49 protein-coding genes, 1 tRNA gene and 1 other RNA gene (1 of these 51 cut by a window edge) are annotated in these 57,364 nt (G+C 68.3%); 9 read left to right on the plus strand and 42 right to left on the minus strand.

What is annotated here, in order from left to right; all coding sequences use genetic code 11:
- Nucleotides 1–1,161 (minus strand): DNA polymerase III subunit gamma/tau (gene dnaX / locus E6C76_RS19175; protein WP_136349872.1); only part of this gene is annotated, 1,161 nt, incomplete at its 3' end.
- Nucleotides 1,162–1,457: 296 nt separating this feature from the next.
- Between dnaX and katG the strand changes: the two genes are divergently transcribed.
- The 4 genes from katG to E6C76_RS19195 all read left to right on the plus strand — a co-directional run bounded on the left by katG (nt 1,458) and on the right by E6C76_RS19195 (nt 8,588).
- Nucleotides 1,458–3,650 (plus strand): catalase/peroxidase HPI, encoded by a 2,193-nt coding sequence (gene katG, locus E6C76_RS19180; protein WP_136349873.1) that lies wholly within the window; start codon nt 1,458–1,460, stop codon nt 3,648–3,650.
- A gap of 158 nt (nt 3,651–3,808) precedes the next feature.
- Nucleotides 3,809–5,029, plus strand: a complete 1,221-nt coding sequence (gene cfa / locus E6C76_RS19185; RefSeq protein WP_136349874.1) for a cyclopropane fatty acyl phospholipid synthase — start codon at nt 3,809–3,811, stop codon at nt 5,027–5,029.
- A gap of 123 nt (nt 5,030–5,152) precedes the next feature.
- Entirely contained in the window at nt 5,153–6,040 is an 888-nt protein-coding gene (locus E6C76_RS19190; RefSeq protein WP_136349875.1) for a ZIP family metal transporter, read from the plus strand.
- A gap of 337 nt (nt 6,041–6,377) precedes the next feature.
- Nucleotides 6,378–8,588, plus strand: a complete 2,211-nt coding sequence (locus E6C76_RS19195; protein ID WP_136349876.1) for a TonB-dependent hemoglobin/transferrin/lactoferrin family receptor — start codon at nt 6,378–6,380, stop codon at nt 8,586–8,588.
- 84 nt (nt 8,589–8,672) lie between these two features.
- On the opposite strand, the gene ffs is transcribed toward E6C76_RS19195, so the two are convergent.
- An RNA gene (ffs, locus tag E6C76_RS19200) (signal recognition particle sRNA small type) lies at nt 8,673–8,771 on the minus strand.
- Nucleotides 8,772–8,865: 94 nt separating this feature from the next.
- Here ffs and E6C76_RS19205 point away from each other — a divergent pair.
- From E6C76_RS19205 to E6C76_RS22510, 3 genes are all read left to right on the plus strand, one after another.
- Nucleotides 8,866–9,687 carry a nitroreductase family protein gene (locus tag E6C76_RS19205; protein ID WP_136349877.1) on the plus strand — a complete coding sequence of 274 codons (822 nt, stop codon included), beginning with the start codon at nt 8,866–8,868 and terminating at the stop codon, nt 9,685–9,687.
- Nucleotides 9,688–9,722: 35 nt separating this feature from the next.
- Nucleotides 9,723–11,132: a TonB-dependent receptor gene (locus tag E6C76_RS19210; RefSeq protein WP_136350039.1), complete on the plus strand. Its 1,410-nt coding sequence runs from the start codon at nt 9,723–9,725 to the stop codon at nt 11,130–11,132.
- A gap of 146 nt (nt 11,133–11,278) precedes the next feature.
- Complete coding sequence (locus E6C76_RS22510; protein WP_230976332.1) at nt 11,279–11,668, plus strand: hypothetical protein; 390 nt, start codon at nt 11,279–11,281, stop codon at nt 11,666–11,668.
- A 127-nt stretch (nt 11,669–11,795) separates the two neighbouring features.
- Here the strand turns inward: E6C76_RS22510 and E6C76_RS19220 are convergent, their stop codons facing one another.
- The 12 genes from E6C76_RS19220 to rnr form a co-directional block, all read right to left on the minus strand.
- Nucleotides 11,796–12,650 (minus strand): tellurite resistance TerB family protein, encoded by an 855-nt coding sequence (locus E6C76_RS19220; protein WP_136349878.1) that lies wholly within the window; start codon nt 12,648–12,650, stop codon nt 11,796–11,798.
- A 126-nt stretch (nt 12,651–12,776) separates the two neighbouring features.
- Nucleotides 12,777–13,175: an NUDIX hydrolase gene (locus tag E6C76_RS19225; protein WP_136349879.1), complete on the minus strand. Its 399-nt coding sequence runs from the start codon at nt 13,173–13,175 to the stop codon at nt 12,777–12,779.
- Nucleotides 13,176–13,233: 58 nt separating this feature from the next.
- A complete protein-coding gene (locus E6C76_RS19230; RefSeq protein WP_136349880.1) occupies nt 13,234–17,430 on the minus strand; it encodes a bifunctional nitrate reductase/sulfite reductase flavoprotein subunit alpha in 4,197 nt (1,398 codons plus the stop codon).
- 20 nt (nt 17,431–17,450) lie between these two features.
- On the minus strand, nt 17,451–17,831 hold the full coding sequence (gene nirD, locus E6C76_RS19235; RefSeq protein WP_136349881.1) for a nitrite reductase small subunit NirD: 381 nt from the start codon (nt 17,829–17,831) through the stop codon (nt 17,451–17,453).
- 11 nt (nt 17,832–17,842) lie between these two features.
- Nucleotides 17,843–20,413: a nitrite reductase large subunit NirB gene (gene nirB / locus E6C76_RS19240; RefSeq protein WP_136349882.1), complete on the minus strand. Its 2,571-nt coding sequence runs from the start codon at nt 20,411–20,413 to the stop codon at nt 17,843–17,845.
- A gap of 11 nt (nt 20,414–20,424) precedes the next feature.
- Entirely contained in the window at nt 20,425–21,186 is a 762-nt protein-coding gene (cobA, locus tag E6C76_RS19245) for a uroporphyrinogen-III C-methyltransferase (protein ID WP_136349883.1), read from the minus strand.
- Between the two features lie 16 nt (nt 21,187–21,202).
- Entirely contained in the window at nt 21,203–21,994 is a 792-nt protein-coding gene (locus E6C76_RS19250) for an ABC transporter ATP-binding protein (protein ID WP_136349884.1), read from the minus strand.
- 10 nt (nt 21,995–22,004) lie between these two features.
- Nucleotides 22,005–22,940 (minus strand): nitrate ABC transporter permease, encoded by a 936-nt coding sequence (gene ntrB / locus E6C76_RS19255; protein ID WP_136349885.1) that lies wholly within the window; start codon nt 22,938–22,940, stop codon nt 22,005–22,007.
- A 20-nt stretch (nt 22,941–22,960) separates the two neighbouring features.
- Nucleotides 22,961–24,220: a CmpA/NrtA family ABC transporter substrate-binding protein gene (locus E6C76_RS19260; RefSeq protein WP_136349886.1), complete on the minus strand. Its 1,260-nt coding sequence runs from the start codon at nt 24,218–24,220 to the stop codon at nt 22,961–22,963.
- A gap of 526 nt (nt 24,221–24,746) precedes the next feature.
- On the minus strand, nt 24,747–26,015 hold the full coding sequence (locus E6C76_RS19265) for a nitrate regulatory protein (RefSeq protein WP_136349887.1): 1,269 nt from the start codon (nt 26,013–26,015) through the stop codon (nt 24,747–24,749).
- Between the two features lie 116 nt (nt 26,016–26,131).
- Nucleotides 26,132–26,854 carry a 23S rRNA (guanosine(2251)-2'-O)-methyltransferase RlmB gene (gene rlmB / locus E6C76_RS19270; protein ID WP_230976338.1) on the minus strand — a complete coding sequence of 241 codons (723 nt, stop codon included), beginning with the start codon at nt 26,852–26,854 and terminating at the stop codon, nt 26,132–26,134.
- Between the two features lie 70 nt (nt 26,855–26,924).
- Entirely contained in the window at nt 26,925–29,441 is a 2,517-nt protein-coding gene (gene rnr / locus E6C76_RS19275) for a ribonuclease R (protein WP_136349889.1), read from the minus strand.
- 39 nt (nt 29,442–29,480) lie between these two features.
- Between rnr and E6C76_RS19280 the strand changes: the two genes are divergently transcribed.
- Nucleotides 29,481–29,565, plus strand: a tRNA-Leu gene (locus tag E6C76_RS19280).
- Between the two features lie 253 nt (nt 29,566–29,818).
- Here E6C76_RS19280 and E6C76_RS19285 read toward each other — a convergent pair.
- The 28 genes from E6C76_RS19285 to E6C76_RS19420 form a co-directional block, all read right to left on the minus strand.
- A complete protein-coding gene (locus E6C76_RS19285) occupies nt 29,819–30,226 on the minus strand; it encodes a c-type cytochrome (protein WP_136349890.1) in 408 nt (135 codons plus the stop codon).
- Nucleotides 30,223–30,717, minus strand: coding sequence for a TlpA family protein disulfide reductase (locus E6C76_RS19290; RefSeq protein WP_136349891.1), 495 nt, complete (start codon nt 30,715–30,717; stop codon nt 30,223–30,225). Before E6C76_RS19290 ends, E6C76_RS19285 begins: the two co-directional genes overlap by 4 nt.
- Nucleotides 30,714–31,388, minus strand: coding sequence for an ABC transporter ATP-binding protein (locus E6C76_RS19295; protein WP_136349892.1), 675 nt, complete (start codon nt 31,386–31,388; stop codon nt 30,714–30,716). The genes E6C76_RS19290 and E6C76_RS19295 overlap by 4 nt, the downstream gene beginning before the upstream one ends.
- A gap of 4 nt (nt 31,389–31,392) precedes the next feature.
- Nucleotides 31,393–32,505, minus strand: a complete 1,113-nt coding sequence (locus E6C76_RS19300) for an ABC transporter permease (RefSeq protein ID WP_136349893.1) — start codon at nt 32,503–32,505, stop codon at nt 31,393–31,395.
- A 19-nt stretch (nt 32,506–32,524) separates the two neighbouring features.
- A complete protein-coding gene (locus E6C76_RS19305; protein WP_136349894.1) occupies nt 32,525–33,793 on the minus strand; it encodes an ABC transporter permease in 1,269 nt (422 codons plus the stop codon).
- Nucleotides 33,790–35,172: a Fe-S-containing protein gene (locus tag E6C76_RS19310; RefSeq protein ID WP_136349895.1), complete on the minus strand. Its 1,383-nt coding sequence runs from the start codon at nt 35,170–35,172 to the stop codon at nt 33,790–33,792. The genes E6C76_RS19305 and E6C76_RS19310 overlap by 4 nt, the downstream gene beginning before the upstream one ends.
- Before the next feature lie 70 nt (nt 35,173–35,242).
- A complete protein-coding gene (locus E6C76_RS19315) occupies nt 35,243–35,764 on the minus strand; it encodes an iron transporter (RefSeq protein WP_136349896.1) in 522 nt (173 codons plus the stop codon).
- A gap of 54 nt (nt 35,765–35,818) precedes the next feature.
- The gene (locus E6C76_RS19320; protein WP_136349897.1) at nt 35,819–37,756 is read right to left on the minus strand and encodes an FTR1 family iron permease; all 1,938 of its coding nucleotides are present in this window, start codon (nt 37,754–37,756) and stop codon (nt 35,819–35,821) included.
- A gap of 112 nt (nt 37,757–37,868) precedes the next feature.
- Nucleotides 37,869–38,174 (minus strand): hypothetical protein, encoded by a 306-nt coding sequence (locus E6C76_RS19325; RefSeq protein ID WP_136349898.1) that lies wholly within the window; start codon nt 38,172–38,174, stop codon nt 37,869–37,871.
- Nucleotides 38,175–38,443: 269 nt separating this feature from the next.
- On the minus strand, nt 38,444–39,754 hold the full coding sequence (locus E6C76_RS19330; RefSeq protein ID WP_136349899.1) for an adenylosuccinate synthase: 1,311 nt from the start codon (nt 39,752–39,754) through the stop codon (nt 38,444–38,446).
- A 4-nt stretch (nt 39,755–39,758) separates the two neighbouring features.
- Nucleotides 39,759–40,913 (minus strand): ATP phosphoribosyltransferase regulatory subunit, encoded by a 1,155-nt coding sequence (locus E6C76_RS19335; protein WP_136349900.1) that lies wholly within the window; start codon nt 40,911–40,913, stop codon nt 39,759–39,761.
- An 8-nt stretch (nt 40,914–40,921) separates the two neighbouring features.
- Entirely contained in the window at nt 40,922–41,107 is a 186-nt protein-coding gene (locus E6C76_RS19340) for a DUF2065 domain-containing protein (protein WP_136349901.1), read from the minus strand.
- A 3-nt stretch (nt 41,108–41,110) separates the two neighbouring features.
- The gene (gene hflC / locus E6C76_RS19345; protein ID WP_136349902.1) at nt 41,111–41,992 is read right to left on the minus strand and encodes a protease modulator HflC; all 882 of its coding nucleotides are present in this window, start codon (nt 41,990–41,992) and stop codon (nt 41,111–41,113) included.
- Nucleotides 41,992–43,263, minus strand: a complete 1,272-nt coding sequence (gene hflK, locus E6C76_RS19350; RefSeq protein ID WP_136349903.1) for an FtsH protease activity modulator HflK — start codon at nt 43,261–43,263, stop codon at nt 41,992–41,994. Before hflK ends, hflC begins: the two co-directional genes overlap by 1 nt.
- Nucleotides 43,264–43,277: 14 nt before the next feature.
- The gene (gene hflX / locus E6C76_RS19355) at nt 43,278–44,432 is read right to left on the minus strand and encodes a ribosome rescue GTPase HflX (protein ID WP_136349904.1); all 1,155 of its coding nucleotides are present in this window, start codon (nt 44,430–44,432) and stop codon (nt 43,278–43,280) included.
- Nucleotides 44,433–44,482: 50 nt separating this feature from the next.
- Nucleotides 44,483–44,725, minus strand: coding sequence for an RNA chaperone Hfq (gene hfq, locus E6C76_RS19360; RefSeq protein ID WP_136349905.1), 243 nt, complete (start codon nt 44,723–44,725; stop codon nt 44,483–44,485).
- A 96-nt stretch (nt 44,726–44,821) separates the two neighbouring features.
- The gene (der, locus tag E6C76_RS19365) at nt 44,822–46,150 is read right to left on the minus strand and encodes a ribosome biogenesis GTPase Der (RefSeq protein WP_136349906.1); all 1,329 of its coding nucleotides are present in this window, start codon (nt 46,148–46,150) and stop codon (nt 44,822–44,824) included.
- A gap of 15 nt (nt 46,151–46,165) precedes the next feature.
- On the minus strand, nt 46,166–47,308 hold the full coding sequence (gene bamB, locus E6C76_RS19370; protein ID WP_136349907.1) for an outer membrane protein assembly factor BamB: 1,143 nt from the start codon (nt 47,306–47,308) through the stop codon (nt 46,166–46,168).
- 5 nt (nt 47,309–47,313) lie between these two features.
- On the minus strand, nt 47,314–47,958 hold the full coding sequence (locus tag E6C76_RS19375) for a YfgM family protein (RefSeq protein ID WP_136349908.1): 645 nt from the start codon (nt 47,956–47,958) through the stop codon (nt 47,314–47,316).
- A complete protein-coding gene (gene hisS, locus E6C76_RS19380; RefSeq protein ID WP_136349909.1) occupies nt 47,945–49,246 on the minus strand; it encodes a histidine--tRNA ligase in 1,302 nt (433 codons plus the stop codon). The genes E6C76_RS19375 and hisS overlap by 14 nt, the downstream gene beginning before the upstream one ends.
- On the minus strand, nt 49,243–50,517 hold the full coding sequence (ispG, locus tag E6C76_RS19385; RefSeq protein WP_136349910.1) for a flavodoxin-dependent (E)-4-hydroxy-3-methylbut-2-enyl-diphosphate synthase: 1,275 nt from the start codon (nt 50,515–50,517) through the stop codon (nt 49,243–49,245). Before ispG ends, hisS begins: the two co-directional genes overlap by 4 nt.
- Nucleotides 50,518–50,530: 13 nt before the next feature.
- Complete coding sequence (locus E6C76_RS19390; protein ID WP_136349911.1) at nt 50,531–51,433, minus strand: RodZ domain-containing protein; 903 nt, start codon at nt 51,431–51,433, stop codon at nt 50,531–50,533.
- Nucleotides 51,430–52,239, minus strand: a complete 810-nt coding sequence (gene pilW, locus E6C76_RS19395) for a type IV pilus biogenesis/stability protein PilW (RefSeq protein WP_136349912.1) — start codon at nt 52,237–52,239, stop codon at nt 51,430–51,432. The genes E6C76_RS19390 and pilW overlap by 4 nt, the downstream gene beginning before the upstream one ends.
- Complete coding sequence (gene rlmN, locus E6C76_RS19400; RefSeq protein WP_136349913.1) at nt 52,236–53,357, minus strand: 23S rRNA (adenine(2503)-C(2))-methyltransferase RlmN; 1,122 nt, start codon at nt 53,355–53,357, stop codon at nt 52,236–52,238. The genes pilW and rlmN overlap by 4 nt, the downstream gene beginning before the upstream one ends.
- A gap of 73 nt (nt 53,358–53,430) precedes the next feature.
- Entirely contained in the window at nt 53,431–53,856 is a 426-nt protein-coding gene (gene ndk, locus E6C76_RS19405) for a nucleoside-diphosphate kinase (protein WP_136349914.1), read from the minus strand.
- Nucleotides 53,857–53,997: 141 nt separating this feature from the next.
- Nucleotides 53,998–55,281, minus strand: coding sequence for a TRAP transporter large permease (locus tag E6C76_RS19410; protein WP_136349915.1), 1,284 nt, complete (start codon nt 55,279–55,281; stop codon nt 53,998–54,000).
- A complete protein-coding gene (locus E6C76_RS19415) occupies nt 55,278–55,973 on the minus strand; it encodes a TRAP transporter small permease (RefSeq protein WP_136349916.1) in 696 nt (231 codons plus the stop codon). Before E6C76_RS19415 ends, E6C76_RS19410 begins: the two co-directional genes overlap by 4 nt.
- Before the next feature lie 173 nt (nt 55,974–56,146).
- A complete protein-coding gene (locus E6C76_RS19420; protein ID WP_136349917.1) occupies nt 56,147–57,151 on the minus strand; it encodes a TRAP transporter substrate-binding protein in 1,005 nt (334 codons plus the stop codon).
- Between the two features lie 206 nt (nt 57,152–57,357).
- Between E6C76_RS19420 and E6C76_RS19425 the strand changes: the two genes are divergently transcribed.
- Nucleotides 57,358–57,364, plus strand: the 5' end (the start) of a protein-coding gene (locus E6C76_RS19425; RefSeq protein WP_136349918.1) for a sensor histidine kinase. Its footprint extends 2,012 nt past the window's final position; only the first 7 of its 2,019 coding nucleotides appear in the window; its start codon is at nt 57,358–57,360; its stop codon lies beyond the right edge, outside the window.

Below are 57,364 nucleotides of genomic sequence, written 5' to 3' on the forward strand. Positions count from 1 at the left end.
CGCCTCGCCGGCCGGCAGCGCGCGGGCGCGCGAGGCGCCGCCTCCGCCGCCGCCCAGCGGTCCGCCGAGCGGCGCAGGCATTTCCGGGCGGAAGGCGAACAGGCGCAGCAGGGTCATCGTGAAGCCGGCCTGCTCGTCGGGCGCCAGGGCCAGTTCGTCGCGCCCGTGGATGGCGATCTGATAGGCCAGTTGCAGGTATTCTGCGTCGAAGGCGTCGGCGTACGGCTGCAGGCGGGCGCGTTCGGCCTCGTCGGCGATCGCGCCCGGGGCGAACTGCAGCACCGCCACGCGATGCAGCAGCGCGGACAGGGCCTGCAGCGCGGCATCGAAGGACAGGCTGCGCGTGGCCATGTTGTCGGCCACCGCCAGCAGGGCCTCCACGTCGTTGGCGTGCAGCGCGTCGAACACCGCGTAGAGGTGGTCGTCGCCCACCGTGCCGAGCATGTGGGTGACCTGCTCTTCCTCCACCTTGCCGGCGCCGTGGGCGATGGCCTGGTCGAGCAGCGACAGCGCGTCGCGCATCGAACCGCTGGCGGCCTTGGCCAGATGGCGCAGCGCGGGCGCCTCGAAGGGCACCGCCTCGGCCTGCAGGATGCGGGTGAGGTGGTCGACGATGTGGCCGGGCGGCATTTGCTTGAGGTTGAACTGCAGGCAGCGCGACAACACGGTCACCGGAATCTTCTGCGGATCGGTGGTGGCCAGGATGAACTTGACGTGTTCGGGCGGCTCTTCCAGGGTCTTCAGCATGGCGTTGAAGGCGTGCCCGGTGAGCATGTGCACTTCGTCGATCATGTAGACCTTGTAGCGCCCCTGGGTGGGCGCATACACCGCCTTGTCGAGCAGCGCGGCCATGTCGTCCACGCCGCGGTTGGAGGCGGCGTCCATCTCGACGTAGTCGGGGAAGCGGTCGGCGTCGATGGCCCGGCAGGCGGCGCATTCGCCACAGGGTTCGGCGGTGACGCCGGTCTCGCAGTTGAGCGCCTTGGCAAGGATGCGGCTGATGGTAGTCTTGCCCACCCCGCGCGTGCCGGTGAACAGCCAGGCGTGGTGCAGCCGCCCGGTGGCCAGCGCGTGGGAAAGCGCCCGGACGACGTGCTCCTGGCCGACCAGCGTGCCGAAGGATTTCGGCCGCCACTTGCGCGCGAGTACCTGATAGCTCATGGTGGGCGATTCTAACAGAGGGGGGCATCGGCCCGCGTGATCGGCCGGAATGAAGCGATAGTCAAAAACAATCTATCAAATTTGATCAATCCATTTGAACTATCGAAAAGGATTGCCTATTGTTCACTCACCGGCCAGATTTGATCCGGTCCGCATACAGGGAGCAGAGGATGAACGAGCCCGTATCCGTCTATGCCCAGCTTTTCGAGCTGCTCTGTACCGTCTGTGCCGACTTCGCCCAGACGGTCTGAGTGGTCCAGGTTCTGAAGGCAGGAACACCACCAAGGAGGAAACCCATGACCACCGAAGCCAAGTGCCCCTTCCACAACACCACCGCCGGCGGCGGCACGACCAACAAGGACTGGTGGCCGAACCAGCTGCGCGTCGACCTGCTCAGCCAGCATTCGTCCAAGTCCGATCCGCTGGGTGAGAAGTTCGACTACCGCAAGGAATTCGGCAAGCTCGACTACGAGGCGCTGAAGAAGGACCTGCGCGCGCTGATGACCGACTCGCAGGACTGGTGGCCGGCCGACTTCGGCCACTACGGCCCGCAGTTCATCCGCATGGCCTGGCACGCCGCCGGCACCTACCGCACCGGCGACGGGCGCGGCGGCGCCGGGCGCGGGCAGCAGCGCTTCGCCCCGCTCAACAGTTGGCCGGACAACGTCAACATCGACAAATCGCGCCGCCTGTTGTGGCCGATCAAGCAGAAGTACGGCCAGAAGATCTCCTGGGCCGACCTGCTGATCCTCACCGGCAACGTCGCGCTGGAGACCATGGGCTTCCGCACCTTCGGCTTCGCCGCCGGCCGCGAGGACGTCTGGGAACCGGACGAGGACGTGTACTGGGGCAACGAGAAGGCCTGGCTGGCGCCCAGCAACAACCCCGACAGCCGCTACTCCGGCGAGCGCGACCTGGAAAACCCGCTGGCCGCCGTGCAGATGGGCCTGATCTACGTGAACCCGGAAGGCCCGGACGGCAACCCCGACCCGCTGGCCGCTGCCAAGGACATCCGCGAGACCTTCGCCCGCATGGCGATGGACGACGAGGAAACCGTGGCGCTGATCGCCGGCGGCCACACCTTCGGCAAGACCCACGGCGCCGGCCCGGCCGACCACGTCGGCGCGGACCCCGAGAGCGCGCCGCTGGAAGCGCAGGGCCTGGGCTGGTTCAGCAGCTACGGCAGCGGCAAGGCGGGCGACGCGATCACCTCCGGCCTGGAAGTGACCTGGACGCGCACCCCGGCGCAATGGAGCAACGACTTCTTCGAGATCCTCTTCAAGTACGACTGGGAACTCACCAAGTCGCCGGCCGGCGCGCACCAGTGGGTCGCCAAGGATGCCGGCGAGATCATCCCGGACGCGCACGATCCGTCCAAGAAGCGCCTGCCGACCATGCTCACCACCGACCTGTCGCTGCGCTTCGATCCGGTCTACGAGAAGATCTCGCGCCGCTTCCTGGACAACCCGCAGGCCTTCGCCGAAGCCTTCGCGCGCGCCTGGTTCAAGCTCACCCACCGCGACCTGGGGCCGAAGTCGCGCTACCTCGGCCCGGAAGTGCCGCGTGAAGACCTGATCTGGCAGGACCCGCTGCCCGCCGTCGATCACCCGCTGATCGATGCCCAGGACGCCGCCGAGCTCAAGGCGAAGATCCTCGCCAGCGGGCTGAGCGTGGCCGAACTGGTCGGCACCGCCTGGGCCTCGGCCTCCACCTTCCGCGGCGGCGACAAGCGCGGCGGCGCAAACGGCGCGCGCATCCGCCTCGCCCCGCAGAAGGACTGGGAGGCCAACCAGCCCGAGCAACTGGCCAAGGTGCTGAAGGCGCTCGGACGCATCCAGCTCGAGTTCAACCTGGACGCGGACGGCGGCAAGAAGGTCTCGCTGGCCGATCTGATCGTGCTGGCCGGCAACGCCGGTGTGGAGCAGGCTGCCAAGGCCGCCGGCTTCGACGTCGCGGTGCCGTTCGCCCCGGGGCGCACCGATGCCTCGCAGGCGCAGACCGACCTGGAGTCCTTCGCCGTGCTCGAACCGATCGCCGACGGCTTCCGTAACTACCAGAAGGGCCGCTACACGGTGCCCGCCGAAGCCCTGCTGATCGACAAGGCGCAACTGCTCACGCTCACCGCGCCGGAGATGACGGCGTTGATCGGCGGCCTGCGCGCGATCAACATCAACACCGGCGGCAGCACGCACGGCGTGTTCACCGACCGGCCGGGCGCGCTGACCAACGACTTCTTCGTCCATCTGCTCGACATGGGCACGGAGTGGAAGGCGGTCTCGGACGCCCAGGACGTGTTCGAAGGGCGCGACCGCAAGACCGGCGAGGTCAAATGGACCGGCACCCGCGTCGATCTGGTGTTCGGCTCCAACTCGGTGCTGCGCGCGCTGGCCGAGGTCTACGCCAGTGCCGACGCCAAGCAGAAGCTCGTGCAGGACTTCGTCGCGGCCTGGACCAAGGTGATGAACCTGGACCGCTTCGATCTCGCATGACCCCGGAGGCACGCCCCGTGGCCGGCGGCCACGGGGCGTGCCCTCCGACCGAACTGGTTGTCGTTTGTCGCAGCCGCTGGCGGGGCGCATCGCCCCCCAGCGGCTTGCAAGCTCCGGCCCGCCGTGGCCTCTCACCTGCAGCAGGAAAGAGGAAAGCGATGGAACAGGCAAGCTCCGCAAACCACACCCCGCAACGCCGCGCAGCCCGGGCGGCCCCCGCCCAACGGCCCGGTCCCGGCAAGCCGCGCCGCGGCAGCCACAACGCGCTCAAGGCAATGGCCGACCTGCTCGCCGAGGCCGACGTCGAGGTCAACGGCGAGCGCCCGTGGGATCTCACCATCCACCACCCGCAGACCGCCGAGCGCATCCTCGGCGCCGGCAGCCTCGGCCTGGGCGAGAGCTACATGGACGGCTGGTGGGACTGCGAGCAGCTGGACGAATTCATCGCCCGCGTGCTGCGCGCCCGCCTGGATGAACGCGTCGGCAACACCGCCCTGCTGGTCCAGGGCCTGCGCGCCCGCCTGCTCAATCTGCAGAACCGCAAGCGCGCCTGGCGCGTCGGCGAGGTGCATTACGACACCGGCAACGATTTCTTCGAGGCCATGCTCGACCCTTCCATGGCCTACACCTGCGGCTACTGGAAGGACGCCGGCACGCTGGCCGAGGCGCAGACCGCCAAGCTCGAACTGATCTGCCGCAAGCTCGGTCTGCGCCCCGGCATGCGCCTGCTCGACATCGGCTGCGGCTGGGGCAGCCTGATGAAGCACGCCGCCGAGCACCACGGCGTGTCCTGCGTCGGCCTGACCATCTCGCGCGAGCAGGCCGAACTGGGCCGCGCGCGCTGCGCCGGCCTGCCGGTGGAGTTCCGCCTGGAGGATTACCGCCAGTTCGGCGCCGGAGGCGAAGAACGCTTCGACCGTGTGGCCTCCATCGGCATGTTCGAGCACGTCGGCCACAAGAACCACCGCCAGTTCTTCCAGGTCGCCCGCCGCTGCCTGGCGGACGACGGCCTGTTCCTGCTGCACACCATCGGCAAGAACCGGCGCGGCACGCCCACCGACCCGTGGATCGACCGCTACATCTTCCCCAATGGCGACCTGCCCGCGCTCGGCCAGATCGCCGACGCCAGCGAATCCACCTTCGTCGTCGAGGACGTGCACAACTTCGGTGCCGACTACGACCACACGCTGATGGCCTGGCACGCCAACTTCGAGGCCGCCTGGCCGCGCTTCGCCGCCATCTACGGCGAACGCTTCCGGCGCATGTGGCGCTACTACCTGCTGGCCTGCGCCGGCACCTTCCGCGCGCGCAGCAACCAGCTCTGGCAAGTGATGCTCTCGCCGTACGGCGCCCGGGGCGGCTACCGGCGGCCCGAATGATCAATTTTGTTTTTGACTATCGAAACATTTGAATCATTCAATTTGAACTATCATAAATCCGGCACCATCATGAACACATCGGGGCCGCTCGCCTGCCCGTGTCTGTTCAACCGGAGATCGACCATGGTCACACGCATCGCCCGCCTGCACCTCCAGCCCGCCAGCCCGGCCGGCCTCGCCCGCGCCGTGGCCGGCTGGGGCATCGCCGTGCTCGGCCTGGTCCTGCTGGCCCTGCGTGCCGCCGATGCCCTCCCCGCCTTCGAAGGCCCGCTGCGCGACGCAGCCAGCGGCGGCGCCATGGCTGCCCTGGCCACCGCGCTGGGCGCCCTGCCGGTGCTGGTCACCCGGCGCATCGGCGCGGGCGTGCAAGGCATGCTGCTCGGCTTCGGCGCCGGGGTAATGCTCGCCGCCAGCGTGTTCTCGCTGCTGCTGCCCGGCTTCGACGCGGCCCAGGCGCTCGGCGCCACCCGCAACGCCGCCGTGTTCACCGTGGCCGCCGCCCTGCTCGCCGGCGCGCTCGCCCTGCTCGCGCTCGACCGCACGCTGCCGCACAGCCATGCGCCGGACGGCCAGCGCTCGGCCAAGGCAGTGTGGCTGTTCGTGTTCGCCATCGCCGTGCACAACATCCCGGAAGGCCTCGCCATCGGCGTGTCCGCCGGCGAAACGAGCGGCAACGCGGTGGCCACCGGCATCTCGCTGCAGAACGTGCCGGAAGGGCTGATCGTCGCCATCGCCCTGGTCGCCGCCGGCTACCGCCGCCTGTTCGCCTTCGCGGTGGCCGCGCTCTCCGGTCTGGTGGAACCGGCGGCCGCGCTGGTTGGCTCGGCGGCGGTCACCCAGTCGGCCGCACTGCTGCCCTGGGGCCTGGGCGCGGCGGCCGGCGCGATGCTCTTCGTGGTCAGCCACGAGATCATTCCCGAGTCGCACCGGCGCGGGCATGAGACGCTGGCCACCGGCGGACTGGTCGCCGGCTTCGTGGGCATGATGCTGATGGACAGCCTGCTGGCCTGAACCGCTTTCCCCAAGTCCGGAGAGCCCCAGCCGAAACCCGGCTGACGCCGGCGCCCTCATCGGGGTGGCGGCCGCCGTGTCCGCGCATTCCGCCGCCGGACGGATGGCCGCCCCGCCCCTCCCGTCCCCATGCAGCCCCGCAGCCGTCCGGCAATCTCGGACAGGCGTCCACCCGGGCCGCGCGTGACTTGCCGGATACGCTGCCCGCCCGGACGCATAGCCCCCACATGGGAATGAACATTAAGACAAATTAATCTGATTATCATTCTCAACAATATAAGATTTTGCTCTTGAGGCAGGTCCTCCGACCTCGACATCTTCCTCAGGAGCAACCCATATGCCCCAGCTTTCCAAGGCCCCCTGGCTCGGCTTCCTGCTGCTCGGCCCCTCCCTGGCGCTGGCCGAAGCCGCCCCGGTCACACTGCAAGACATCGAAGTCACCGCCACCGTGGACGCGGCCGGCCCGCCCACCACCACCACCAGCACCGATGCGGAGACGCTGGAGAAGCGCTTCATCCGCAGCTTCGAGGACCTGGGCCGCCGCGCCGAGCCCGGCGTGAACTTCGACCGCGACAGCCAGAGCATCAATATCCGCGGTCTCGACCGCGATCGCGTGCACACCACCATCGACGGCATCCGCGTGCCCTGGCTGAACGACTCCATCCGCGGCGTGTCGGGCGGGCTCGACGCCGTCGATTTCCACAGCTTGTCGGCGGTCGACATCGTTCGCGGCGCCAATTCCAGCCAGGCCGGCTCGGGCGCGCTCGGCGGAAGCGTCCGCCTGTACACCCTCGACCCCGAGGATCTGCTGAGCGGCGACAGGAAATTCGGCAGCCTGATCAAGGGCGACTACGACAGCGCCGACAAGAGCCGGGGACTGAATGCGGCGCTCGCCGGGCGTTTCAATGACACCACGTGGCTGTTCCAGCTCGGCCTGCGCACCGGCCACGAACTGGAAACCCGCGGCAGCGTGGGCGGCTATGGCAACCTGCGCACCGAGGCGCTGCCCGCCGACCTGGACCAGCGCAGCGCGCTGTTCAAGCTCCGCCAGCGGCTGGCGGGCGGGCACCGCCTGGGACTGACCGCCGAACTGTTCGAGCGCGAGCAGGACATCGACAACCGCATCAACCAAGGCACGGTGAATACGACTTCGCCCCAATACGCCCTGGGCCAGAACACCTCGAGGGAAAGCAACGAGCGCAAGCGCGTGTCCATCGATCACCTCTACCAGGCTCCGGACGGCGACGCGTTGGTGGACAGCGCCGAAACGATCCTCTATTGGCAGAAGGTTCGCCGCGAGGACCGCCAGCGCGCCTACCGCCTGGGTACCGTGGCCGGTCCATTCGGACGGACCAACGAAATCGAGAAGACCCAGTACGGGATCACCTCCACGCTATCGAAGAAACGCGCCAACCACGGTCTGTCCGCTGGCATCGAATGGAGCCGCAGCACCACCGAGCAATACAGCGCCGGCTACGACAGTTGCCCGAAACCGCTGCTGCCGCCCCCCGCCACCCCGTTCGGCCTGTACTACTCCTGCCTGAACCTGCACACCAACCAGGCCGAGATGCCGAAGACGCCGGGCACCTCGTGGGCGCTCTTCCTGAAGGACGAGATCGCGCTGAACGACGCCCTGTCCCTGACCCCCGGACTGCGCTACGACAGCTACCGCTTCGACCCCCGGCGCACCAGCGACTACGGGCAGAACGACAATCCCAGCATCCTCAAGGACAACGAGGATTCCAAGCTGTCGGGCAGCCTGCTGCTCACCTGGCGGGTCAATCCGCGGGCAACCCTGTACGCCCAATGGGCACAAGGCTTCAAGGCGCCGGACGCCAACGAGTTGTACACCACCTTCATCAACACCGGGGTGGGCTACGCCCAGATGGGCAATCCCAACCTGAAGCCGGAGGAAAGCACCGGCTATGAAATCGGCGCGCGCCTGGGCGACGAAAAGCTCGGCGGCTCGCTGAGCCTGTTCGACAACCGCTACAGGCACTTCATCGACACCATCGCCGCGAACCCGGAGGACTACGGGCTCTCGCCGGGCGATTTCGCCTACGGCGTAGGCGCGCTGGGCAACCGCGACAAGGTACGCATCTACGGCGCAGAGGCCGCGGCGCACTGGGCATTCATGCCGCACTGGCGGCTCTGGGGGTCGCTCGCGTGGGCCGTCGGCAAGGATCGTGGCACGAAGCAGCACCTCAATTCCATCGCCCCGCTCACCGGCATCGTCGGCCTCGGCTATGCGCGCGACCATTACGGCGCCGATCTGCTGCTGACCGCCGCCAGGGCACGCAACAAGGTGGAAGACGATGCCGTGGACTTCAAGACGCCCGGCTACGGCGTGGTCGACCTGACCGGCTACTGGCAGCCTCCGGCACTGAAAGGCGTCCGCCTGCAGGCCGGTCTGTTCAATCTGTTCGACAAGAAATACTGGAATGCGCTGAACGTGCCCGATGGCAGCACGGTCGGCACACCCCAGCCCGACGACTACTACAGCGAACCCGGCCGCAGTTTCCGCATCGCGCTTTCCTGGCGGTACTGAACGCCGCGCCGCGCACCGGAAGCGGTCCGCAGAAAATGGAAACGCCGGATGCTCATACAGGGCATCCGGCGTTTGCGCATCCGGGGTGGCGAGCCTGACCCCCGGCACTTGCAGGGAACGGCTGTGGCTGCTGCCTTCCGGCCCTGACCAGGTTCACCGCGCTGCAATGCGGGGAGACCCGCCACGGCCGGCATTGTAGCAGTACCAGCCCGGCGGCGCATCGACGGGCGTCGCGGCCTATACTTGGCCTTTTCCCGTTTTCCTGCACGGAGCCCGGATGAACGCGCAAGCCCGCCTGAACGCCCGCTACGGCAACGACACCCTGCCCGCCCCGGCCGCCTGGACGCCGGTGATCGACCACCTGCTCGGCCACCGTTCGGTACGCCACTACCTGCCCGACGCGGTCTCCAACGAACAACTCGCTGCCATCGTCGCCGCCGCGCAGTCGGCGGCCACCTCGTCCAACCTGCAGACCTGGAGCGTGATCGCCGTGCGCGACGCCGGCACCCGCGCGGCGCTCGCCGAATGCGCCGGCGGCCAGGCGCACGTGCGCGAGGCCCCGCTGCAACTGGTGTGGCTGGCCGACCTGGCGCGCCTGGCCCACATCGCCGACCGCGCCGGCCGGCCGCGCGAAGGGCTGGAATATCTGGAGATGTTCGTGCTGGCCGCCATCGATGCCGCGCTGGCCGCGCAGAACGCGCTGGCCGCGGCCGAATCCCTGGGGCTGGCCGGCTGCTACATCGGCGGCCTGCGCAACCAGCCCGAACGCGTGGCCGAACTGCTTGGCCTGCCGCCGCGCGTGTTCGCCGTGTTCGGCATGACGCTGGGCAGCGAAGATCCGGCCAGGCCGGCGGCGGTGAAGCCGCGCCTTCCGCAGGAGGTGGTGCTGCATCAGGAGCGCTACCGCCCGGTGGCCGAACAGCAGCCCGGCATCGACGCCTACGACGCAGCCATGGCGGCCTTCTACGCCGCGCAGGGCATGAACGTGCACGGCACCTGGGGCGTGCATTCGGTCAAGCGCGTCGCCGACGGCCAGGCGCTCACCGGCCGCGACCGGCTCGCCGAGGCGCTGCACGCGCTGGGCTTCGGCCTCAGGTAAGCCTCCCCACGTTCACGCCCATGGAACCGAAGACGATGCGCACCCGCGACAACTCGCTGACCACCGACCAGAAAGCCCTGCAGATCAATCTGGACAAGTTCAAGTACGGCTCCATCGTGGAGATCGGCGCCGGCCAGGAGGTGGCGCGCCGCTTCTTCCAGGTGGGCGCGGCCGCCGGCACCGTCGCCAAGACCATGTCGGCCTACGACATGGCGGTCAGCGACGCCATCTACGGCCACGCCGACCGCTACGTGGGGCGCACGCGGCTGATGCAGATGCTCGACAAGGAATTCGCCCAGGTGGTCGAACGCCTCACCGATCTGCGCCCCAGGAACACCACCTTCTTCGCCTATGCCGCCACGGTGACCGCGCGCAGCTACAAGCAGCAGAACGAATGCCACGGCTGGATCGGCATCCGCCTGCAACTGCACCCCGGCGCTGCGCCCAGCGACGTGATTCTGCACGTGCGCATGCTCGATGCCACCAACGCGCAGCAGTCGGAAGCCCTCGGCATTCTCGGCGTGAACCTGATCCACGGCGCGTTCTTCCAGCACGGCCGGCCGGAATGGATCGTCGAGGGCCTGGCCGACGGCCTCGGCTCGGACCGCATCGAGGTGGACCTGATCCACTTCGCCGGCCCTTATTTCGAGGACGTGGAAAACCGCCTGATGAACCTGCACCTGATCCGCAGCTGGCTGACCCGCGCGGTGGTGTTCGACCCCAACGGCCAGGTGGTGGTGCCCGGCGAGCTGTTCTACCGCAAGCCGGTGCTGGTCATGCGCGGCAGTTTCAACCCGCTCACCCGCGTCACCCTGGACATGCTGCAGGCCGGCCAGCAACGCTTCGCCAGCCTGCAGGGCGTCGAGGAAGACCGGCTGGTCTCGCTGGCCGAGATCACCATGAACACCCTGTCGAGCGGCGGCGAGCCGAACGACGCCGACGTGCTCGCGCGCATCGACCTGCTCGCCTCGCAGGGCTGTACGGTGATGATTTCCGACTACGTGCGCTTCTTCCGCCTGCGCGCCTACCTGCGGCGCTACACCCAGCAACCCATCGGCATCGTGCTGTCGGTGCGCGATTTCGACTTCCTGTTCGACGAGAAGTATTACGAGGGGCTGGAGGGCGGCATCCTGGAAGCCTTCGGCAAGCTGTTCCCGGACAACACCCACGTCTATGTCTACCCGTCGCGCCCGGCCACCGGCGCGCCGCTAGTCACCCTGGACAACGTGCAGGTGCCCGCGCACCTGCGCCACCTGCTCGCCCACCTTGTAGACAACGACAAGCTGGTGTCCATCGACCCGCTGGACGAGGCGCATCTGCACATCGACGCCAACCACGTGCTGGCCGAACTGCGCCGCGGCCGCGGCGGATGGGAGCGCGAGGTGCCGGACGAAGTCGCCCGGCTGATCGTCGAGCGCCGCCTGCTCGGCTTCGACGGCGCCTGAACAGGCCCGCCCGCACGGGCATGCGCCACACCGGCCACGCACGGCGGCTCGCAGGCCTTGGTCATTCGACGTATCATCCGCATGACATCCCACCTTCGATGTCCGGCGGACCGTCCGCCGCCATGCCTCGTTCCAGGACCGCATCGATGACCCTGATCGATTACTTCCGTCGCCTCGGCCAGCCGCCCCGCCGCAAGGCGAGCGAATCGACGCTGCTCGGCGCCACCCCGCGCCGCCGCCGCAAACCGGCCGCGCTGGATGGCTCCACGCTCTATCAGTTCAAGAAGGATGTGCTGCTGACCATGGGCATGCTCAATCGTGGTGTACGGCACCAGGATTGCGAAGTGCTCAAGCGTCAGATGATCTTCATCCAGACCCAGCTCTTCCATGCCGTCTACAACGACCCGAGCGTGCCCGAGGACACCCGGGAGATGTTGATGCAATACCACCTGAAGAGCGTCAAGGCCACCCTCGAAGACCGCCGCCACGGACGTCTGCGCGAAATCGTGCAGGCGCCGCGCTCGCCGGCTCGCTGAGCACCAGCCGTCAGGGGCGGCCCGTGGCCGCGTCCTCTTCCAGCAGTTCGGCGTCCTTGTGCCGGTAGACCGGGCTGCAGCAGCACAGGATGTGCAACCCGGCACCCCGGCCCGGCAAACGCGGCGCTCAGATTGTCGGCGCGCCGGTCAGCTGGTGCAGGCGCGCGACGGTGGCCGCATCCAGCCCCAACCCTGCCGCCAGCCGGCGCAGGTAGTCGACTTCCGCCGGGGTATCGACGTCGATCGCCAGCAGGGAGGCGCCATACACCTGCGCGGCCACTTCCACGCCCGGCACGTCGCGGATCAGCCCCTGCAGATCCAGCGGTTTGCGCAGTTCCGTGAGCAGGAACTGCTTTTCCTCCGCGCTCACCCCGTCGTCGTCGATCTTGCCGACGATGCGCTGGATTTCCGCTTCATCCACCGTGCCGTCGGCCTTCGCGGCGGACAGCATGGCGCGCAGCACCAGGCGCTCGGTCTCCGGCGCGGTGAGCGCCGCCAACTCGGCCTGCGTGGGCGCCGCCGCGCCGCCGACCAGCCCGGCTGCCGGGGCGCGCTGGCCGTTCCAGTTCTTCAGCGCCGCCATGGCGAGCGAGGCCAGGATGGCCATGCCCGCGCCGCCCAGCGCATTCCCGCCGCCGCGCTGCGCATTCTGGCCGCCGCCCAGCATGCCGCCGAGCAGATCGCCGAGGCCGCCTTTGGCCGCGCCCTGCCCCGCCGCGCCACCGAGCACACTCCCGAGCAGATCGCCCAATCCGCCCCCGGCCCTGGCGGCGGACGGCTTGCCGAGCATGCCGCCGAGCACATCCCCCAGACCGCCGCCGGCGCGTCCGCCGCCCTGGCCCTGCAGCACGGCGCCGAGCACGTCGGCCAGCCCCGGCATCGCCCCCAGTCCCTGCGCACCCATGCTGTGCTGCAGACGCTCGCGGCTCTGGCCGGCCATGCCTTGCTGCAGGATTTGTCCGATCAGGTTTCCGAAACTCATGGCATGCCTCCGCGCTGGTGAAGGCATCCATTCTATCGGCGCCGCCCGCGCCCCTTTCGGCACTTCGACGCAGCGCGGGTTACTTTGTGTAAAACGGCCCGGCCTGCGTCGATGCCGCGGACACGCTCAGCGGCACAGGGCCAGGAAATGGTTGCGAGTCAGCGGGGCCAGCACCAGATGGTCGGCCGCGCGCGGATCGACCCAGCGGACCTCCTCGATTTCCGCGTCCGCCGCCACCGGCGCATCCGTCACCAGACGGAAGGTTTCGGCGACCACCGAATACCCCGGTTCGTTGGCGGCGGCCTCCACGTAGCGGCCCAGATACGCCAGCTCGGCGGGCTCGACGGCCAGGCCGAGTTCCTCCGCCAGTTCCCGGCACAGCGCATCGGCGGCCTGCTCGCCGGCCTCCAGCTTGCCGCCCGGCTGCATGAAGGCCCGCGTTCCGCGCTTCCTGACCAGCAGGGCCTGGCCATCGGAACGGGTAATCACGGCAACGGCGATGTGGAAGACCTTATCGGGATTCACGGGCGGCCACCTGGGCGGGAAAGTGGAAGGCGCAAGGGTACTTCACCCGGCTCCAGGTTCAATACACGTCGCGTACATAGCGTTTGTCGCGGCCCAGTTGCGCCACATAGTCGGCGGCGGCCTCGGCGTTCAGGCCGCCGTGCGCCTGCGCCACCTCGCGCAGGGCCGCATCCACGTCCTTGGCCATGCGACCGGCGTCGCCGCAGACGTAGAAGTGGGCGCCGTCCTGCAGCCAGGCCCACAGCCGGGCGCCGTGTTCGCGCATGCGGTCCTGCACGTAGAGCTTTTCCGCCTGGTCGCGCGAGAAGGCCAAGCTGAGTTCGGTGAGCAGGCCGTCCTGGTGCATGCCTTGCAGTTCGTCGCGGTAGTAGAAATCGGTGGCGGCGTGCTGCTCGCCGAAGAACAGCCAGTTGCGCCCGCGGTCGCCGCGCGCCCGGCGCTCGTGCAGGAAGGCGCGGAACGGCGCCACGCCGGTGCCGGGGCCGACCATGATCATCGGCGTGTCCGCGCCCTGCGGCGGGCGGAAATGGGCGGAGCGTTGCACGAAGATGGGCACGTCGATGCCGTCGGCGCGGTCAGCCAGGAAGGTCGAGCACACCCCGCCCCGGCGGCGCCCCTGATGCGCGTAGCGCAGCACCGAGACGGTCAGGTGCACTTCGTCGGGCTGCGCCCTGGGGCTGGACGAGATCGAGTACAGCCGGGGTTGCAGGCGCTTGAGCGCGCCGACCCATTCCTGCGCGCCGACGCGGAGGGGGAATTCGTGCAGCAGGTCGGCGATCTGGCGGCCCCACAGCCAGGCCTTGAGTTCCTGGGCGCGGTCGGGGGCGAGCAGTCCGGCCAGGGATTCGGCACCGCAACGCGCGTGGACGAAGGCGAGCAGTTCGGGGGTGATGCGGGTGATGTCCTGATGGCGCAGCAGGGCCTCGGAGATCGCCATCTCCCCCAGGCCGTCGAGCGTGACCGGGGCGGACGGCGGCAGTTTCAGGGCATCCAGCATTTCGGCCACCCCTTGCGGGCAATTGGCCGGCCATACGCCCAGGGCGTCGCCGGCTTCGTAGCGCAGGCCGGTGTCCTTCAGGTCGAAGACGAACTGGCGGGTTTCCTTGCCGGCGCCCTCGCCGTTGAGCAGCCGGTTGGCCAGCAGACGGGTGCGCAGCGGGCGCTGCCGTGAGTGGGATAAATGCGGGGCCGGCGCCGCGTCCTGTCCGATGTAGGCCGGGCCGCCCTCGCCCGCCGCCACACCGATGAGTTCGGGTCGCGCCACGGCGGAGCGGGCCACGCCGTGCGCCGCCAGGGCTGAGACGAGCGCCGCCAGCCACGCCGAGGCGGCCTGGCGGTAGTCGGGCTCGCAATCGACGCGGGGCAGCAGGCGTTGCGCGCCCAAGGCTGCCAGCCGGGCGTCGAGCCGGCGGCCGAAGCCGCAGAACTGGTCGTAGCTGGTGTCACCGAAGGCAAGCACGGCATACGGGCAGGCCACCAGCCGGGCGGCGGCTTCGCCTTGCAGGGCCTGCCAGAAGGCCGCGCCGTTGTCCGGCGGGTCACCGTCGCCGAAGGTGCTGGCGATCAGCAGCAGGGGCGCTGCGGCGGGGAGGTCCTCCAGCTTGCAGGCATCCATGCCTTGCAGGTTCACCGTCCAGCCCTGCGCGCGCAACTGCTGCGCGCATTCGCCAGCGAAGCCTTCGGCATTGCCGGTCTGCGAGGCCCACAGCAGCGTGAGCGCGCGCGCGTTGGTGGCCTGCGCAGTGACCTGCATGATGGCCGGCGCGGCTGCCTCCACCGGCCCAGCAGTACGCGAGAACAGCCCGGCCAGCATGCCGTCGACCAGCATCCGCTTGGCCGGTGCCAAGGGCGCCTGGACCGGCAGGACGGGCACGCCGTCCGCCTTGCGCGCTTCCTCGCTGCGCAGGCCGGTCAGGAAGCCGCGCAGGTAGAGCCGTTCGTGCTCGTCCAATGCGGGCGCTTCGACGGGGTCCAGGCCGAGCAGGCGGGCCAGTGCGTCGATCTGCATGATGTGCTGCTCCCTTGCGTGGCGGGCCGCCGGTGCGGCGGCCGAGGTGACCGCGGGTGCCTCGGGTTCCTTGATTTCCTGCGCGGCGGATTCGGGCGGGCCGACCCGGCACAGGGCCACGGCGCAGAATTTCAGTTCGGGTTGTTGCGAGAGTGCATCGACGGCGTCGCTGGTCACCGCGTTGATCGCCAGATCGTCGCCATGCACGTCGTTCCAGTGGAAGGGCGCGAAGCAGTTGCCCGCGCGCACGCGCTCGCTGAGCCGCGCCGGCAGCACGGCGCGGCCGCGGCGCGAGCGCACCTCGACGCGGTCCCGCTCGCGGATGCCCAGCGCCGCGGCGTCCTCGGGATGGATGTCGACGAAGGGGCCGGGGTTGAGCTTGTTCAGCGTGGGAATCTTGCCGGTCTTGGTGAGCGTGTGCCACTGGTGCTGTACCCGGCCGGTGTTGAGCACGAAGGGGAAATCGGCATCGGGCAGTTCGGCCGGCTCGGCATGCGGGCGGGCGAAGAACACACCCCGGCCGCTGGGCGTGGCGAAGACGATGCGCGGGGGGCTGCCGTCGTCCGCCGGTCCGAACGGCTGGCGTGCGCCGTCGTTGAGGTAGCGGATCGGGTGGCGGTCTGCTCCGTCATCCGGCGCACAGGGCCATTGCAGCGGGGTTTCGCGCAGGCGCGCATGGCTGGCGCCGCGCAGGTCGTAGCCGGTCTTGGGGTTCCAGAAACGCTTGATCTCTTCGAAGACCTCCGCCGCGCTGGCGTAGTCGAAGCCTTCCGCATAGCCCATCTCGCAGGCCACGCGGGCGATGATCTGCCAGTCCGGCAGGGCCTGGCCGGGCGGGTCGACGGCCTGCTGCATCAGCATCAGATTGCGCTCGGAGTTGATCATCACGCCTTCGGCCTCGGCCCACAGCGCGCCGGGCAGCAGGATGTCGGCGTAGCGGTTGGTCTCGGTATCCAGGAAGGCATCCTGGGTGATGACCAGTTCGGCGCGTTGCAGGCCGGCGATGACGTTCCGGCGGTTGGCGACCGAGGCCACCGGGTTGGTGCAGATGATCCAGCAGGCCTTGATGTCGCCGGCCGCCATGCGCTCGAACATCGCCACCGTGCCGCCAAGCTGGCGGGTGTGCAGGGTGCCGCGCGGCACGCCCCAAGCGTCCTCGACGAAGTGGCGGTCTTCCTCCACCAGCACGCTGCGCTGGCCGGGCAGGCCGGGGCCCATGTAGCCCATCTCGCGCCCGCCCATGGCGTTGGGCTGGCCGGTGAGGGAGAACGGCCCGCTGCCCGGCTGGCAGATCGCCCCGGTGGCCAGGTGCAGGTTGCACAGGGCGTTGGTGTGCCAGGTGCCGTGGGTGCTCTGGTTGAGGCCCATGGTCCAGCAGCTCATCCATGCGCCGGCCTCGCCGATCCACTGCGCGGCCTGGCGGATCTGTCCTTCCGGGAGGCCGGTGAGGGCGCTGACCCTGTCGGGTGCGTAGTCCGCCAGGAAGGCCGGCATGGCTTCCCAGCCTTCGGTGTACCGGGCGATGAAATCCGCGTCGGTGTGGCCGTTGGCGTGCAGCAGGTGCAGCAGGCCGTTGAGCAGGGCGAGGTCGGTGCCCGGTTTGATCTGCAGGAACAGGTCGGCCTTGTCGGCGGTGGCGCTGCGGCGCGGGTCCACCACGATCAGCCGGGCGCCGGCCTTGACCCGGTCCATCATGCGCAGGAACAGGATGGGGTGGCAGTCCGCCATGTTGGCGCCGATGACGAAGAACACCTCGGCGCGGTCGAAGTCCTGGTACGAGCCGGGCGGTCCGTCCGAGCCCAGCGAGAGCTTGTAGCCGCTGCCCGCGCTGGCCATGCACAGGCGCGAGTTGGACTCGATCTGGTTGGTGCCGAGGTAGCCCTTGGCCAGCTTGTTGGCGAGGTATTGCGCTTCCAGCGACATCTGCCCGGAGACGTACAGCGAGATCGCGTCCGGGCCGTGCGCGTCGAGGATGGCGCGCAGGCGCCGGGCGGTCTGCGTGATGGCCGCATCCATGTCGACGCGCACCGGCTCCTGCTGGCGATCGGCGCGCAGAAAGGCGGATTCCATGCGCCCGGCGTCGCGCAGGGCCTGGGCGCTGGTGCTGCCCTTGGTGCACAGCCGGCCGAAGTTGGCGGGGTGGGCCTTGGTGCCCGTCACCTTCACCACCCGCTCGCCCTCCACGTGCAGGGTCATGCCGCAGCCGACGCCGCAGTAGGGGCAGACGGTGTCGACTTCGCGGGTCATGGCCGTGCGCGCCGCCGGATTCAGCAGTGCAGCCACACCAGGCCGTCGCGCGCGGCCACCGCGTAGGTGGCGAGCGGCGTGCCGGGGTCTTCCAGGCAGACTCCGTCGCGCAGCCGGTAGTGGTGCTTGTAGATCGGCGAGGCCACCACCGGCTCGCCGCCCAGGTCGCCGACGATGCCGCGCGAGAGCACGTTGGCGCCGCTGTGCGGGTCGTGGTTGTCGAGGGCGTACAGGCTGCCGTCCGCGAGGCGGAACACCGCCACCTGCCGGCCGTCGAGCAGCACGCACACGCCGGTGTCGGGCCAGATGTCGTCCAGCGCGCAGACCGGCTGCCAGGCGCCGGCCCCGGCGCTGACTTCGACGGATTCCATGACGGCCGCGCTTGCGCTTCTTGCATTCATCGCGGGCTCCTTCAGACGGTTTCGGGGACCACCGCGATGCCCTTGAAGCGCATCTGCTTCTCGGCCGCGGTGGCGGGGCGGATCTGCCCGCGTTCGGGGACGAAGACGACGTTGTCGTCGCCCGCGTCGCTGTTCACGAAGGTGCGCAGGCGCTTGCGCGCCGCCGGGTCGTCCAGCGCGGCCCGCCATTCGCAGGCGTAGCTGTCCACCACCTGGGCCATGGCGGCTTCCAGCTCCGCCGCAATGCCCAGGCGGTCGTCCAGCACCACGGCCTTCAGGTAGTCCAGCCCGCCTTCCAGGTTGTCGCGCCAGGTGCTGGTGCGTTGCAGGCGGTCGGCGGTGCGGATGTAGAACATCAGGAAGCGGTCGATCAGGCGCACCAGCGTGGCTTCGTCGAGATCGGCGGCCAGCAGTTCGGCGTGGCGCGGCTTCATGCCGCCGTTGCCGCACACGTAGAGATTCCAGCCGCGCTCGGTGGCGATCACGCCGACGTCCTTGCCCTGCGCCTCGGCGCATTCGCGCGTGCACCCGGACACGCCGAACTTGATCTTGTGCGGCGCGCGCAGGCCCTTGTAGCGGTGCTCCAGGCGGATCGCCATGCCCACCGAGTCCTGCACGCCGTAGCGGCACCAGGTGGAGCCGACGCAGGATTTCACCGTGCGCAGCGACTTGCCGTAGGCATGGCCGGATTCGAAGCCGGCAGCGATCAGTTCGCCCCAGATCCGCGGCAGTTCATGCGCCTGCGCGCCGAACAGGTCGATGCGCTGGCCGCCGGTGATCTTGGTATACAGGCCGTAGCGTTTGGCCACCTCGCCGATGGCGATGAGCTTGTCCGGGGTGATCTCGCCGCCGGGGATGCGCGGCACCACCGAATAGGTGCCGTCCTTCTGGATGTTGCCGAGGAAGTAGTCATTGCTGTCCTGCAGCGGCGCGTGTTCGGGTTTGAGCACGAAGTCGTTCCAGCAACTGGCGAGGATGTTGGCCACCGTGGGCTTGCACACATCGCAGCCGCGCCCCCGGCCGTGGCGGGCGAGCAGTTCGGCGAAGCTGCGGAGGCCTTCCACGCGCACCAGGTGATACAGCTCCTGGCGCGAATGGGCGAAGTGTTCGCACAGGTGGTTGTTCACCGCCACGCCCTGGCGCGCCAGTTCGGCCTTGAGCACCTGGGTGACGAGCGGCACGCAGCCGCCGCAGGAGGTGCCCGCGCGGGTAGCGGCCTTGAGTTCGCCGATGGTGTGGGCGCCGCCTTCGATGGCCGCGCACAACTGGCCCTTGCTGACGTTGTTGCACGAGCACAGCACCGCGCCGTCGGGCAGCGCATCCACGCCCAGCGCGGGTTTGGCCATGCCGTCCGGCGCGGGCAGGATGAGCTGCTCGGGCGCCTCGGGCAGTTCGAGGCCGTTCAGCATCATCTGCAACAGCGTGCCGTACTCGGCGGCGTCGCCCACCAGCACCGCGCCCAGCAGGCGCTTGCCGTCCGCGCTGACCACCAGCTTCTTGTAGACCTGCTTGAGTTCGTCGGTGAACACGCAGGCCCGCGCGCCCGCCGTGCGGCCCTGGGCATCGCCGATGCTGGCCACGTCCACGCCCATCAGCTTGAGCTTGGTGCTCAGGTCGGCCCCGGAGAAGGACACCCCGGCACTGCCGGCAAGGTGCGCGGCGGCCACCCGCGCCATGTCGTAGCCGGGCGCCACCAGGCCGAACACCTGGCCGTTCCACGACGCGCATTCGCCGATGGCGTAGATGTCCGCATCGCTGCTGCGGCAGTGGCCGTCGATCGCCACCCCGCCGCGCGGGCCGATGGCGAGCAGGCACTGGCGCGCCAGTTCGTCGCGCGCGCGGATGCCGGCGGAGAACACGATCATGTCGGTTTCCAGCCAGCTGCCGTCGGCGAACACCATGCGGTGGCGCGCGGTGGCGCCGTCGGTGATGTCCACGGTGTTGCGCTCGGTGTGCACCTGCACGCCGAGTTCCTCGATCTTGCTGCGCAGGATTCGGCCGCCGCCTTCGTCCACCTGCACCACCATCAGGCGCGGGGCGAATTCCACCACGTGCGTGCGCAGCCCCATGTCGCGCAGCGCCTTGGCGCATTCCAGCCCCAGCAGGCCGCCGCCCACCACCACGCCGCTGGCCGAAGTGGCGCCGCTGGCCTGCATGGCTTCGAGATCCTCGATGGTGCGATAGACGTGGCAGCCCGGCCGGTCGCTGCCCGGCACCGGCGGCACGAAGGGATAGGAGCCGGTGGCCAGCACCAGCTTGTCGTAGGCCAGCACCTCGCCGTCGGCGAGCTGGAGGGTATTCCTGCGCCGCTCGATGCCGGCGACACGCGCGTTCAGGCGCAGCGTGAGGCCGGGGCGCTGGTAGAAGCCCGGCTCGACCAGCGACAGGTCTTCGGCGCTGCTGCCGGAGAAGAAGCTGGACAGGTGCACGCGGTCGTAGGCCGGGCGCGGCTCCTCGCCGAGCACGGTGAGTTCGATGCCGGCGGCCGGCAGGTCGGAATGCACGGCCAGCAGTTCCTGCACGAAGCGGTGGCCGACCATGCCGTTGCCGACCACGACGATGTGTTGTTTGCGGGTGGACATGTGCGTCTCCTTCAGGCGGCCAGCGCCTGGTCGGCGGGCGGAATCAGCGATTGCGCACAGGCCAGCGCCGCCACCTCCCCCACCACGATGATCACCGGCGCGGCCAGCCCCTCGGCGGCCACGCGCGCCGGCAGATCGGCCAGGCGCGCACGCACCTCGCGCTGCACGGCCAGCGTGCCGGAGGCGATGGCCGCCGCCGGGGTGTCCGCCGGCAGGCCGGCGGCGATCAGCCGCGCGGCGATGTTGAGCAGGCGCGCCAGCCCCATGTAGATCACCAGCGTGGTGCCGCCGCGCGCCAGTGCCGCCCAGTCCGGCTCGCCGCAGCCTTCCCCGGCGGTGCCGGTGACCAGGGTGACGCCGTGGGCGTGGGCGCGGTGGGTCACCGGGATGCCGGCGGCGGCGGGCACCGCGATGCCGGCGGTGAGGCCGGGCACCACTTCGGCCCGCAGCCCGGCGGCGGCCAACGCCTCGACCTCCTCCGCGCCACGGCCGAACACGAAGGGGTCGCCGCCCTTCAGGCGCACCACGGTGCGCCCGCGCCGGGCGTAGCGTGCCATCAGGCGGTGGATGAAGCCCTGCGGGGTAGAGGCCCGCCCGCCGCGCTTGCCGACCTTGAGCACGCGCGCTGCGGGGCGCACCAGGGCGAGAATTTCGGCGGACACCAGATCGTCGGCCAGCACGATCTCGGCCTCGTCGGCGAGGATGCGCGCCGCGCGCAGGGTGAGCAGGTCCGCGGCGCCCGGTCCGGCGCCGATCAGGTAGATCTTCGACATGGGGTTCTCCGGAGCGCTAGGCCGCCACGCGCAGTTGTTTCTGGTAGAGGAATTCCATCAACGCCGCGCGGCATTCGCCGAACTGCGGGTCGTGGGCCAGGGCGAGACGGTCGCGCGGGCGTTCGAGCCTAACCTCCAGGATTTCACCGATGGTCGCCGCCGGGCCGTTGGTGAGCATCACCACGCGGTCGGACAGCAGCACCGCCTCATCCACGTCGTGGGTCACCATGACCATGGTGGCCCGGGTAGCGGCGAGGATCTTCATCAACTCATCCTGCAAATTGGCGCGGGTGAGCGCGTCGAGCGCGCCGAAGGGCTCGTCCATCAGCAGGATGCGCGGCTGCATCGACAAGGCACGGGCGATGCCCACGCGCTGCTTCATGCCGCCGGAAATCTCGTGCGGGTACTTGCTCTCGGCATGGGTGAGGCCCACCAGCGCCAGCGCCTCGCGGGTGCGCTCCTTGAGGCGCACCTTGGGCTCCTTGGCGGAAAACACGCGCTCCACCGCCAGATACACGTTGTCGAAGCAGGTCAGCCAGGGCAGCAGGGAATGGTTCTGGAACACCACCGCGCGCTCCGGGCCGGGGCCGGCGATCTCGCGGCCGTCGCACAGCAGCACGCCGCCGGTGGGCCGGGTGAGGCCGGCGATGAGGTTGAGCAGCGTGGATTTGCCGCAGCCGGAATGGCCGATCAGCGCGATGCTCTCGCCTTCGAAAATATCCAGGTGGATGTCGCGCAGCGCGGTGAAGCGGCCCTTCTTGGTCTCGAAGGTCTGCCCGACACTCTCGATCTGTACGATCTTCTTCATGATCGTCTCCTTAGCGGTTTTCGTAGCTGAAGCGGCGGGCCACCAGCATCAGCATCTGTTCGAGGATCAGCCCGACGATGCCGATGACGAAGATGGCGATGATGATGTGCTCCACCTTGAGGTTGTTCCATTCGTCCCACACCCAGAAGCCGATGCCGACCCCGCCGGTGAGCATCTCGGCCGCCACGATGACCAGCCAGGCGGTGCCGATGGACAGGCGGATGCCGGTGAGCATGTAGGGCAGCACGGCGGGGAACAGGATCTTGGTGAAGATCTTCCACTCGGAAAGGTTCAGCACGCGCGCCACGTTGAGGTAGTCCTGCGGCACGCGGGTGACGCCCTGCGCGGTGTTGAGGATCATCGGCCAGATCGAGCAGATGAAGATGGTCCAGGTGGCCGCCGGGTCGGCGCGCTGGAACACCAGCAGGCCGATCGGCAGCCAGGCCAGCGGACTGACCGGGCGCAGCAGGCTGATGATGGGGTTCATCATCTGCGCCAGCGTGGCGAAGCGCCCGAGCAGGAAGCCGGCCGGGATGCCGATCAGCGCGGCGATGCCGAAGCCGATGCCGACGCGCTTGAGCGATTCCAGCACGTTCCAGCCGATGCCCTGGTCGTTGGGGCCTTCCCGGTAGAACGGGTCGGAGAACAGCGCCACCGCCGCGTCCCAGGTCTTGCCGGGGCCGGGGATGCCGCTGTCGCCCAGCGTGGCGACGTGCCACAGGCAGATCAGCAGCACCATGCCGAAGACCGGCGGCAGCACCGCGCGCAACAGCGTGCGCAGCCACTCGCCGGCCCGCCCGCCCTGCCCGCCGGCCGTGCCGCCGGCGGCCACCGCTACGCTGCCCACCTGCGCGGCGGCGGCCTTGTTGTCCACCGGCGCCACGGCCGGCGCCCCCTTGTCTGCGGCACCGCCAGCGGTGCGCTCCATGGTCACGGCTACATTCATCGCTCAGCCCTCCCGCGTGCTCAAACCTTGACCTTGAAACCGCCGGCGTACTGCGCCGGGGCGGAGCCGTCCCACACCACGCCGTCGATCAGTGTCGACGCGCGCGTGTCGCCGGCCGGCAGCGCCACCCCGGCGGCCGTGGCGGCCTGCCTGTACAGGTCGATGCGGTTGATCGCGCGCGCCACGCCGAGGTAGTCCGGCTCCTTGTCCAGCAGCCCCCAGCGGCGGTGCTGGGTGAGAAACCACATGCCGTCGGAGAGCCAGGGGAAGTTCACCTCGCCATCGCGGAAGAAGCGCATGCTGTGCGCGTCCTTCCAGCGCTTGCCGAGGCCGTTTTCGTAGTCACCCAGGATGCGCCCCTCGATCACCGCCACGTCGGTATTCACGTAGGAGCGCGCGGCGATGGTCTGCGCGGTTTCCTTGCGGTTGGCGTCGGAGGCGTCGATCCAGCGCGAGGCTTCGAGAATGGCGGCGATCACCGCGCGAGCCGCGTTGGGGTTCCTGTTGGCCCAGTCCGCAGTGGTGCCGAGCACCTTTTCCGGATGGTCCGGCCACACGTCCTGGCTGGTCGCCACCGAGAAGCCGACCTTGTCGATGATGGCGCGCTGATTCCACGGCTCGCCCACCGAAAAGCCGTGCATGTTGCCCACGCGCGCGTTGGCCACCATCTGCGGCGGCGGCACGACGATGGTCTTGACGTCCTGGAAGGGGTGGATGTCGTGCGCGGCCAGCCAGTAGTACAGCCACATGGCGTGGGTGCCGGTCGGGAAGGTCTGCGCGAAGGTGTAGGTGCCCGGCGCGCTGGCGGCCACCACCTTCTTCAGCGACGGGCCATCCACCGCGCCCTTGTCCTTCATCTGCGTGGCCAGCGAGATGCCCTGGCCATTGTTGTTCAGCGTCATCAGCACCGCCATGTCCTTCTGCGCGCCGCCGATGCCCAGGTGGATGCCATACACCTGGCCGTACAGGATGTGCGCGGCGTCCAGCTCGCCGGATACCAGCTTGTCGCGCACGGCGGCCCAGCTCGCTTCCTTGCTGGGGATGATCTTGATGCCGTACTTCTCGTCGAACTTCTTCACGCTGGCCATCACCACCGAGGCACAGTCGGTGAGCGGGATGAAGCCGACCTTGATCTCCTTCTTCTCCGGCGCGTCGGAACCCGCCGCCCAGGCCATGCCGGGCAGCAGCCCGCCCAGCATCGACGCACCGCCGAGCGCGGCGCCGGCCCGGATGAAGCCACGGCGCGACAGGGCGGAAAGATCCTTGGTCAGTTTGCTCATGTTCAACTCCTGCGAAAGCGGTGCGGAAAACGAAAACGGCGCCCATCTCCACCCCCGCCTGAGCGGGAAGGAAATGGACGCCGTTGTCCATGTGTTCGGGGTACTGCCGGGGACTGCCACTGCCTCGAACGCCGAACCGCCGTTGGTCCAGCCTCACCGTTCATTTAGCAGGGGGCGTGCCAGAAACCGGAAATCCTTGTTTCGCGGGCTTTACGGTGCTTCCGGGGCTGGTTGGCGGCGCTCCGGGGGTCCGTATTTCGCACTATTGCAGTGCAACATCAGCCACACACGCACGATGCCGGTGCGGACCACAGCGGTGACCGGCATGGGCCTTGGCACGGCGGCGATTTCGGTCCTGCCGCGCCGGGCGCTGGCCTCCCGGGGAAGTCCGGGCCGGCTGTTTGAGGGCGCACAGCGCCCGAGTTCCGGTCCGGCCGGGAGGCCGGTGGACGCTGCGGGAACCCGCAGGGCGGGACCGTATGAGCCGCCGTGCCAAGGTCCATGCCGCCCCCGGTTCACACGCCTTTCAGTGCCCGGCAGGCAGAAAATCCGCCAGCGCCAGCGTGGCCTCGGCCACCTCCACCAGCCGCCGGTTCTGGTTCATCGCGGTCTGGCGCAGCAGTTTGTAGGCCTGGTCCTCGGTCATGCCGCGGCGGGCCATCAGCAGGCCCTTGGCACGCTCGATCAGCTTGCGCTCATTGAGCGCGCCGCGCACCGCGTTGAGTTCGTCGCTCATGCTTTGCAGGCGGCGGGCCTGGGCCTGCAGCATGTCGAGCACCGAACGCCCGAGCTGCGGCCCCAGGCCGTCGGCGGCCAGCACCCCGGCCGCGCCATCGGCCTCGGCGGCGCGCTCGAAGAACACCGCCAACGGCGCCGGTGCGCCGCGCAGCGCATCGACGCGCAGGGCGTGGTCGCGCAGATCGGCCTGCGCCTCGGCGATCTTGCGCTCGCACAACTGCTGCAGACCGACGGCCAGCGCATCCTCGATCCCGCGCATTTCATCGAGTCGGCGGGTACAGCAATCGAACCACGCATCGCTCAGATTGGCGTCCACCATGCCACCGGCTGGCGCCGTACACAGCACGCGGCGCAGACGCTCCAACTCGGCCACCGCCGCATGCCCCTGGGCCGCGCGCCAGAGCAGCAATTCGGCACGTTCGGCGAACCCTTCAAAAACCTGGAAACAACGCTCCTGCGCCTCGATGAGGTGCAGTAGACGCTGCTGCAAGTCGGCCTCCGCGCACCCTGCGCCGAACGCCGCCGCGCCGGTGGCGCGTTCCTGCCCGGCCAGCTCCTTGCCCTGCATGAAGTTGAACAGCGCCACCAGGGCGCGCGTGACGGCCGGGTCGCTAGCCGTGTCGGCGGCCTCGAAGACCACCGCCAGCAGGCCGCCGATGAGTTCGGAAAAGGCTTCGGTGGCGCGCGCCGCTTCCAGCGTGCGGGCGGCGATGCCGGCACGCAGTCCGGCCAGCGCGTCCAGCCCGTGCAGCACCCAGGCGATGCGCGAGAACAGGCGCGCGCCGCCGGCCAAGTGCCCGGCATCGGTGTCCAGACGCGCGAAGCGCGCGCGCACCTCGGCTTCGTCCGCCGCGCTCTCGGCGATGATGCGTTCGCGCTGGGCGGCAAAGCGGGTGCCGCCGGACGCCAGATAGATGTTGGACGCGCCACGCTCCTTCTGCAGCCCATGCACCAGCCGGCCGATGCCGCCGACCAGGCCGGCGGTCAGCGCGAGCTGTTCCAGTGCGTGAATTTCGCAGCGCTTGGCGGCGAGCAGGAAACCCGTCGCGGAATTCATGGCCATCCCTCCGTTTGCCGTGCGGGGCATGCCCGGCCGGGGAATGGACATGCAATTACCGTGCGCAAGGCATGCATGGGCCGTAGGAGCGGGCGTGCCCGCCCCCACCGGCTACGTCAGATACTGCGCTGGCGGCGCGTCTCGAACAGGCAGATGCCGCTGGCGACGGAGACGTTGAGGCTTTCCACGCTGCCATGCATGGGAATCCTGGCCAGTTCGTCGCAGGTTTCGCGGGTCAGGCGGCGCAGGCCGTCACCCTCTGCACCCAGCACCCAGGCCACCGGCACCTTCTGGTCGATCTGCTGGATCGTCTTTTCCGCCTCGCCAGCCGCGCCGACCACCCAGATGCCGGCTTCCTGCATCTCGCGCAAGGCGCGCGCGAGGTTGGTGACGGTGATGTAGGGCACGGTATCGGCCGCGCCGCTGGCCACCTTCACCGCCGTGGCATTGAGGCCCACCGCGCGGTCCTTGGGGGCGACCACGGCATGCGCGCCGGCGGCGTCGGCCACGCGCAGGCAGGCACCCAGGTTGTGCGGGTCCTGCACGCCGTCGAGCACCAGGATCAGCGCATTCTCATCCAGGCTGTCGAGCACGTCGGCAAGCTTGAGTTCGCGCCGGCGCGCATCGACGCGGGCGACCACGCCCTGGTGGCGGCGCGTGCCGACCATGCCGTCGAGGCGTTCGGCGTCCACCGGAATGACGCGCACGCGCGCGGTTTCGGCGAGCTTCAGCGCGTCGCGCGCACGCACGTCCTGGCGCTGCGCGGACACGTAGAGCTCGAAGACCGCCTCGGGGTCGCGGCGCAGGCGCGCCAGCACGGCGTGAAAGCCGTAGATCAGCTTGCTGCCGGCGCGCCCTTCGGCGGTGGGGGAATCGTCCTGCCGCTCGCGCGGAGGACGGGAGGGGTGTTTAGCCACGTTTCTTGCCTTTTCTGGAAGCTGCCGGCGCGGAGGCGGCGCGCGCGGACCTGGCCGCCTTGCCGCGCCCGGGCGCCTTGCCCCCGGTTGTCGTTTTCTTCTTCGCTGCAGCGCCCGCCTTGGCCGGCTTGCCCTTGGCGGACTTGGCCGGCGGCGCGGATTTCACCTTTTCGGCCAGCGGTGCACGCTCCGTAGCGCTGCGCCCGCCCCTGCCCGCTGCGCGCGGTGCATCCACCGCACGCGCGCCGGCCCTGGCGGCACGATCCGCGGCGGTCTTGCCGCTGCGCTCGGTGGGCCGCGCCGGCCCTTCGACCAGGCGGAAATCGATCTTGTTGGTTTCCAGATCGGCGCGCAGCACCTGCACGCGCACCCGGTCGGAGAGGCGGTAGCGCGTGTTGGTGCGCTCGCCCACCAGTTCGTGGCGCGCTTCGTCGTGGTGGAAGTAGTCGCTGCCGAGGTCGGAGATATGCACCAGACCTTCGATGAAGATGTCGTCCAGCGCGACGAAGAGGCCGAAGGGTACCACCGCCGAGACGCAGCCGGAGAACTCCTCGCCGACGCGGTCCTGCATGAAGTAGCACTTCAGCCAGGCCACCACGTCGCGGGTGGCGTCGTCGGCGCGCCGCTCGGTCATCGAGCACTGCATGCCGATGGCGTCCCATTCGCCCGGACGGTACTGCCCGCCCGCCAGCACGGCCTTGATGGCGCGGTGCACGAGCAGGTCCGGGTAACGCCGGATCGGCGAGGTGAAGTGGGTGTAGGACTCGTAGGCCAGACCGAAATGGCCGACATTATCCGGGCTGTACTGCGCCTGGCGCAGCGAGCGCAGCATGACGGTCTGCAGCAGTTGCGCGTCCGGCCGGCCCTTCACGCGCTCCAGCAGGCGGGCGTAGTCGCTCGCTCGGGGCTCCTCGCCGCCGCCCAGTTCCAGGCCGAACTCGGCCAGGAAGGCGCGCAGCTTTTCCAGCTTCTCCGGCGTGGGGCCTTCATGCACGCGGTACAGCGCGGGATGCTTGTGCTTCTGCAGGAAGTCGGAGGCGCACACGTTGGCCGCCAGCATGCATTCCTCGATCAGGCGGTGCGCGTCGTTGCGCGTTTCCGGCACGATGCGCTCGATCTTGCCGTGGTCGTCGAAGATCATGCGCGTCTCGGCGGTCTCGAAATCGATCGCGCCGCGCTTGGCGCGCGCCTTGAGCAGCACGCGGAACAGCTTGTCCAGATTCTCCAGGTGCGGCAGCAGGCCGCCGACTTCCGCGCGCGCGGCCTGCCCGGCCTCGCTGTCGCCTTCGTACAGCGCGGCGGCCACCTTGGTGTAGGTCAGCCGCGCATGCGAGAACATCACCGCCGGGTAGAAGCGGTAGGCTTTCACCGCGCCGGTCATGGAGATGCTCATGTCGGCCACCATGCACAGGCGCTCCACCTCGGGATTGAGCGAGCACAGGCCATTGGAGAGCTTCTCGGGCAGCATCGGGATCACCCGGCGGGGGAAATACACCGAGTTGCCGCGCTCCAGCGCATCCTTGTCGAGCGCGCCGCCGGCCTCGACGTAGTGCGAGACGTCGGCGATCGCCACGATCAGGCGGAAGCCCCGGCCCTGGCGCTCACAATACACCGCGTCGTCGAAGTCCTTGGCGGTTTCGCCGTCGATGGTCACCAGCGGCAGATGGGTGATGTCTTCGCGCCCGAGCGCATCCTTCTTGCGCACCTTGACCGGCAGCTTGCGGGTTTCGGCCTTGGCTTCCGGGGAGAACTCGAAGGGCAGTTCGTGCTTGCGCAGGGCGATCTCGATCTCCATGCCGGGGTCGGCATAGTTGCCCAGCACCTCCACCACCCGGCCGATGGGCTGGGCGAACTTGGTGGGCTGCTCGACCAGCTCCACGGTGACCACCTGGCCGGGCAGAGGCTTCTTGCCGCCCGGGGCGACCAGGATGTCCTGCGCCAGCCGGCGGTTTTCCGGCACCACGATGAGCACGCCGTGTTCGTTGAGCACGCGGCCGACCACGCGGCGGTTGGCGCGCTCCAGCACTTCGACCAGCTTGCCCTCGGGGCGCCCGCGGCGGTCCTGCCCGGCGATGCGCACGATGACCCGGTCGCCGTGCAGCACCTCGCGCATTTCCTTGGGGCCGAGGAAGATGTCCGGCCCGCTGTCGTCGCGCACGACGAAGCCGAAGCCGTCCGGGTGGCCCTCCACCTTGCCGCGGATCAGGTCTGCCTTGTCGGGCAGCAGATAGGCATCGCGCCGGTTGCGCAGGATCTGCCCGTCACGCTCCATGGCGCGCAGGCGGCGGTGGAAGTGCTCCAGCTCATGGGGCTGGATGTCGAGGTTGGCAGCGAGCGCTTCGAGGGTCAGCGGCACGCCCTGTTCGGCCAGGGTCTGTTCGACGTATTCGCGGCTCGGCAGCGGGTAGTCGTAGCTGGCGGATTCGCGTTCGAAGAAGGGATCCGCGCGGCGGATCGCCGACATTTTGCGGGCTTTCACCGCCGGTGTTTTTTTTGTTCTTGCAGTCATTGACTTTCTATTTTTCGTCCTTATAATGCGCAGCTTCTTGCCCAGATGGCGGAATTGGTAGACGCGCTAGTTTCAGGTACTAGTGCCGCGAGGCGTGGAGGTTCGAGTCCTCTTCTGGGCACCAGTTGCATGCTGGAGATCACTACCAAGATCTCCTTTCCGAAAGAACCCGCTCCGGCGGGTTTTTCGTTTTTGCCGCCGGAGCGGCTTCCCGCATTCCGCGCCGGCATGTGGACATCCTGCGGCAGAAGCCAGGCACATGACCCGCGGCAGGCCCCCGGAAAATCGACCCCGGCGGGCAGCGGACAAAGGCCGGAGGGCGGCGGCACCAGCCCCCGCCCGGCGACGATTGCGCGGCAGTGTAGCACGCAGCGGCTTCAGTTGCCGGCGGTACTGCGCTGCGCCTCCAGGTAACGGTAGATGGCCGTCAGGGTCTGCTCGTTGCGCACCCCGGCCAGCAGCTTCTTGGTGCCCGGCACCCGCTGCGTCGGCGCCAGGAGGTAGGCCACGAACTCCGCCTCGTTCCAGACGATGCCGGATGCCTTGAGCGCGTCGGAATACGCGTAGCCGGGCACCGCGCCCGCCGCCTGGCCCGCCACCGCGTTCAAGGCCGGCCCGGCCCGGTTTTCCGCCCCCGGCCCCAGCGCATGGCACGGTTTGCAGTACTGCCGGTATCCGCGCTCGCCCGCGGCGGGCGCCTGGGCCGCGCCCTCGGCCGCCGCGGCCAGCAGCGCCAGCGCCGCGCCCCAGGGCAGCACGGCACGTACCGCCCGTGCGGCGTTCACGACCCCCGCGCGGCCTCGGCGAACACTTCCGCCAGCCGCTCCCTGGGGGGCGCACCGACGAAGCTCTGGCGCAGGACGCCATCCGCACCGATGACGAAGGAGGTCGGCGTGCCCATCACCTGATAGCGCTCCTGCGTCATGCCGAGCGAATCGCGGATCACCGGGAAGCTCACCCCCTGCTTGTCGAGCGTTTCCTGAATGGACATGCCCTCGGGGTCGACGTTGATCGCCACCACTTCCACCCGGCCGCGGTATTCGCGGCTCAGCGCCTCCAGGTGGGGCATCTCGGCCAGGCAGGCGCCGCAGGTGGTGGACCAGAAGTTGAGGAAGATGCTGCGGCCCTGCCAGTGCGCCAGCTTGACCGGCTCTCCCTGCAGATCGACCGCGGCGATTTCGGGCGCCGGCAGTCCGCTGCGGGCGACTTCCTCCTTGCAGCCGCCCGACAGCGCGGCCAGGGTGGCAAGTGTGGCGAGCGTGATCCATTTTTTCACGGCACGATCCTCCCATGCTGCAGACGGATGATGCGCTGGGCGTAGGCGCCCAGCGCGGGATTGTGCGTCACCATGACGATGGTGCGGCCCTCGCCGTGCAGACGCCGCAGGATGTCCAGCACGCGCGCTTCGTTTTCCGCATCCAGATTGCCCGTGGGCTCGTCGGCGAACAGCAGCGGGGGCTCGTTGACCAGCGCGCGGGCGATGCAGACCCGCTGCTGTTCGCCGCCCGACAGTTCGCTCGGCAGATGGTCGAGGCGGTGCGCCAGCCCCACGTCTTCCAGCGCCCGGCGGGCCGAGGCCTCGTCGGTGACGCTGTGGTAGTGCTGCGCCAGCATGACGTTCTCCAGCGCGCTCAGATACGGGATCAGGTGGAACTGCTGGAACACCAGGCCGATGTGGCGGGCGCGGAATTCGCGCCGCGCTTCCTCGTCGAAGCCGGCGGCATCCACCCCGTTCAGCCGCAGTTCACCGGACGAGGGCGTATCCAGGCAGGTGAGCAGATTCATCAGCGTGGTCTTGCCGGAGCCGGACGCCCCCATCAAGGCGACGAATTCGCCCCGGGCAATGGCGAAACTGGCGTCGTCGAGCGCGGCCACGCTGCCGAAGCGCCGGCTCAGATGGCGGGCCTCGATCGCGGCCACGGGGTTCTCGCGGGTCTCTTCGGGCATTGCGCTATTCACCTTTCAGCACGCTGGCGGGCTGGATGTACATGATGCGGCGCAGCGGCAGCGCCGCCGCGGCCAGGGCCACCGACAGGGAGAGCGCGAAGGTGATCGGCAGCACCCACGCGCGCAGGCCGATGCTGGCCGAAAACACGGTCTGCCCCAGGACCTGGGCCAGCACAAATCCCGCCAGGCAGCCCACCACGGTGGCCGCCAGCGAAATGGCCAGGGTTTCCAGCAGCACCTGCCGGATGATGGTGCCGTTGGCCGCCCCCAGAGCCTTCTGCAGAGCGAATTCGCGCTGGCGCTCGCTGACGATGGCGGTCAGCGAGGTATTCACGCACAGCGTGGACAGCAGCAGGATGACGATGGACACCAAGCCCATCAGGCCCTGGATCTTGACCAGTACGTCGCCCTCGTTGGCCGACACCTTGCGGATCGGCCGCACCGCCCAGTCGGGATGGGCGGCGCGCAGTTCGTCGGCGAAACGCTCCACCTCACCGGCCCGGTTCATCATGCTGAACAGCGCGTGGGACATGGTGCCCGGCTTGTCCAGCCAGTCCTGGGCCAGTTCCAGGCCGACGAACAGCAGACTGTCGCTGGCATCGCCGGCGTCGATGATGCCCTTGATCCGCAGGGTCTTCTTGCGCCCGTCGCGGATCAGCGAAAGCGAATCCCCCACCGCCAGGTTCAGGCGTGCGGCCAGCGTGCGGCCGATCATGGCGTTGCGGTCGTCGAAATCCACGCCGATCCAGGCACCTTCCACCTGCCAGTAGGGCACCAGCGCGCGCAGGGCGGAAAAGCGCACGCCGGCCAGCGCCACGTTTTCCAGCTCGCTGCGGGCGGTGCCGTACAGATAGGGGCTGCCGGCCGCCACCAATCCGGGCGGCGCGGCGGCGGCCAGGCGGTCGAAATCCGCCTCGGGCAGGCTGTGGCCGTGCGCCGGGCCGAGGTAGACGTTCGCGCCGAAGGTACGCAGTTCCCGGCTCATCTTGATGTCGATGTCGAAATACACCGAGATCAGCGCATTGACGATGGCCGCCCCCACCATCAGCGCGAGAAACACCACCCACACGCGCTGGTTGCGCACCGACAGGGCGCGCAGCAGCAGGATGCCCGTCATCCTCAGCCTCGCGCTCTTCCTACTGCCGGCCATACAGCACCTCGGCAGGATCCAGGCGGACGATGCGCCGCGCCGGGAACCAGGTGCCCGCCAGCGCGATGAACAACGACACCAGCAGCACGCTGGGCACCACGATCCAGGAAAACGCCAGCGCCTCGCCGAACAGCTGCCAGCCGATGGCGCGCGCCAGCCCCCAGCCCGCCAGGCAGCCGAGCACGGCGCCCACCACGCTGTTCAGCGCGGCCTCGGCATAGAACAGCAGGGCGATGCGCCAGTCGTGCGCGCCCAGCGCCTTCATCAGGCCGATTTCCTTGGCGCGTTCGATCAGCGCACTGGTCATCAGCGAGGCGATGCCCATCGCCGCCGCGATCAGCGCCGCGCAGGTGGCCATGATCAGCAGCCACTGGATCTTCTCGATGATGGCGCCTTCGGAAGCTGCCACCTGCCAGATCGGCCGGGCGATGCTGCCCGACACCGCCTCTTCCAGCTGATGGGCGATGGAGGATACATAGGCGGTGCAGTACCACTGGTCGTAGGTTTCCGCGTCGAGCGCGTCGGGGTCGCGGATGGCGCGTCGGGAGAGATCGTTTTCCGGCACGCTCAGCGCCGACACGCGCACCGAGCCGACCCGGCCGGGCCGGTCGAGCCAGCCCTGCACCCGCGCGAGCGGCGCCACCAGCGCCTCCTCCTCCTCGCCGCCGGAACGCAGGATGCCGGTGATGCGCAATGCTTCGCCGTCGACCGTCAGCAGGGTTCCCGGCGTCCAGCCGTGCCGCCCGGCCAGCGCCACGCCGGCCAGCGCCTCCGCGCGCGCGTCGTCCGGCCAGGCGCCGTCCACCTGCCAGTAGGGGCTGACGATCTTCTGCCCGGTGCGGTATTCCGGGTCATCGGCCACCGCCAGCACATGGTCGAAGAAGGTGCCGATGACGCGGACGCTGTGGCCGTCGACCGCCACCTCGCCGTTCAGCAGCGGGGCGAAGCCGACGATGTTGTTGCGCCAGAAGATGTCCACGATGTTGGGCAGTTCCGACTCCTGCAGCGTGCTCTGCCCGGCCAGCGGGTTGTCCTCGCCCTCGCCGAACAGCGACGGCAGCACCGCTTGTTCGGCCGGCTCGAGCAGAATATTGGCGCCGTAGGATTTCATCTCCTTGGCCATCTGATCGCCGATGCCGATCGACACCAGCATCAGGGCCGAAAGCAGGCTGGCGGCCAGGAACACGGTGGCCACCGCGAGCAGCTTGCGGCGCGGATTGCGGCGCCAGGACTGGCGCAGCATGCGCAGCATCATGGCGCGTCTCCTTGCGCCGCGGCCGGCAGGTATTTCTCCGGCTCGTCGCGGAAGGCGTTGAAGGCGGCCTCGTCAGCGAAGAAATAGGTCTTGCCGGCATAGGCATAGCGGTGCGGCGCCGAGGTGTTGGTGAGCTTCTGGCCGGACACCGGGTCGGTGACCTCGATGGTCAGCACCGTGCTGAACAGCTGCAGACCGGTTTCCAGAGAGGCCTTGGGAATCACGATCTGCTCGCCTTCGACCCGCCAGTGTTCCACCGGCACCGGGTTGCAGCCGCCGGGCTTGCCGATGCTGGGCTTGAACATGTGCACGCCGCAGCCGACGCAGACCACCTGATTGCCCTGCTGCACGTAGCCCTTGTCGCCACACAGCAGGCAGGCGTCCAGCACCACGCTGGGGGCCACCCGGTCGTCGAGACGGTTGATGATGAAAAAGCGCACCACCTTGCCGTCGTCGGCCACCCAGGCGAAGCGGTGCAGGTTGCCGTCCATCAGCGGCGCGAGCGTCAGCCGCAGTTCATTGTCCGGCGGCATGTCCACCCGCGTGACGGCCGACAGCGCCGGCGGCCGGGAGGCCACTGCGTCCCAGTAGCCCTGCGCACAGACCATCGCCAGCACAACCAGCGCCGCGCCCGCGAGCAGCGCCCGCGTCTGCCGGTAGGCGGCCAGCGCGATGCGGCGGGCGATCAGCGCCTGCGCCGCCTGCCAGGCGCGCCGGCGCGGCCACGCCAGGCGCAGCGCGGCCACCGCCAGCAGCAGGGCCACCAGCAGCAGCGCGCCATAAGCGGCGGCGCTTTCCAGATCGATGGTCTTGGCTGCGAAGGACAGCCGCGCGCGGGTCAGCTCCAGCGCCTGCAGCTTCATCAGCGAGAGCAGTATGTTGCCGCTCAGCGGCACCAGCTGCAGCGCGCCCCCGCCCAGCAGCAACAGCCAGCGCCAGCGCGGCAGTTCGCGCAGCAGCAGGCACAGCAGCCAGCCCAGCAGCAGGCACGCGGCGAACGCGGTGACGACGCTGGCCAGGTTGAGGATGAAATCGGTGTTGATGACGTGGATCGTGGTGAGCGACGCCAGCGCCGGCGAGCGCCCCCACAGGACGCCGGCCACGGCGAGCAGCGCGATCTGCCAGAACGGCTCGCGCCGGGTGGTGAACTGCCAGGCCAGAAAACCGGCGAGCAGGACGAACTGCGCGATGCCCAGGCCGAGCGTGGCGAACTGCCCGGCCGGCAGCGCGAAGCTCAGGCCGATGCCGGCCAGCAAGGCGGCCGCGCTGCTCAGCAGCGTGATCCAGGGCCCGTAGGGGCGGCGCACCGCCCAATGTGCCGCCAGCAGCACCGTGGTCGGCAGGAAGGCCGACAGGATCGAGGCCCAGTAGTAGCTCATGGTTTCGGCTTGCGCAATCGCAGCGGGCGGAGCGTACCTGCGTGCGCCCCGCCCGCGTGGAACACGGCCCTTATTTCTTCAGGCCGGTGAATTTGAACTCGAACGATACATCAAACGGCTTCCACCAACGCGCCACCCCGGTATTCGCATCGGTATGGCGATGCAGCCCGCCGGCGGACGGCGGCTGGATGTGGTAGGTCAGCTTGTAGTTGCCGACCCCGAGCATCTTGATGTTCTGCCCGTAGTGCGGGCCATCGGCGGCGACCATCGGCATGAAGGTGCCTTCCTGCTTGGCGCCGGTGTCGGTATTGACCAGGGTGTACTCGATCACCAGGTTGGGTATCCACTCCCCGGCGCCGAAACCGTTCTTGTTGCCTTCCGTGGCGTGGATGTCGGCCTCCAGGTGGATGTCCGCCTGCGCCGCGGACAGGCCCATGCCGCGCGGCTCCATATCGATCGGCTCGAGATAGACCGCGGCGATCTCCATCTCGTTGATGATCACCGGCTCGCCGATCGGGAACTCTTCGAAAGCATGCGCACTGATGGTGAAGGCGCATGCGCCGATGGCGGCCAACAGAAAACGTGACTTCATGGCAGAACTCTCCTTGTGGACAACAGGTAGGACAATCGGACCGGCACGCGTGGCTCAGCGCGGCACTCCGTCCGCGGTGGACGCGGACCCGGACGCCGCCGGCGCGGCGCCAGGCGGGCGCTGGCGCTTGAGCACCCACAGCGCGAACAGCGCGGCGAGCACCAGCAGCAACTGCGGCACCAGCGTCTCCCGGTAGGGATGGATGCCGAGCAGGGGGATTTCCGGCGCCCAGGACCACAGCGTGGGCTGGAACAGCTTGCCTTCGATCAGTTCCATCATGCTCTTGCCGGCGAACACGAAAGCCATCAGGTACATGAAGGCGCCGGTGAACAGGAAGAACGGCCGCAGCGGCAGGCGCACCACCGACAGGCGCATGGCGAGGTAGGCCGCCGCCAGCAGCACGCAGCCCGCCAGAAAGCCGCCCAGCAGGGCCAGATGGTCGGCGGCGCCGGCCGCATCGGCGAGCAGCGCCTGATAGAACAGCACGGTTTCCGCGCCCTCGCGGTACACCGCGAGAAAACTGGCGAACCACAGGCCGAACATCGACCCGCGGGTCAGCGAGGCGGAAATCTTGCCTTCCAGGTAAGCCTTCCAGTGTTCCGCCTCGGCCTTGGAAAGCAGCCAGTAGCTCATGCTGAACAGCACGAATACCGCGACGATCATGGTGAAGCCTTCCAGCAGTTCGCGCTGCGCGCCGGCGTTGGCGAACAGCCAGTAGAACGCCGCCGCGGTGAGCACGCTGGCGATCAGCGCCACCACCACGGACTGGCGGATCAGCGGGAGCTTGTCGCGGTGGCCGTTCTTGACCAGGTAGGCGACGATGGCCGCGACGATCAGCAGGGCCTCCAGCCCTTCGCGCAGAATGATGACCAGGCTCATCAGCGCCAGCGCCCAGGCGGTCTGCCCCGCGCCGCCCAGCTGGGTGGCGGCCTGCGCCAGCCCAGCCGACAGCGCACTGGCCTCGGCCTGCAGTTCGGCGGCCGGCCGGCCGGCCTTCATCAAGCCCGCCAGGCGGGTGAAATGGCCTTCCAGCGTCAGCTTCGCCCCGGCGTCGCGCGCGCCGATGCGGCTTTCCATGCCGGTCGCTTCGAACAGATCGAAATAGCCGTCCTGCACCGCGGCGATCGCCCGCTGCGTCTCGCCCGCGTCGTAGTGCGCCAGCGCCTGCGCGATCGCCGCATCGATGTCGGCGGCCACGCGCGCCCAGTCCGCCGTGCCGGCCCCGCCATCATCGGCCATGACGTTCGCCGCGGCGCTGGCGGGAATCGGCAGCTCTTCCAGCTGCTCCTCGATGTCCTGCAGCAGCGTGGTGACGCCGTAGCCCAGCTTGGTGATCTGCCCGGGCTCGGCGGCCAGCACCAGCAGCGCGGAAAACGCCTGGTTCAGCTTCTGCGTGTGCTGTGCCGAGCGGTTCTGGCGGATCGCGATCTCCATTTCGGAATTCTTGAAACCGTCGAACTGGGCACGCTGGATCCGGGCCCGCGCGCCGGCGAAGTCGCCGCTCTGGTACAGCGAGATGCTCTCCGCCAGCAGATCGTCGATCAGGCGGTAGTAGTCGTGCCAGTAGCGGTCGATCTTCTCGTTGTCGTAGGTACCGTGCGTACCCTGCGCGGTGAGGCGGTGGCCGGCCTCGATGGCCGGCTGCACCTCCCGCAGTTGCGCCTTCAGCCAGGCGATGCGGGCATCCACCGCGTCGACGGGCTGCCCTTGCACGATCATGCGCCGGATTTCGCCGAAGGCCGCTTCCATCTCGAAGCTCTTGCGCGCCGACAGATTGATCCGGATCGGCCCCTCCAGGTTCTCGAACACTTCGAAATACGCCGACTGGACCAATGATTTCGCCGCCTCGCCCTCCCCCTTGCGGTAGGCCGCCGAGGTCTGCTCCAACCGGTTCTCGATATCCCGGATCAGTTCTTCATAGTCGCCAGGGGCGGCCAGCACCGGCAAGGCAAGGATGCACGCAAGCAGCAGGAACAAGCATTTCTTCATCATGGAAAACGATCGCCCCGAAAAAACCCGAATCCGGCGGGTGCCGGTCAACACCGGCACGTACCCACCGCAAATATGCAGCTTGCCACAACGGCGCCCCTGACTTGAATGAAAATCACTTCTGCTTGAGCCTTATCAAACGGCGCCGGGACGATGCGAACTGATACGAGTCGCTGAACTGCAAGCCGGAGTCGTTGGCGGCCTTGCCGCTCGCGCGCGGCGGCGCCAGCCGGCGGTCGCCGCGCCACCTTCCAATCGGCGTGAAACTCCGTTCGTAGCGTTCGCCGAGCTTGAACACCTCTTCGATCACCCGGTTATAAGCACTGAGGGCGAGCAGCGATTCCCCCCGGTTGCGGCCTGTGACGCCCCTGGCCAGGGGCGCGGCGGAAAGCAACTGCCCTGCGGCGACAACGACGCACACGCATGGGATTTGCACATGAAGCACACCCTCCAGGCCAGCCCGTGGCTCCGGCCGCGAAGCGAGGACCACAGCACATGCCGGAGACATGTTCGATTCCGGCTCCGCAATATATGCGAACGCTAATACCAACAATTATCAATTTCAAGTGGCGCAGCAAAAAAACAACGAACGAAATCACCCACTGCCGCAACGAAGCCTCCATCCACCGGGTAAACGCACGCTGCCCGCCTTTTCCAAGGCGGGCAGCGATCGGAACCGCGGCAGGCGAATCAGGCGCCGAACGGATGCCGGCGCAGAATCGTCTCGTCGCGCTCGGGACCGGTGGAGATCACATCGATGGGAATCTCGCAGATTTCCTCGATGCGGTGCAGGTAGGCGCGCGCCTCCTGCGGCAGCGCGTCCCAGCTCTGCGCGCCGTAGGTGGTGCCGCTCCAGCCCGGCAGAGTTTCGTAAATCGGCTCACAGCGCTCGACCTCCTCGGCCCCCATGGGCAGCAGGTCGATGCGCTGGCCGTCCAGCCTGTAGCCCGTGCACAGCTTCAGCTCGCTCAGGCCGTCGAGCACGTCGAGCTTGGTGATGCACAGCCCGGTGACGCCGTTGATGATGATCGAACGCTTCAGCGCGGCCAGATCCAGCCAGCCGCAGCGACGCTTGCGCCCGGTGACGGTACCGAATTCGCGGCCCTTGGTGGACATCTGCTCGCCCGGCGCACCCTTGCTTTCGATGTCCAGTTCCGTCGGGAACGGCCCGCCGCCCACGCGCGTGCAGTAGGCCTTGGTGATGCCCAGCACGTAGTGCAGGCGCCCCGGCCCCACGCCGGAGCCGGCCGCGGCCTGGCCGGCCACGCAGTTGCTGGAGGTGACAAACGGGTAGGTGCCGTGGTCGATGTCCAGCAGCGTGCCCTGCGCGCCTTCGAACAGCAGCGAGCCGCCGGCCTTGTTGATGGCGTACAGCTCGGCGGACACGTCGGCCACCATCGGGCGCAGTTCGTCGGCGTCGGCCATGGCCTGGGCGAACACCTGGTCGAAATCCACCGGCTTGGCGCCCAGATGCTGGGTCAGCACGAAGTTGTGGTACTCCAGGTTGGCCTTCAGCTTGTCGGCGAAGCGCTCGCGGTCGAACAGGTCGTACACCCGCAGCGCGCGGCGCGCCACCTTGTCCTCGTAGGTGGGGCCGATGCCCTTGCCGGTGGTACCGATCTTGTCGCAGGCCGCGCGCGCGGCCTCGCGGGCCTGGTCGAGCGCCACGTGGTAGCCGAGGATCAGCGGACACCCCGGGCTGATGCGCAGGCGGTTGCGCACCTGAATGCCGCCGGCTTCCAGCTTGCGGATTTCTTCCAGCAGGTGCTGGGCGTCGAGCACCACGCCGTTGCCGATGTAGCAGGCCACACCCTCGCGCACGATGCCGGACGGCACCAGATTGAGCTTGTATTCGTTCTGGCCGATCACCAGCGTGTGCCCGGCGTTGTGACCGCCCTGGAAGCGCACCACGCCCTTGGCGTGATCGGTGAGCCAGTCGACGATCTTGCCCTTGCCCTCGTCGCCCCACTGGGTACCGACGACCACTACGTTCTTCGCCATTTCTCTACTCTCCCTGAAGCACGTCGACCACCCAGCGGCCGTCTCGCTTGATCAGTCGCCGGTCGCAGCCGGCCTCTTGCCATGTTCCTTCATGTCCAGGCAGCGCGCTCAGGACGATCTCGCCCTGCGCACGCAGCGCGGCGACCTCGGTCGCAAGTGCGGGATCGCCGTCCAGCGGCGCAAGGATGCCGCCGGCGGCGGCCTGCCCCGGCAGACGCAGCGCCAGTTCGCGCAGATCCAGGCTGAAACCGGTGGCCGGCCGGCCGCGCCCGAAGGCCTGCCCGACGCGGTCGTAGCGTCCGCCGAGCGCGAGCGCGCCGGGCGAACCGCTGCCATAGGCGGCGAACACCACGCCGCTGTGGTAGTGATAGCCGCGCAGATCGCCGAGGTCGAAGCTGATGGGCAGATCGGCCAGCGCGCCGGCAACGCCGCGCAGATCGGCCAGCGCGGCGCGGATGTCCGCTTCGTCCGGCAGGCGGCGGGCGGCCTCGTCGAGCACTTCGGCGTCGCCGTACAACTCGGTGAGCGCGAGCAGCCCGGAGCGCGCCGGCTCGGCCACGCCGGCGAGGAACTCGCGCAGCGTGGGCACGTCCTTGGCCTGCAGCAGGCCGAACAGCTCCTCTTCGCGTCCGGGCACCATGCCGGCACGCGAGGCCAGGGCGTGGAACAGGCCGACGTGGCCGATGTCGATGCGGCGCGCCGGCAGTTCGGCCAGACTCAGCACCTCGGCGAGCAGACGGATCACCTCGATGTCGGCTTCCAGCCCGGCGTGGCCGTACAGTTCCGCACCCAGCTGGAGCGGCTCGCGCGTCGCGGTCAGCGTGGACGGCAGGGTGTGCAGCACGCTGCCGCAGTAGCACAGCCGGGCCACCCCGCGCCGGTTCAGCAGGTGGGCATCGATGCGCGCCACCTGGGTGGTGGTGTCGGCGCGCACGCCCATGCTGCGTCCGCTGAGTTGATCGACCAGTGTGAAGGTGCGCAGACGCAGATCCTCGCTGGCGCCGGTGGTCAGCGAGTCGATGAACTCCAGCAGCGGCGGCGCCACGAGCTGGTAGCCGTGCGCGCGGAAAGCATCGAGCAGGCGGCGGCGCAAGGTCTCGAGCCTGGCGGCCTCGGCCGGCAGGACGTCCTGGATGTGGTCGGGCAATACCCAGCGCATGGGGCGGATCAGAGGAAAAGAATGAGCAGCAACAGGCCGGCCAGCATGGAGGACAGTCCGATGAAACGGATCTGTCCGTCGTTGAGCCGGGCCAATCGCAAAAAAGCCTCGCGCCAGCTGCCTGGCGCGAGGAAGGGAAGGATGCCCTCAAACACCAGCATCAGTGCGAAGGCCGTCAACAGGGTGGAGAGCATGTCTCAGTTCTTGCGGGCTCCGCCGGAATTCTTCATGTACTTGAAGAAGTCCGAACTCGGGTCCACCACCATCACGTCGCTCTTGTCGGCGAAGCTGGAACGGTAGGCCTCCAGGCTGCGCCAGAACGAGTAGAAGTCGGCGTTCTTGCCGAAGGCCTGGGCGTAGATCGCGGTGGCCTGGGCATCGCCTTCACCCATGATGCGCTGCGAGTCGCGGTAGGCCTCGGCGACGATGACCTCGCGCTGGCGGTCGGCATCGGCGCGGATGCGCTCGGCCTCGGCGGCGCCCAGCGAGCGCAGTTCGTTGGCCACCCGGGTACGCTCGGCTTCCATGCGGCGGTATACCGCCTCGGAGACCTCGCCCGGCAGATCCACGCGCTTCAGGCGCACGTCGAGGATCTGCACACCGATGGTGCGTGCGTCGCGGTCGGCGCGCTCGCGCATCTGGTCCATGATGCGGTCGCGCTCGCCGGACACCACGTCATGCACGGTGCGCCGGCCGAACTCTTCCCGCAGGCCGGAATTCACGGTCTGCAGCAGGCGGATGCGCGCGCGCGCCTCGTCGCCGGCCACCGACACGTAGTAGAGCTGCGGGTCGACGATGCGCCACTTGACGAAGTGGTCCACCAGCACGTTCTGCTTCTCGGCGGTGATGAAACGCTCCGGCTCCGGCGTGTCGATGGTCAGGATGCGGCGGTCGAAGAAACGCACGTTCTGGATCAGCGGCCACTTGAACTTGAGGCCGGGCTCCTGGATGACCTGCTTGACCTCGCCGAGCTGGAAGACGATGGCGTACTGGCGCTGATCGACGGTGAACAGCGTCGCCGAGGCGAGCAGGATGGCGAGCAGCAGCCCGCCGGCGAAAATCGGCATCTTGTCACGCATCAGCGGCCTCCCTGCTCACGCAGTCGCGCGAAATCCCGGCTGCGCGGGTCGGCATTGTTGTCGAAACGGCTCAACGGCACCGGCGTGCCGGCGGGCGCCTGCTGGGAGGACTGCGACTGGGCATCGGCGGCGGCGCCGGAAGCCTGCGCGCCAGCCTGCTGCATCAGCTTGTCGAGCGGCAGGAACAGCAGGTTGCCATTGCCCTTGGCGTCGATCATCACCTTGCTGGTGCTGGACAGCACGTTCTGCATGGTTTCCAGGTACAGGCGCTCGCGGGTCACCGCCGGCGCGCGGTTGTACTCGGTGAGGATCTGCTCGAAGCGCGAGGCCTCGCCCTCTGCGGCAGCGACCACGCGGTCGCGGTGGCCACGGGCTTCTTCCAGCAGGCGATCCGCCGTACCACGGGCACGCGGGATCACGTTGTTGGCATAGGCTTCGCCCTCGTTCTTCTGGCGCTCGCGGTCCTGGCCGGCCTTCACCGCGTCATCGAACGCGGCCTGCACCTGCTCGGGCGGCTGGGCGTTCTGCATGGTCACGCGGCTGATCTGCACGCCGGTGTCGTAGCGGTCGAGGATCTGCTGCATCAGCGCCTGCGCGGACGCGGCGATGTCCTCGCGGCCCTCGTAGAGCACGAAGTCCATGCGGCTGCGGCCGACGATCTGGCGCATCGCGGTCTCGGCGGCCTGGCCGACTGCCTCGTCCGGGAAGCGGTTGTTGAACAGGTAGTTCTCCGGGCTGTTCAGGATGTACTGCACGGCGAACTGGATGTTGATGATGTTCGCGTCGTCGGTGAGCATCAGCGCCTCGCGCAGCACGCGGTTGCGCTCGGCGCCGCGATACCCCACCTCGACGGTGCGCACACCGGTCAGGTCGACCACCTCGTGCGACTCGAACGGATACGGCAGACGCCAGCGCAGGCCGGGATCGGTGGTCTGCACATACTGCCCGAAACGCAGCACCACGCCGCGTTCGTTGGCGTTCACGATATAGAAGCCGCTGGCCAGCCAGACCACCAGCAGCAGGATCAGCAGCACGCCGACGCCGCCGCCGAACTGCTTGAACGACACGTTGGGCATCTGCGGCCCGCCGCCATCGCCGCCGCCGTTCGGGCGCCGCCCGCCGCGCTTGCCGCCCAGCAGGCCGGAGAGCTTCTGATTGAAGTCCCGCCAGATGTCTTCGAGGTCCGGGGGACCCTGATTGTTGCCGCGGTTGCCTTGCCCGCGGTCGCCGTCGTTCCCCTGGTTGCCCCAGCGCGGATCGTTGAGTGACATGAGTATGCCCGTAATCACTTTTGTATGAATTCGATGTCTGGAGATATGGCGGAAGATGCCACCCGGGTCGGCAGCGCCGCCCCGTAGGAGCCCGCCGCCTCACCCAGCGCATCACGCAACAGGCCGAGGCCTTCACCCGTCCGGGCGCTCAAAAAAACGCGCCTGATTCTATCACAGTCGTCCCGCTCGACTGCCGCGGCGGCGTGGGTCAGGTCGATCTTGTTCCACACCAGGATCTGCGGCACGTCGGCGGCACCGATCTCGGCCAGCACCTGATTGACCGCCTCGATCTGCGCATCGCGATCCTCGCTCGCGGCATCCACCACATGCAGCAGCAGGTCCGCGCCGGCGGTCTCCTCCAGGGTGGCCTCGAAGGCGGCGACCAGCGCGTGCGGCAGATCACGGATGAATCCGACCGTGTCCGACAGCACAACGTTCCCGCCGCCGACGAAAAGTTTGCGCGAGGTGGTATCCAGCGTGGCGAACAACTGGTCCGCCGCATACGCGCCGGCCTTGGTCAGCGTGTTGAACAGCGTGGATTTGCCGGCGTTGGTGTAGCCCACCAGGGATACCGACAGCACGTCGCGGCGCTCGCGCTGGCGGCGGCGCGTCTGGCGCTGGCGACCGACCTGCTCGAGGCGCGTTTTCAGTGTCTTGACCCGGATGCCGAGCAGCCGGCGGTCGGTTTCCAACTGGGTTTCGCCCGGACCGCGCAGGCCGATGCCGCCCTTCTGGCGCTCCAGGTGGGTCCAGCCGCGCACCAGGCGCGTAGACAGATGCTGCAACTGGGCCAGCTCGACCTGCAGCTTGCCTTCGTGGCTGCGCGCGCGCAGCGCGAAGATGTCGAGGATCAGCGCGGTACGGTCGATCACCCGGCATTGCAGCGCACGCTCCAGATTGCGCTGCTGGGCAGGCGACAGGGCGTGGTTGAAGATCACCAGATCGCCCGCGCTGGCGCGCAGCGCCTCGGCGATTTCCTCCACCTTGCCGCGCCCGGCGAACAGCGCCGGATCGGGCGCCGGCCTGCGCCCGCGCACCACCGCCTGCACGGCGGCGCCGGCACTGGTGGTCAACAAGGTCAGTTCGGAAAGGCGCTCTTCGATGGCGCCCTGCCCCAGATCGAGCTGGACGAGCACCGCCCGCTCGCCGGACGAGGGTCTTTCAAACATGCGCTTCGGAAATCAGGCATCCGGCCCGGGCCGGATGCCCGGCGGCCGGTTCAACCGTTGCCTTCCGCATCCTGCTGCTGGATGGACACCGGACGGGCGGGCACCACGGTGGAGATGGCGTGCTTGTACACCATCTGGGTCACGGTGTTCTTGAGGAGCACGACGTACTGGTCGAAGGATTCGATCTGCCCCTGCAGCTTGATACCGTTGACCAGATAGATGGACACCGGGACATGCTCGCGGCGCAGGGTGTTCAGGAACGGGTCTTGTAGAAGTTGCCCTTTGTTGCTCATGCTTCGAACCTCGATTTCGGTGTTTTTTAGAATGTAAATGATTTCTTGCTGCACCGCCACATGAGCGGTTTGGGGAAATCATGGTGTGGATGAAACTCAGCCCTTTTCGGCAAACGGATTGTGCGCGGTGCGGAACTGTATCCGCAAGGGCGTGCCCTGCAATTTGAACGCTTCGATGAAGCCGTGTTCCAGGAAACGCACGTAGGAGGCCGGCACGTGCTCCAGCGCCGTGCCGTGGATGACCACCACCGGCGGGTTGCTGCCGCCCTGGTGGGCATAACGCAGCTTGGGCCGGAAGATGCCGTGGCGCGGCGGCGCCTGCTTGGCCAGCATGACCTGCAGGGCGCGCGTCAGACGCGGCGTGGACAGATTGGCCATGGCGGCGGCGTAGGCCGCATCCACCGACTTCATCAGCGCGCCGATGCCTTGCGTCTTCAGCGCGGAAACGTAGTGGAAGCGTGCGAAGCCGAGGAAGTTCAGCTTGCGGCCGATGTCGACCTTGATACGCTCGCGGCGGTAGTCGTCCACGTCGTCCCACTTGTTCACCGCCACCACCAGCGCGCGCCCGGAATCGAGCACGAAGCCGGCGATGTGGGCATCCTGCTCGGAGACGTCCTGCGCGGCGTCGAGCACCAGCACCACCACGTTGCATTGTTCGATGGCCTGCAGGGTCTTGATCACCGAAAACTTCTCGATGGCCTCGAAGACCTTGCCGCGCCGGCGCAGGCCGGCGGTGTCGATCAGCGTGTAGGGGCGTCCGCCGCGCTCGAACGGAATGGCGATGGCGTCGCGCGTGGTGCCGGGCATGTCGAAGGCGATCACGCGCTCTTCGCCGAGCAGCGCATTGACCAGCGTCGACTTGCCCACGTTGGGCCGCCCGACGATGGCCACGCGCGGGCCGGCGTCGGCTTCCGCTTCGGCTTCTTCGTCCTGCGCGAAGGGCGCCAGCACGATGTCGACGAGCTGGCGCACGCCGTCGCCGTGGGCGGCGGACACCGGCAGCGGATCACCCAGGCCGAGCGCGTGGAAATCGGCCGCGACCAGCGCGCGCTCCATGCCCTCGGCCTTGTTCACCACCAGATGCACGGGACGGCCGGCGCGCCGCAGGCGCGCGGCGATCTGCTCGTCGTGCGGCGTCAGGCCGCTACGCCCATCGACCAGGAACAGCAGCACGTCGGCCTCGGCGATGGCCTGTTCGGCCTGGCGCGCCATCTCGTGCAGGATGCCGTCCTTGGCGACGGGGTCGAAGCCGGCGGTATCGACCACCAGATACTTGCGCTCGCCGACCCGGCCGATGCCGTAGTGGCGGTCGCGGGTCAGCCCGGGCTGGTCCGCGACCAGCGCGTCGCGCGTCTTGGTCAGGCGGTTGAACAGGGTCGATTTGCCGACGTTGGGACGGCCGACCAGAACGATGGTGGGATTCACGCCTTGCCTTGCCGGTCAGCGGACTTCATAGGCCTGCAGATCGCCTTCGCGGGTCTGCACGACGAAGCCCTGGCCGAGACGCTGGGGATCGGCGATCACCGCGCCGGAACCAGCGCGCGTACGTGCCGCGAAACGGCCATCCTCGCGGCGCAGGGCGTGCACATAGCCCTCCAGATCGCCGACCACCACGTAATCGCCGACCACCAGCGGGCGCGACACCGCGCGCCGCGCCAGGGCGTCCTGTTTCCACACGCTGGCGCCGTTGAAGGCATCCAGCGCGTGCACGGCGTTGGCCTCGTCGGTGAGGAATACGAAACGCACGTCGCGGTCCATGCCTACGCTGCTGGAAAAATCACGCGACCACAGCGGGTTGCCGTTGGTGGCGTCGAAGCAGGAGGCGCGCCCCTGGAAGGTCACCGCGCAGATCTCGCGGCGGCCGAACACCGGCGTGCCGGCCACGTCGGCCACCCGCTCCAGTTCCGTGGAGCCGCGCGGCGTGGCCACGGTGAGCTCCCACAGTTCGCCGCCATTGTTCAGGTTGATCGCCGCCAGCTTGCCGCCGGGGAAGCCCGCCAGCGCCACGCCCTCTTCCAGCGCCACACCCGCGTAGGAGCGCAGGGCGAGCGGCGGAGTGTTGCGCTGATAGACCCAGCGGCGCGCGCCGTCGGCCGGCGACAGGGCGATCAGCCGGCTGTCGGAGGCACGCAGCACCACCGCCGCGGCGGACACTGCGGGCGGGGCCAGCACCTCGGCGCCCACCGGCACGCGCCAGCGTTCGCTGCCGTTGGCCGCGTCCAGCGCGATGGCCTCGCCGGCCGCACTCACCACCACGACCAGCTTGCCGTCGCTGCCCACCCCGGCGGACAGCCCCTTGCCCACGCCCACCGACCACTGCGCGCGGCCGCCTTCGTAGCGCGCCACGGTGCCGCCATTGGAGGCCGCATAGACGCTGTCTCCCACCACGGCGGGCTGGAACACGTAGGGGCCAGACGCGCCCACGCGGGCCGACCACAGCGGACGCAGTTCGGCGGAGGGTTGGAAGGACACCAGTTCCGCCGGCTTGGGCGCGGAGCTGGCGAAGGGGTTCAGCGAGGAGCAGCCGGTACTCAGCACGGCCGTGGCAGCAACGGCGAGCAGCAGAAGACGGTTCGCGGACATCGGGTTCAGCCCTCCAGGCCTTCGAGTTTGACGCGCACCACTTCGCGCAGGGTATCGGCGCCTTGCCCGGCGTTGGCGAGCAGATCGACGGCGCTCTGGTAGGCGGCGCGCGCTTCGGCGGCCTTGCCCTGGGCGGCCAGCACGTCGCCCTTGAGGTCGGCGAAGCGCGCCTGCAAGGGCGCGGCGGCCGGCGCCTGCAGGCGGGCCAGCGCCTCGTCCAGCTTGCCGTCCTCCAGCAGCACGGTGGCCAGGCGCAGGCGCGCCAGATCGCGCAGGGCGGGATCGTCACCGCGGTCGGCGGCCCATTCCAGATGGGCGCGCGCGTTGGCCAGATCGTCGCGGCCAAAGTGCACGCTGGCCGACAGCAGCGCCGCCAGTTGCGCGTAGGCAGTGCCGCCGTAGCCGCTGATCAGCTGCCCGGTGGCCTCGCGCGCCTTCTGCGTGTCGCCGCGCTCGGCGGCCAGCTGGACTTCATAGTAGAGCACGCCGGCCTCGGCGGCCTGCTTGCCCTGGTACCACTTCCAGCCCTGCCAGCCCACGGCCGCCACCGCCGCGGCGGTGATCAGCGCGGTCACCAGGTTGCCGTACTGCTGCCACCAGGCCTTGAGTTCGGAAATCTGTTCCTGCTCTTCCAGGTCATACACTGCCATCGTCGTTCTCTTCCTCAGTAAACAGGAGTCCGGCCACCGCCTCGGGCAGGTCGTCGAGCGCGATGCGCTGCTGCCCGCCCGGGCCTCGCAACGGCTTCAGGCCGATCTCGCCCGCAGCCGCCTCATCCTCGCCGATCACCAGCGCCACCGCGGCGCCGCTGGCATCGGCCTTCTTCATCTGCGACTTGAAGCTGCCGTCGCCACAGTGCAGCAGCACCGCGAAGCCGTGGCCACGCAGCGCCTCGGCGGCGCGGAAGGCCAGACGGCGCGCCGCCTCGCCCAGGTGCACCACATACGCGTCGGGCTCGGCGCGCTCGGCCTCGCCGCCGGATTCGCGCCACAGCGCGAGCAGGCGCTCCACGCCCATGGCGAAACCGGCGGCCGGCGCGGGTTTGCCGCCGAGCTGCTCGATCAGCCCGTCGTAGCGCCCGCCGGCGCACACCGTGCCCTGCGCGCCCAGGCGCGTGGTGACCCATTCGAACACGGTGCGGTTGTAGTAATCCAGCCCGCGCACCAGACGGTGATTGATGCGGAAAGGGATGCCGGCATCCTTGACCAGTTGCTGCACCACCCCGAAATGCGCGCGCGACTCCTCGCCGAGATAGTCGGCCAGGCGCGGCGCGGCTTCCACCAGATCCTGCAGGTCGGGATTCTTGGTATCGAGGATGCGCAGCGGATTGGTGTACAGCCGGCGCTTGCCGTCCTCGTCGAGGCGCTCCTGGTGCTGTTCCAGATAGGCGATCAGCGCGGCGCGGTGCGCGGCACGCTCTTCGGCGGAGCCCAGCGAGTTCAGTTCCAGGCTGACGTCTTCCAGGCCGAGGTCGTCCCACAGGCGCGCGCACATGATGATCAGTTCGGCGTCGATGTCCGGCCCGGCGAAGCCGAGGGCTTCCACGCCGATCTGGTGGAACTGGCGGTAGCGCCCCTTCTGCGGGCGCTCGTGGCGGAACATCGGGCCATGGTAGTACAGGCGCTGCGGACCGCCGCCGGCGATCAGGTTGTGCTGGATGGTGGCTCGCACGCAGGACGCCGTGCCTTCCGGGCGCAGGGTCAGGTGCTCGCCGTTGAGCGCGTCCTCGAAGGAGTACATCTCCTTCTCGACGATGTCGGTGACTTCGCCGATGGCACGCTTGAATAGCGGCGTGGGCTCGACGATGGGCATGCGGATCGGCCGGTAGCCGTAGCCGCGCAACCAGTCGCGCACGATGTCCTCGAAGTGTTCCCAGGCTTCCGCCTCGTCGGGCAGGATGTCGTTCATCCCGCGCACGGCCTGCAGGGTTTTGCTCATGTTCTCGATGCTCGCGGGTCCTGGCCCGCCTTGCGGGTGTATCGGGTGGCCACGTAGTTGTCCACGATGGCCCTGAATTCCTCGGCGATGTTCGCGCCGCGCAGCGTGGCGACCTTCTCGCCGTCCACGAACACCGGCGCGGCCGGCGATTCGCCGGTGCCGGGCAGCGAGATGCCGATGTTGGCATGCTTGCTTTCGCCCGGACCATTGACCACACAGCCCATCACCGCCAGCGTCATGTTCTCCACGCCGTCGTACTGCTCGCGCCATACCGGCATCTGCTCGCGCACGTAGCGCTGGATGCCGTCCGCCAGTTCCTGGAAGAAGGTGCTGGTGGTGCGCCCGCAGCCGGGACAGGCGGTGACCATCGGCGTGAATGCGCGCAGCCCCATGGTCTGCAGGATTTCCTGCGCGACGATGACTTCCTGCGTGCGGTTGCCGTTGGGCTCCGGCGTCAGTGAAATGCGGATGGTGTCGCCGATGCCTTCCTGCAGCAGCACGGAGAGCGCGGCGGTGGAAGCGACAATGCCCTTGGAGCCCATGCCGGCCTCGGTGAGCCCGAGGTGCAGCGGATAGTCGCAGCGCGCGGCCAGGTCGCGGTACACGGAGATCAGGTCCTGCACGCTGGAGACCTTGGCCGACAGGATGATGCGGTCGCCCGGCAGGCCGTACTCCTCGGCCTTGGCGGCGGACTCCAGCGCGGACACCACCAGCGCCTCGCGCATCACCGCGCCGGCATCGAGCGGTTCGGCGCGCCCGGCGTTCTCGTCCATGATGCGCGCGAGCACGGACTGGTCCAGGCTGCCCCAGTTCACCCCGATGCGCACCGGTTTGTCGTAGCGGCAGGCCAGTTCGACGATGGCGGCGAACTGTGGGTCGCGCTTGGCGCCGGCGCCGACGTTGCCCGGATTGATGCGGAACTTGGCGAGCGCCTCGGCGCAGGCCGGGAAATCGGTGAGCAGCTTGTGGCCGTTGTAATGGAAGTCGCCGATCAGCGGCACGTCCATGTTGAGTGCCAGCAGGCGGTCGCGGATGTGCGGCACGGCCTGGGCAGCGGCTTCGTTGTTGACCGTGATGCGCACGATCTCGGAACCGGCGCGGGCCAGTTCGGCGATCTGCATGGCGGTGCCGAGCACGTCGGCGGTGTCGGTGTTGGTCATCGACTGCACCACCACCGGCGCGTCGGCGCCCACCGCCACGCGCCCGATGCGGACCAGGCGGGTGCGATGGCGCGGACGCGCGCCGAACGGGCGGACGGAAGAATCGCTCATAAACCGTCGTCCCTCACTGCACCGTCAGGCGGGCGACGCTGACCCGGGTATGCGGCGCCAGGTCCACCGGTTGCCCATCGTGCAGCAGGCGGACCTCGCGTGCGTTGCCGATCACCAAAGCGAACGGCGCTTCGCCGCGCACGACGCGCTGCTCGCCGGCACGGCCGATGCCGGTGCCCACCACGTTGTTGGCATGATCGCGCACTTCGTACCAGGATTCGCCCTGGAAACGCAGTTCGATCGTCGAACCGCCGGCCGCCGGCGCCTCGGCCGTTGCGGCTGGTGCCACGGGGGCCGCTTGTGGCGTTTCCACGGCGGCGGCCGGCCCCGGCGTCTCGGCCGGCGTCTCATTCTCGGGCAATGGTTCAACCTGCACGCCGGCGGGCTGCGGATCGTTCTCCGAAATCGGCGGGAACAGCGGCTCGGCGCCGCCCTCTTCGAGCGGGACGATCTGCGGCGCGGCGATGTCCGCCGGATCGGGCGTCTGGAACCAGTCGAAGTACCAGCCGGCAAGCACCACCAGCAGCAGGCCGAAGGCCACCAGCGCGATCGGCGTGGACGACATCTGCCGCTCGCCGCCGGCGTTGGGCATCACTCCTTCGGCATTGGAGACCGGCGACAGCTCGACGCGCGCCGGCGCCGCCTTGCCCGGGGCCACCGCCTCGACCAGGGGCTCGGCATCGATGCCGAGCAGGCGCGCGTAATTGCGCACGAAGCCGCGCACGAAGGCGGGGCCTGGCAAAAGATCGAAGCGGCCGGCTTCCATGGCCTCGATCTGCCGCACGCCGAGCTTCAGCATCTGTGCGACATTGGCCACGGTCAGCCCGCGCGCCTCGCGCGCGCAGCGCAGAATCTCGCCCGGTGCGGGGCCTTCTGCCGGGCCGTCGTGCTCGTACTGCTGGCTCGCATCACTCATTCAAAACGTCCCTGCTGCATGAGTCCGTACTGGGGGGAATCGGCAAAACGGCTGCGCAACTGCGCAGCGTAGCTGGCCTCGGCGTCGTGGTTGCCCAGGCGGCGTTCGGTGCGCAGGCCGAGCCAGACGGTCTCCGGCGTCGGCTCGCTCTGTTGGTGCAGGCGCACCAGATAGATCCGCGCGCTGCCGTAGTCGCCCTTGCGATAGGCGATGGCGGCCAGTTCGAACAGGGCCTGGACATTGCTCGGGTCGGCGTCGACGGCACGCAGGAAGGCCTGCTCCGCGGCGGCCTGATCTCCCTTGCGCAGATGGCACAGCCCGGCGTTGGTGTGGGGTCGCGTGGGCACGCGGTAGTAGGGATTGCGCGCGGCCAGCGCCAGACGCTCCAGCCCTTCGGCCTCGCGCCCGCGCAGGCACAGGAACCAGCCGTAGCTGTTGTTGAATTCCGGGTCGCCGGGGGCCTGGCGCAGCGCGCGCGAGAGACTTTCCTCGGCCTTGGCGAAATCCTCGACGAACATGAACACCAGCCCGCGCAGGTGGAAGGCCGGCGCGTAGCTGGCATCGTCCTGCAGGGCGATCTGCGCTTCGTCGAGGGCGATGTCGAAGCGCCCCAGCTGCAGGTAGGCCATGCCCAGTTCGACGTGCGCCTTGGCGCGCGCCTCGGCGGCCGTGGCCGGCGTCAGGTCGGAGATCGGGCGGTCGGCGGCGGGCGAACTGCCGCCGATCGAACCGCCCGGCGTGGTGGCGCAGGCGGCCAGCGTCAGGGCCAGCATGGCGGCGGCCAGCTTCGCGGCAAAGCGCATCATCGGCGATCCTCCATCGGGGTTGCGAGTCGGACGGTGCGCCGGGTTCGGTCGCGCACCTGCCCGGCCAACTGGCCACAGGCCGCATCCACATCGTCCCCGCGCGTCTTGCGCGTGGTGGTGACGATGCCGGCGTCAAGCAGGATACCCGCAAAGCGGCGGATACGCTCGGCCGGCGAACGCCGGAAAGGCGAGTTCGGGAAGGGGTTGAAGGGGATCAGATTGAACTTGCACGGCACGTCGCGCACCAGCGCGATCAGTTCGCGGGTGTGGGCGTCCTGGTCGTTGACGCCGTCGAGCATGACGTATTCGAAAGTGACGAAATCGCGCGGCGCACGCTCCAGATAGCGCCGGCAGGCGCCCATCAGTTCGCGCAGCGGGTATTTCTGGTTGATCGGCACCAACTGGTCGCGCAGCACATCGTTGGAGGCATGCAGCGACACCGCCAGCGCCACCGGGCATTCGTCGCGCAGGCGATCCATGGCCGGCACGATGCCGGAGGTGGATACCGTGACGCGGCGGCGCGACAGGCCGTAGGCGTGGTCGTCGAGCATCAGGCGCAGCGCGGTGACCACGTTGTCGAAGTTGGCCAGCGGTTCGCCCATGCCCATCATCACCACGTTGCTGACGATGCGGCCGTTGTCGCGTTCATCCTTTTCCAGATCGGGAGCCGCATCGCGCGCGGCGCCGAGCAGTTTGTTGGCCAGCCACAGCTGGCCGATGATCTCGGCGGCACTCAGGTTGCGGTTGAAGCCCTGCTTGCCGGTGGAACAGAACGCGCAGTCGAGCGCGCAGCCGGCCTGCGAGGACACGCACAGCGTGCCGCGGCTGGTTTCCGGGATGAACACGGTCTCGACGGCGTTGCCGTTGCCCACGTCGAGCAGCCACTTGCGCGTGCCGTCAGTCGATATCGAGTCGCGGATCGGCTCCGGCGCGCGGATGCAGGCACTGCCCGCCAGCTTGGCGCGCAGGCTCTTCGCCACGTCGGTCATGCGCTCGAAGTCGTCGCAGCCCTCGCGGTGCATCCAGCGCATCACCTGGCGCGCGCGAAAGGGCTTCTCGCCCAGTTCCGCGAACCAGGCAACGAGCCCATCGACATCGAAATCGAGCAGATTGACCATGGCCGTGTCGGCTTGTGAACGGGAAAAAGCGGGCGCGCCCCACGCAGGGCACTCCCGCTTCGTCACCACTTGCTCAGCGCGAATAGACGTTCAGGCCCGGGAAGAAGAAGGCCACTTCCACCGCGGCCGTCTCGGGGGCGTCGGAACCATGCACCGCATTGGCGTCGATGGACTCGGCGAAGTCGGCGCGGATGGTGCCCGGCGCGGCCTTCTTCGGGTCGGTGGCGCCCATCAGTTCACGGTTCTTGGCGATGGCGTCGTCGCCCTCCAGCACCTGCACGAACACCGGACCGGAAACCATGAAGGCCACCAGATCCTTGAAGAAGGGGCGCTCCTTGTGCACGGCGTAGAACTCGCCGGCTTCGCGCTCGGACAGCCAGACCTGCTTGGCGGCGATGATCTTCAGGCCGGCGTCTTCGAAACGCTGGTAGATCTTGCCGACCACGTTCTTGGCGACGGCGTCGGGCTTGATGATGGAAAGGGTACGTTCAATGGCCATGCTGGGACTCCAGGGTACGAAACTGCTTTGAAGTAAAACGGTTAATTTTAGCAGCTTCCGATCGGACCATGCGCCCCCGCAATAAAAAACGCGCCACGGAAAACCGTGGCGCGTCGTCGGACCGGAACGGCCTCCGGTGCGTTACATCATGCCCAGCGTGGTCGGCAGCCAGGTGGAGATGATGGGCACGTAGGTAATCAGGATCAGGAACACGAACATGGTCACCAGCCATGGCCATACCGCCTTGGCTGTCGCGGTCAGCCCCATCTTGGCGATGCCGCTGGTCACGTACAGGTTCAAGCCCACTGGCGGCGTGATCATGCCGATTTCCATGTTGACCGTGATCATGATGCCGAAGTGGATCGGGTCGATGCCCAGCTTCATGGCGATCGGGAACAGGATCGGCGCGGTGATCAGGATCACCGACGAGGGCTCCATGAAGCTGCCCAGCACCAGCAGCAGGATGTTCACCGCGATCAGGAAGCCGATCACCCCCATGCCCGAGTCCATGATCCACTGGGCGATGCCCTGCGGGATCTGCTCGTTGGTCAGGATGAAGGAGAACAGCACCGCGTTGGTGATGATGTAGAGCAGCATCGCGCTCATGTTGGCCGAGTTCAGCAGCACCTTCGGCACGTCGCGGATCTTCAGGTCCTTGTAGACGAACACGGCGATGAAGAAGGCGTACACCGCGCTCATGGCCGCCGCCTCGGTGGGCGTGAACATGCCGCTGTAGATACCGCCCATCACCACCACGATCAGCAACAGGCCCCAGATGGCCCTGCGGAAGGCCGTCCAGGCTTCACGCCAGGAACGCTTCGGCTCGCGCGGGTAATTCCCCTTGCGGGCCACCCACCAGGTGGTGAAGCCCAGCATGAACGCGCACAGCAGGCCGGGAATGACGCCCGCCATAAACAGTGCGCCGATCGAGCTGTTGGTCGACACCGCGTACATCACCATCACGATGGACGGCGGAATCAGCACGCCCAGGCCGCCCGCGGAGGCCACCACGCCGGCGCCGAACGGCTTCGGGTAACCGGCCTTCATCATCGCGGGGATCATGATCGAGCCGATCGCCACCACGGTGGCCGGCGACGAACCCGACACCGCCGCGAACAGCGCGCAGGCGAACACCGAGCTCATGCCCAGGCCGCCGCGCAGGTGGCCGACCATGCAGGAGGCGAAGTCGATCATGCGGCGTGCGACGCCGCCGTGGGTGAGGAAATTGCCGGCCAGCACGAAGAACGGGATGGCCATGATTTCGAACTTCTCGATCCCGGTGAACAGCTTGAGCGCCACCGATTCGAGCGGTACGTTGGTGAAGCCGAACAGGAAGGTCAGTACCGTCAGGCCCAGCGCGATGGATACCGGCATGCCGACGAGCATCAGCCCGGCAAGCAGGATGAAGATGATGGCTGCGGTCATTTCTTGTCTCCCTCGGCCGAGTCGTCATGCTTGTGGTGCTTGAGGTCGTGCGGATGCAGGTTGTCATCCATGGCGAAGTGGTTCACATCGACCGGCACGTGGCCTTCCTCATCGATGCCATCCACGTGGCCGTGGTCATGGTGCGGCAGTTCCCCGGTGCGCCAGAAGCTCGCGGTGACTTGCAGGAAGCGGAAGCACATCAGGTAGGAGCCCAGCGGAATCGCGGAATAGACGATCCAGGTCGGCCATTCGAGGTCGGGGGTCACCGGCCCTTCGAAATGCACCCCGGTATCCGCGCCGAGCGTCGACAGCACCGCGTAGGCCATGCCGTTTTCCCAGACGAAATTGGCACCCAGCGTGCCGATGATGCCGGTGAACAATGCCCCGGCGAGCAGACCGACGATGATCATCTTGCCGCGCTTGGAGTCGCTCAGCTGGTTGAGCAGCACGTCGACACCCACGTGGATGCCGGTACGCACCCCGTAGGCGGCGCCGAACTTGGCCATCCACACGAACATGATGATGCACAGTTCCTGCGCCCAGCCGACGTTGATGTTCAGCAACACATCCTGCAGGCCCGGGATGTCGTAGCCCGCCAGGTAGCGGTGCATCACCGACAGGAAGATGATCACCGTCGCCGCGCCGATGAGGGAGACGATCAGTATCTCCTCCAGGCGATCCAGTATCTTCATCGAAACACTCCCCTTGCACCCCGGCCGTCACGCAAGGCCGCGCTGCAATCTGTTCTCAGTCTGATTTGTCGTTTTTTGGGAATTCACCGCCCCTCCCCGCCCATTCCGGGCGGGGATCGCGGAACGGAATCCGTCCGCCGGCGCGATGAAAACCGGAAGGAAGCTTCCGGGAATTACAGCTTGTCCGGATCGAAACCGGTGGCTTCGTAGATCGCCTTGATGGTTTCCGCACCGACGCGCGATTCCATCTTCTTGTGCACCGGCAGCAGCGCCTTGACGAAGGCCTTGCGCTCTTCATCGCTCAGGGCGCGGATCTCGGTACGGCCGGAAGCACGCACCGCCTGGAGTGCGGCGTCGTTCTCGTCGAGCGCGATCTGGTTGGCGTAGTCGGTCGCCTCGACCATCGCCTTGTCGAGCTGGGCGCGAATGTCGGCCGGCAGGCCGTCCCAGAACTTCTTGTTGGTGATCACCGCGTAGCCCAGATAGCCGTGGTCGGTCAGCGTCATGTGCTTCTGCACTTCATGCATCTTCTGGGTGAACAGGTTGGAGTGCGGGTTCTCGGTGCCATCCACCACGCCGGTCTGCAGGGCCTGATAAACCTCGGAGAAGGCCATCACCTGCGGCAGCGAGCGCAGCTGGCGCATCTGTTCTTCGAGCACCTTGGACGACTGGATGCGCATCTTCTTGCCGCGCAGGTCTTCCGGCTTGGTGATCGGGGTGTTGGCGGAGAAGGACTTGAAGCCGTTGTCCCAGTAGGCCAGGCCCTTGATGCCGCGCGGCTCCAGCTTGGCCAGCAACTGCTGGCCGACCGCGCCCTTAGTGACCTTGTGCAGGGCGTCGTAGCCATTGAAGATGTACGGCAGGTCGAACGCTTCGAACTCGCGCACGCCGAGCGGGCCGAACTTGGCCAGCGAGGGTGCCAGCATCTGCACGGCGCCCAGCTGCAGCGCCTCCATTTCTTCCTTGTCCTTGTAGAGGGTGCTGTTGGCGTACACCTCCACCTTCACCGCGCCGGCGGTGTATTGCTCGGCAAGTTCCTTGAACTTCTCGGCGGCCTTGCCCTTCGGCGTATCCTGGGCCACGACGTGGCTGAATTTGATCACGATCGGATCGGCGGCGGCAGCGGTGGCGGTCAGGCCGGCAGCCACGAGCCCAAGCAGAAGCGCACGAACTTTCATTACTCTCTCCTCCAGATAAACAACAAGGCACGCACTGAATTGCGCGTTTTGAATCCCGTGCCGCGGATGAAAGAAACCGCAGCCGGTACGCCCCCGATGCGGGCAAGGCCCGTCAGGAGATCGCAGCATCTTGTTACACGCCTGCGAACAAGGCTATTGTGGAAGACCGCAAGCGCTCGGATAACCGTATCAATTAAAGACTTTCGATGAGCG

The organism is Pseudothauera nasutitermitis, assembly GCF_004801295.1.
GTDB classification, from domain to species: domain Bacteria; phylum Pseudomonadota; class Gammaproteobacteria; order Burkholderiales; family Rhodocyclaceae; genus Pseudothauera; species Pseudothauera nasutitermitis.

Excerpts from the sequence above, each read along its gene's own strand:
- katG (WP_136349873.1), top strand. The coding sequence starts at position 1,458 with ATGACCACCGAAGCCAAGTGCCCCTTCCACAACACCACCGCCGGCGGC.
- cfa (WP_136349874.1), top strand. The coding sequence starts at position 3,809 with ATGGAACAGGCAAGCTCCGCAAACCACACCCCGCAACGCCGCGCAGCC.
- E6C76_RS19190 (WP_136349875.1), top strand. The coding sequence starts at position 5,153 with ATGGTCACACGCATCGCCCGCCTGCACCTCCAGCCCGCCAGCCCGGCC.
- E6C76_RS19195 (WP_136349876.1), top strand. The coding sequence starts at position 6,378 with ATGCCCCAGCTTTCCAAGGCCCCCTGGCTCGGCTTCCTGCTGCTCGGC.
- E6C76_RS19205 (WP_136349877.1), top strand. The coding sequence starts at position 8,866 with ATGAACGCGCAAGCCCGCCTGAACGCCCGCTACGGCAACGACACCCTG.
- E6C76_RS19210 (WP_136350039.1), top strand. The coding sequence starts at position 9,723 with ATGCGCACCCGCGACAACTCGCTGACCACCGACCAGAAAGCCCTGCAG.
- E6C76_RS22510 (WP_230976332.1), top strand. The coding sequence starts at position 11,279 with ATGACCCTGATCGATTACTTCCGTCGCCTCGGCCAGCCGCCCCGCCGC.
- E6C76_RS19220 (WP_136349878.1), bottom strand. The coding sequence starts at position 12,650 with ATGAGTTTCGGAAACCTGATCGGACAAATCCTGCAGCAAGGCATGGCC.
- E6C76_RS19230 (WP_136349880.1), bottom strand. The coding sequence starts at position 17,430 with ATGACCCGCGAAGTCGACACCGTCTGCCCCTACTGCGGCGTCGGCTGC.
- nirD (WP_136349881.1), bottom strand. The coding sequence starts at position 17,831 with ATGAATGCAAGAAGCGCAAGCGCGGCCGTCATGGAATCCGTCGAAGTC.
- nirB (WP_136349882.1), bottom strand. The coding sequence starts at position 20,413 with ATGTCCACCCGCAAACAACACATCGTCGTGGTCGGCAACGGCATGGTC.
- cobA (WP_136349883.1), bottom strand. The coding sequence starts at position 21,186 with ATGTCGAAGATCTACCTGATCGGCGCCGGACCGGGCGCCGCGGACCTG.
- E6C76_RS19250 (WP_136349884.1), bottom strand. The coding sequence starts at position 21,994 with ATGAAGAAGATCGTACAGATCGAGAGTGTCGGGCAGACCTTCGAGACC.
- ntrB (WP_136349885.1), bottom strand. The coding sequence starts at position 22,940 with ATGAATGTAGCCGTGACCATGGAGCGCACCGCTGGCGGTGCCGCAGAC.
- E6C76_RS19260 (WP_136349886.1), bottom strand. The coding sequence starts at position 24,220 with ATGAGCAAACTGACCAAGGATCTTTCCGCCCTGTCGCGCCGTGGCTTC.
- E6C76_RS19265 (WP_136349887.1), bottom strand. The coding sequence starts at position 26,015 with ATGAATTCCGCGACGGGTTTCCTGCTCGCCGCCAAGCGCTGCGAAATT.
- rnr (WP_136349889.1), bottom strand. The coding sequence starts at position 29,441 with ATGACTGCAAGAACAAAAAAAACACCGGCGGTGAAAGCCCGCAAAATG.
- E6C76_RS19295 (WP_136349892.1), bottom strand. The coding sequence starts at position 31,388 with ATGCCCGAAGAGACCCGCGAGAACCCCGTGGCCGCGATCGAGGCCCGC.
- E6C76_RS19300 (WP_136349893.1), bottom strand. The coding sequence starts at position 32,505 with ATGACGGGCATCCTGCTGCTGCGCGCCCTGTCGGTGCGCAACCAGCGC.
- E6C76_RS19305 (WP_136349894.1), bottom strand. The coding sequence starts at position 33,793 with ATGATGCTGCGCATGCTGCGCCAGTCCTGGCGCCGCAATCCGCGCCGC.
- E6C76_RS19310 (WP_136349895.1), bottom strand. The coding sequence starts at position 35,172 with ATGAGCTACTACTGGGCCTCGATCCTGTCGGCCTTCCTGCCGACCACG.
- E6C76_RS19315 (WP_136349896.1), bottom strand. The coding sequence starts at position 35,764 with ATGAAGTCACGTTTTCTGTTGGCCGCCATCGGCGCATGCGCCTTCACC.
- E6C76_RS19320 (WP_136349897.1), bottom strand. The coding sequence starts at position 37,756 with ATGATGAAGAAATGCTTGTTCCTGCTGCTTGCGTGCATCCTTGCCTTG.
- E6C76_RS19330 (WP_136349899.1), bottom strand. The coding sequence starts at position 39,754 with ATGGCGAAGAACGTAGTGGTCGTCGGTACCCAGTGGGGCGACGAGGGC.
- E6C76_RS19335 (WP_136349900.1), bottom strand. The coding sequence starts at position 40,913 with ATGCGCTGGGTATTGCCCGACCACATCCAGGACGTCCTGCCGGCCGAG.
- E6C76_RS19340 (WP_136349901.1), bottom strand. The coding sequence starts at position 41,107 with ATGCTCTCCACCCTGTTGACGGCCTTCGCACTGATGCTGGTGTTTGAG.
- hflC (WP_136349902.1), bottom strand. The coding sequence starts at position 41,992 with ATGCGTGACAAGATGCCGATTTTCGCCGGCGGGCTGCTGCTCGCCATC.
- hflK (WP_136349903.1), bottom strand. The coding sequence starts at position 43,263 with ATGTCACTCAACGATCCGCGCTGGGGCAACCAGGGGAACGACGGCGAC.
- hflX (WP_136349904.1), bottom strand. The coding sequence starts at position 44,432 with ATGTTTGAAAGACCCTCGTCCGGCGAGCGGGCGGTGCTCGTCCAGCTC.
- hfq (WP_136349905.1), bottom strand. The coding sequence starts at position 44,725 with ATGAGCAACAAAGGGCAACTTCTACAAGACCCGTTCCTGAACACCCTG.
- bamB (WP_136349907.1), bottom strand. The coding sequence starts at position 47,308 with ATGTCCGCGAACCGTCTTCTGCTGCTCGCCGTTGCTGCCACGGCCGTG.
- E6C76_RS19375 (WP_136349908.1), bottom strand. The coding sequence starts at position 47,958 with ATGGCAGTGTATGACCTGGAAGAGCAGGAACAGATTTCCGAACTCAAG.
- hisS (WP_136349909.1), bottom strand. The coding sequence starts at position 49,246 with ATGAGCAAAACCCTGCAGGCCGTGCGCGGGATGAACGACATCCTGCCC.
- ispG (WP_136349910.1), bottom strand. The coding sequence starts at position 50,517 with ATGAGCGATTCTTCCGTCCGCCCGTTCGGCGCGCGTCCGCGCCATCGC.
- E6C76_RS19390 (WP_136349911.1), bottom strand. The coding sequence starts at position 51,433 with ATGAGTGATGCGAGCCAGCAGTACGAGCACGACGGCCCGGCAGAAGGC.
- pilW (WP_136349912.1), bottom strand. The coding sequence starts at position 52,239 with ATGATGCGCTTTGCCGCGAAGCTGGCCGCCGCCATGCTGGCCCTGACG.
- rlmN (WP_136349913.1), bottom strand. The coding sequence starts at position 53,357 with ATGGTCAATCTGCTCGATTTCGATGTCGATGGGCTCGTTGCCTGGTTC.
- ndk (WP_136349914.1), bottom strand. The coding sequence starts at position 53,856 with ATGGCCATTGAACGTACCCTTTCCATCATCAAGCCCGACGCCGTCGCC.
- E6C76_RS19410 (WP_136349915.1), bottom strand. The coding sequence starts at position 55,281 with ATGACCGCAGCCATCATCTTCATCCTGCTTGCCGGGCTGATGCTCGTC.
- E6C76_RS19415 (WP_136349916.1), bottom strand. The coding sequence starts at position 55,973 with ATGAAGATACTGGATCGCCTGGAGGAGATACTGATCGTCTCCCTCATC.
- E6C76_RS19420 (WP_136349917.1), bottom strand. The coding sequence starts at position 57,151 with ATGAAAGTTCGTGCGCTTCTGCTTGGGCTCGTGGCTGCCGGCCTGACC.